Origin of the sequence: Aminobacter anthyllidis (genome assembly GCF_018555685.1) — a bacterium.
Classification (GTDB): domain Bacteria; phylum Pseudomonadota; class Alphaproteobacteria; order Rhizobiales; family Rhizobiaceae; genus Aminobacter; species Aminobacter anthyllidis.
The window spans coordinates 1-57,671 of record NZ_JAFLWW010000002.1 but is presented as its reverse complement, the minus strand read 5'-3'; the positions used below and the strand labels follow the sequence as shown (position 1 = coordinate 57,671).

Below are 57,671 nucleotides of genomic sequence, written 5' to 3'. Positions count from 1 at the left end.
CGGCGAAGACGCCCTGCTGCCGAACGTCTCGGGCCTGAAGGGGCCGTTCGGCTGCCTCAACCGCGCCCGCTACGGCATTTCCTGGGGCGTCATGGGCGCTGCCGAAGACTGCTGGCATCGGGCCCGCCAGTATGGCCTCGACCGCAAGCAGTTCAACAAGCCACTGGCAGGCATGCAGCTTTACCAGAAGAAGCTGGCTGACATGCAGACCGAGATCGCGCTTGGCCTCCAGGGCTCGTTGCGCGTCGGCCGTCTGATGGACGAGCACAAGTTCGCACCCGAGATGATCAGCCTCGTCAAGCGCAACAACTGCGGCAAGGCCCTCGACATCGCCCGTGTCGCCCGCGACATGCATGGCGGCAACGGCATCCAGATCGGCTACCATGTCATGCGCCACGCGCAGAACCTGGAGACGGTCAACACCTATGAGGGCACGCATGACGTGCATGCGCTGATCCTGGGCCGCGCCCAGACCGGCCTGCAGGCCTTCTTCTAAGACTTTGCCATATCAAAAAACCGCGTCAGGCGGTCGCGAAGCAGCGCTTCGCGGCCGCCTTTCTTTTTGGCTATCGAACCGCATTCGAGCGCAACGCGACTTTCGCTTTCAGGTTTAGGAGTTGCGAATATATTTCGACTTAAGCGCGAATTGTTTCATTGGGTTGAAACAGTAGCCAAGGCTGCCAACCTCAAACGGTTACATCGTGCCGATAACTCCCATTCTGGCCGGCTGTTTCGCCGGGTTGCGGGGAGAATAATCTGTGAGCGCCCAGACCAAGGCTGAGAACGCCAACCAGATTTTGTGGTTCGGCGACAACCTCATGACGATCCGCGTGCCGGCGAGCGCCGGCGAAGACCAGATCAGCGTCATCGAATGCCGCATGCCGCAAGGCGAAACGTCGCCGCTGCATGTCACCCTCAGCGGCGACGAGGTCATTCACATCCTCGAAGGCACGATGCAGTTCCATGTCGACTGCAAGGTTTTCGTCGCCCATGCCGGCCAAACTGTGATGGCGCCCAAGGGGCTTCCGCACAATTTCCGGATCGAATCCGCGGAATGTGCCACTTGCCTCATCGTCACCCAGGGTGGCGAGTTCGAGCAGATGGTTCGTCAGATGAGCCTGCCGGCGCCGATTGGGAACCTGCCACCAAGGGCCGAGCGTACGCCTGAAGCAACGCAGCGTTTCTTCGACACTTGCGCCCAACACAACATCGAGGTCGTCGGCGCCCCGCTACCATAGCGCCGACCACCGGCTGGACGGGTGCGGGGGCGTGTCCGTCCAGCCATCTCTTTCAAATGCCGCAGGCAAACAGCGGTTCGCCGAACACATCAGGATCGACAGCAAGACCGAGGCCCGGTCCACCGGGCAGAGCCATCATGCCGTCGGCGATCGCAAACGCGCCACGTGCGTTCGAGACAGTCACCCAGTTGTGGAAATCGACAGTGTGTTGCCTGAGATGTTCGGGCGTGGACAGCAGCAGTCCTGAATAGGCTGCCGTGTCGATCTGCGCGCCACCGGTGTCCTCGATCGTGACCTTCAGGTTCTTGGTTATGGCGATGTCGCGCAACAGTTTTGCGCGCGTGAGCCCTCCCACCCGCGCGAGCTTGATGGTGATGCCATCGACGAGCCCGTCGCTGATCGCCCGGATCAGCACATCAGTGCCGTCGATGCTTTCATCAAGCACCAGCGGCCGGTCGGTGGCGCGGCGTATGGCCAGGTTTTCCTCGTAGCTCGCGCAAGGCTGCTCAAGCGTGTAGTCGAGATTTCGCGTCGCCATCAGGAAACGCCGCGTCTCGGCCGTGCTCCAGCTCGCATTGGCGTCACAGAACAGTACGGTGTCGGCGGGTACCGATGCCCGCACTGCTTCCAGCCTTGCGATGTCCTCGTTGACGTCGAGCCCGACCTTGACCTGCAGGCGACGGTAGCCCTCGGTGATGTATTTCACCGCCCGAGCGGCCATGGCGTCCGGCGCCTGCTGGGCGATGGAGCGGTAAAGCGCGAGGCTCTCTCCCTCGGCGCCGCCGGACAGGGCAGCCAAGGATAGCCCTGAGCGTTTCCCGGCCAGATCCCAAAGCGCCATGTCGATGGCCGACTTGGCATAGGGATGCCCCTTGAGCAGCAGGTCCATGCGCCGGTTCAGCGCTTCGATGCCCGATGCGGCGCAGCCGAGCAGCTGCGGTGCGAGCTCCTTCATCGCCTCGCGGGCGCCTGAGGCAAAGGCGGGATCATAGAAGCTGCCGAGCGGCGCCATCTCGCCGTAGCCCTTGGCACCGTCCCGGCTGGTGATCTCGACGATGGTCGAATCAAAGCCCTCCGCGCTGCGACCACCCGAGCAGCGGTAGGTACCATCGCGAAACGGTTGCCATTGCCGGAAGATCTGGATGCTCGAAATTGCAGCGCCGTTCATGCCATTTTCCCGCGAAATTGCCGTCAAAATCAGGCTGACCTTAGCGCGCGATCGACCGCACCGAAGCGAAGGAAGCGGCGAGCGGCCAAGTCGTATTTGTGATAGCGTTTCTTGCCGCTTCGGCGGAATTTCCGGCGGCAAGCAGGGAGCAGATGCGCATGAGCGGCAATTTCCTTTCCCATATTTCCTCCGAGCTGGAATCATTGAAGTCCGCCGGTCTCTATAAGTCCGAACGCGTCATCACCTCGACGCAGAGCGCCGAGATCGAAGTCGGCGGCGAGAAGGTGCTGAACTTCTGCGCCAACAACTATCTCGGTCTTGCCGACAGCCATGAACTGCGCGACGCCGCCAAGAAGGCGCTCGACCGCTACGGCTACGGCATGGCCTCGGTACGCTTCATCTGCGGTACGCAGGAAGAGCACAAGGAACTGGAGGCGAAGCTGTCTGCTTTCCTCGGCATGGAGGACACGATCCTCTACTCCTCCTGTTTCGATGCCAATGCGGGCCTGTTCGAAACGCTGCTCGGCGAAGAGGACGCCATCATCTCGGATGCGCTGAATCACGCCTCGATCATTGATGGGGTGCGACTGTCGAAGGCCAAGCGCTTCCGCTATGCCAACAACGACATGGCCGCGCTCGAAGAAGAACTGAAGAAGGCTGAGGGCAGCCGCTTCAAGCTGATCGCCACCGACGGCGTGTTCTCGATGGACGGCATCATCGCCAATCTTAGGGGTGTCTGCGACCTCGCCGAGAAGTATGGGGCGATGGTGATGGTAGATGACAGCCATGCCGTCGGTTTCGTCGGCCAAAACGGACGTGGCACACCGGAACATTGCGGCGTCGAGGGCAGGGTCGACATCATCACCGGCACGCTCGGCAAGGCGCTCGGCGGCGCCTCCGGCGGCTACACCTCGGCCAGGCGCGAGGTCGTCGACTGGCTGCGCCAGCGTTCGCGGCCCTATCTGTTTTCCAACACGCTTGCGCCCTCCATCGCCGGCGCCTCGATCAAGGTGCTGGACCTGATCGGCGAGGGCGGCCCGTTGCGCGCGAAGCTCTATGCCAACGCCGAGCGTTTCCGATCCGGCATGGGCAAGCTCGACTTCACGCTCGCCGGCGCCGACCATCCGATCATCCCGGTCATGCTGGGCGATGCGACGGTGGCCCAGGAGATGGCCGCCCGGATGCTGAAGCGCGGCATCTACGTCATCGGCTTTTCGTTTCCGGTTGTGCCAAAGGGCGCTGCGCGCATTCGCACGCAGATGTCGGCGGCACATTCGACAGCCGATATTGATCGCGCGATAGCGGCGTTCGGCGAGGTCGGGCGCGAGCTGGGCGTGATTTCATAACACAGCTAGAATTGCCAAAAGCGATTCCGGATCAAGCGATTCCAAGGACAAGACAATGTCGAACATGATGCGAGCGCTGGTTAAGGCGAAGGCTGAACCGGGTATCTGGATGGAAGAGGTGCCGATGCCAGAGGTCGGCCCCAACGACGTGCTGATCAAGGTCAGGAAGTCGGCGATCTGCGGCACGGACGTCCATATCTACAATTGGGACCAGTGGGCGCAGAAGACCGTGCCGGTGCCGATGGTGACTGGACACGAGTTCGTCGGCACGGTCGCCGATTTCGGTGCCGGGGTGACGGACTACAAGGTTGGTCAGCGTGTCTCGGGCGAGGGCCATATCGTCTGCGGCCATTGCCGCAATTGCCGCGCCGGGCGCGGACATCTGTGCCGCAACACACTCGGCGTCGGCGTCAACCGGCCAGGTTCCTTCGCCGAATACGTCGCCATTCCCCAGCACAATGTCGTGCCGATCCCCGACGACGTGTCGGACGAAATCGCTGCAATCTTCGACCCGCTCGGCAACGCGGTACACACCGCACTGTCCTTCGACCTAGTTGGCGAGGACGTTCTGGTGACCGGTGCCGGGCCGATCGGCATCATGGGGGCGCTGGTCGCCCAATGCGTCGGCGCCCGAAAGGTCGTCATCACCGACATCAACCCGACCCGGCTGGCGCTGGCACGCAAGATGGGCATCCATCACGTCGTCGACGCCTCCAAGGAAAAGCTGCGCGACGTGATGCGCGACGAAGGCATGACCGAGGGCTTTGACGTCGGCCTTGAGATGTCGGGATCGGCAGTCGCTTTCCGCGACATGATCGACACCATGAACAATGGCGGCAAGATCGCCATCCTCGGCATTGCGCCGACCGGCTTCGAGATCGACTGGAACAAGGTCATCTTCAAGATGCTGCATCTCAAGGGCATCTACGGCCGCGAGATGTTCGAGACATGGTACAAGATGATCGCGCTGGTGCAGGGGCCGCTCGACGTCACCGGCCTCATCACTCACCGCATCGGCATTGACGACTATCAGGCCGGTTTTGACGCCATGCGTAGCGGCAATTCCGGCAAGGTGGTCATGGATTGGTAGGGGGATTCCAGGGAAAGATTTTTCACTGTGGGGCGAAAAATCGAATAAAGCCACGTTGCCAGCCGAAGCCCTGATTTGCTATTGAAGCGGGCCCTTCGGCCTGGAAACGCAGATGCGCCGTCACATACGCACCCTTACTGCCCGGCATGAGCCGAAAGGACAGATGATCTCGCACGTCAAGTCGGGATCGGGCGCGATTGTCGGCCTGGCGGCCGTCGGCGGCCTGGCATCGGTCACCGGCCTGCCGATGTTGATCGCGCCGCTGGGCGCAACCGCCGTTCTGCTATTCGGCCAGCCCGCCAGCCCGTTGGCGCAGCCCATCAACATCTTCGCCGGTTATTTCATCGCCACGCTGGTCGGCGTCGGCGCCGCGATGGCTTTCCCAGGCCTGTGGGAAGTGTCGGCCGTGGCGGTCGGCGTCTCGATCGCGCTGATGCTGATGTTCCGCGTCACCCATCCTCCGGCGGGAGCGATCCCGCTGGTGGCAACGGCTACACCCTATCAGGGCAGCACGCTGTTCATCGTGGTGCTGTTGAGCTGCATAAGCCTGCTGTTGCTGGCTGTGGTTCATCACTGGATCCCGCCACGCGCGCAATATCCGCGCCGCGTCGATTGACGCTTTGATCTTGCCTCGGCCATCGCCGGCGCTCTAGCTTGGCGCAGGCATGAAGAGGCGTGGCATGAAGCTTGAAATCCAAATCGAAGCTGTTCGCTTGGGCAGGGGCGCATGAGCGACCGGCTCGTCCTGCTCGGCACCAAGGGCGGCCCGGCGATCAGGCCAGGCGGTCCGTGGCCGACATCGACGCTGCTCGAGCTCGGCGGCCGCACCGTTATCGTCGATTGCGGGCTCGGCGTGACGCGCGGAGTGACTGATGCGGGTCTCAGCCTCAAGGCGCTCGACCTGATTTTCATCACGCATCTCCATTCCGACCATGTGCTGGAACTCGGACCGCTGCTCCACACGGCCTGGACCGCTGGGCTTGCGACACCGGTCAGGCTTTTTGGCCCTGCCGGGTTGAATCAATACTGGCAGCGTTTCGTGCAAGCGCTTGAATTCGACATCGAAACCCGGATCGATGATGAAGGCCGCCCGGATCTGCGCGAGATGGTCGAGGTCGTGGAGTTCGGCGAGGGCAATGTGCTGCAGGATGGCGAACTCCTGGTCACGGCCTTGCGTGTCGACCATCCGCCGGTGACGGAGTGCTTTGCCCTGCGCTTCGAGAACCTGGGTACGAGCATCGTCTTTTCGGCCGACACTGCATTCTTCCCGCCCTTGGCGGATTTCGCGCGCGGCGCCGATGTCCTGCTTCACGAAGCGATGCTGGAGGAGGGTGTTGAGCGGCTGGTGGCACGCACCGGCAACGGGGCGCGGCTGCGCGAGCACCTGATGGCGAGCCATAGCCTGGCCGGCGAAGCGGGCACGATCGCGGCGCGTGCCGGCGTCGGACGCCTGGTGCTCAACCACCTCATTCCAGCCGACGATCCTGACATCGCCGAGGGCGATTGGGTCGAAGCTGTCAGGAAAACATGGAATGGTCCCTTGACGATCGGCCGCGACGGGCTTGTTGTGTCGGTTAAGGGTGATAACGCCCGCAATCGGGAGGACCTGCATGAAACTGGCGACGCTGAAGAACGGTTCGCGTGACGGGAAACTGGTCATCGTCTCGCGCGACCTGACGCGATACACCGATGCCTCGTTCCTGGCACTGAGCCTGCAGGCGGCGCTCGACGACTGGCGCCGGATTTCCCCGCACCTCGCGGCCCTGGCTGAATCGCTCGAACTTGGCTCGGTTCCGTCATCGCGGTTCCACGAACATGATGCTCACTCGCCCCTGCCGCGTGCCTACCAGCGGCTTGGCGGTGGCGATGCCTTTGCCGGCCCGCGCGATCCCATCGAACTGCCCGGCAAGATCCGCGACGCCAAGGTCGACGCCGCTGTCGCAGTGATTGTCGCCGACGTTGCCATGGCGGCGACGGAAGAGGCGGCGAAGGAGGCGGTTGCCCTGATCGTGCTCTCCACGGACACGATTCTGGACGGCGGCCAGACCGGCACGTCGGCCTTGTCACCTGTCGCGGTCACGCCCGACGAGCTGGGAGACGGATGGGACGGGGCGGTGCACCTGCCGCTCATTGCGGGCGCGCGCGACGTAACCTCGGTCTGGACCAGCTTCCCCAAGGTGGTCGCGGAGGCCGCGGCGAGCCGCGCGATCGGCACCGGTGCCATCGTCAGGGGCGCGGTCGAAACGCTGTCGGTCTCGCTCGGCGATACGTTGCGGGTAGAGATGAAGGACAAGGCCGGTCACTCGATCTTCGGCGCCATCGAACGCCAGGTCGGCAGGTTCGAGCCGGCCTGATACCGCAGGATGGAACTGACCAGCCATTTTCGCCGCATGGCGCGGAACAATCTGTGGTCGAACGACCGCATCTACCGCGGCTTGCTGGCGTTGCAGCCAGGCGAATTCGAGGCAAAGCGGACGAGCTTTTTCCCCTCGCTCAAGGAAACGCTGAACCACATACTGGAAGTCGACCTGTTCTATCTCGACATGATCGAGGAGGGTGGCGAAGGGCGAAAGGTGTTTGACCGTTTCGTCGCGTTCGACGACGCGGAAGCCCTTGCCACGGCGCAGGCCGAGTTCGACCGTAGGCTGGTTGCCTGCTGCGACGGTCTGAGTGCAGCCGATCTGGACAGGCGCGTGCTGTCGGATCGCGGCGAGGCCGGCCAGATCCCCGAGCGCATCGGCGACCTGCTGGCGCATCTGTTCATCCACCAGATCCATCACCGCGGCCAGGTGCATGCGATGCTGTCGGGCACATCGGTTGCGCCGCCGCAACTCGACGAGTTCTTCCTCGACTACGACCTGCGCTTCAGGGGCGAAGAGGTCGAACGGCTGGGGATTTAGCAGGGCAAGACGCGTGTCGGTGGCCGCGTCTTGCCGGTTGGCCGATCAGCCCTTGCTCTGCTGGATCGCCATGTAGAGATTGGTGCAGCGCGTGCCCGAACGGCAATAGGCGAACACCGGGCCGTCCATCTCGTCCAGCGCGTCGGCCATGTCGGCGACATTGTCGCCGGTCATGGCGCCGCTGATGACGGGGATGTAGCGGAAGGCGAGGCCGGCGGCTTCGACGGCGGCCTTGACGCTGTCGGCGGAAGGCTGGCCCGGCTGCTCGTCATCGGGCCTGTTGCAGATGACGCTCTTGAAGCCGGCGGCCTTGATGGCGGCAACCTCATCAGGCGTGATCTGGCCGGAAACCGAGTAGTCTTCGGTGATCTGGCGGTATTCCATTTTCGTCCTCGCACGTTTGTTGGCCGCTCTGGCGGCATGTCGGCGCCAGTCTTGCCACTGTCGGAGCGACGGGGCAACTCCTGTTGGTCATGGTCAGGCCGCTGGGCGATCCCAGGACGGGAACGGGTCGGCGAGGTCACGCCATTGCTCGGGAGCGAAAGTCGAAGTGTCGACCAGGCAATTGTCGAGTTCAGCCCTGATACGAACTTCGTTCATCGGGTCGCAGCCGATGAAGACGATTTCCTGGCGCCGGTCACCCCAGTGGGGATCGAGATAGGGCTTCATCGCCTCGTGCCATTCGGGAAATTCAGGCCACTGTCCGCGCGGTACCGCCGACCACCATAGACCGCGTTTGCCGGTGCGAACCAGAGCTCCGGCCTGGCTGATCTCGCCAACGAGGCTGGGCCGCGTGGCTAGCCAGAAGAAGCCCTTGGCGCGGACGACGCCTGGCCATTCGCGGCGGATGAAGCCGTGCAGTTTCACCGGGTCGAACGGTCGCCGCTCGCGATAGACGAAGGAGCGGATGCCATATTCTTCGGTCTCGGGGATGTGGTCGCCAAAACCGTTCAACTCCTTGAACCAGAGCGGGTGCTGTTCGGCCTTGTCGAAATCGAAGCGGCCGGTGCCGAGGATCTTGTCGATCGGGACATGACCGAAATCGGTTTCGATCAGTTCGGCATCGGGATTGAGTGCGCGGATGATCTTGCGCGCGCCGTCGCGGTCGGCGGCGCTGGCCGCTTTTGCCTTGTTCAGCACCACGACGTCGGCGAATTCGATCTGCTCGACAAGCAGGTCGACCAGCGCGCGATCATCTCCGTCGCCAGCCTGCTCCCCGCGATCGCGCAGGAAGTCCGATGATGAATAGTCCTTCAGCAGGTTGGCGGCGTCGACGACCGTCACCATCGTGTCGAGGTGGGCGACGTCGGACAGGCTGTCGCCGTTCTCGTCGCGGAACTGGAAGGTTGATGCCACGGGCAGGGGTTCGGAAATCCCGGTCGATTCGATGAGCAGGTAGTCGAAGCGCTGCTGCTGGGCGAGCGCGCGCACCTCCTTGAGCAGGTCGTCGCGCAAGGTGCAGCAGATGCAGCCATTGGTCATTTCGACCAGCTGCTCGTCGGTGCGCGAAAGATTGGCGCCGCCATCGCGAATGAGCGCCGCGTCGATATTGATCTCGCTCATGTCGTTGACGATGACGGCGACGCGAAGGCCGTCGCGATTGTTGAGGACGTGGTTGAGAAGCGTCGTCTTTCCTGCTCCGAGGAAACCGGAGAGCACTGTCACGGGCAGTCGCGCCGGCTTGTTTGGGACGGGCATTTGTCATTCCCTTCGATGTGGGTGGAACGGTCCCGCGGCGGACGCCGCCGGACCGGGGCTGGTCAGTGCGTTTCGCCGGAGCCGCCGACGGCCACGAGGTTGAAGGGCTTGCCTTCGAGCGCGATGTCGTCGCCCTGCTTGAAGCTTTCGGCATCGACGACGTGCAGCACGCTCTTGAGCGGGTCCGAGACGACGATGCGGCTGCCGGCGACGGCGATGCGCGGGCGCGGATCGCTCCAGTGGCCGTCCATGCTGTAGGGGTCGGTCAGCTTGAGCGAGGCGTCGATCTTGCCCGCGACCACGTCGATGCGGTGAAGCTGACCGTCCTCGGTGAAGACATAGGCGAATTTCGCCCGCACCGGATCCACAGTGAAATGCACCCGGCGCGTCGGCAGGTCGATGAGCCGGAAGGCGTCCTCGGACTTCGGGTCGATAAGCACGACGGCACTTGGGCCGTAGTTGCCAAGGAAATACTGCAGGCCGCGTCCGCCGACCAGCGTCGTCGATTTCCCCTCCGGCAAGGCCCTGTCATAAGGCAAAAGCTCGATCTTGCCGTCCCCGCTGGTGACAAGAAGCCCTTCGGCGCAGGCAATGGCCACCAGGTTGCCTGACGATGCCTCGCCATGCAGGTCGGGGCAGGCATGGACGTCACCGACGGTCGCGCCGGCACGATCGACGACACGAATGCCGACCGGCAGTTCGTCAGGCTTGTCGAAATTGGGTTCGGAGACCAAGACCTGCTCGCCAAGCGCCACGGCGACACCGTGATGCGGTGCTGCGGTCGCTACCTCGCGGATGGCCGGCTTGCCTTCCAGTATGTCGGCCTCGCGGCTGACCCGCGTCTTGCCTTCGCCGTCGAAGAACAGCGCGATGTCACCATCATGGTCGACGAAATGAGACGGCTTCTTGCCCTCGAAGCTGACGTCGAGCAGCCTGGGTGCCTCGACCTTGATGTCGCCGTGGTCGCCATGGTCGCCGAACGAAATGCCGCTCGACAATACCGAGATGGTGTCGCCCTTGCCTTGCACGGCAAAGACTGTGCGTCCGCTGTCCGAGCGGTAGAGGCTGGTCGGTGCCTTGACGTTGAACGTTTCGATCTTCTTGCCTGTCTCCATGTCCAACGCGTGGACAATGGGCGCGCCATAATCGGAAACGAACAGCCGCCATGCGGTTTGTTCCCCGGCGAAGGCTGGAGCAGCGGCGATGCCTAGCAGAACGGCAAGCGCAGACGTGGTGGCGAGCAGGTGTTTCATGTCTTCCTCGTATAATGTTATTACATAACAGGTGAATTTGAGAAAAAAAGGCGAGGTTCTTGGCCCCGCCTTCGCTCAGGCTGGTTGATGGGGCCTGGTGCGGCCTTGCAGGGGCGCCGAGTCCCCCGGTCGACCGCGTCTGGCTAGCTGCCGAGGATCGCGCCTTTGATGGTGGCGATGTTGGCTTTCATCATGTCGATGTAGGTCGCCGCCGGGCCATCGGCCTTTGACAGCGCGTCGGAATAAAGCGTGCCACCGACCTTCACGCCGGTTTCGGCCGAAATCTGTTCGACAAGGCGCGGATTGGTGATGTTTTCGACAAAGATCGCCGAAGCCTTGTCGTCACGAACCTGCGAGATCAGCGCCGCCACATCGGCAGCCGACGCTTCGGCCTCAGTCGAAATGCCTTCAGGCGCCAGGAATGTCACGCCATAGGCGTTTTCGAAATAGCCGAAGGCATCGTGCGAGGTGATGATCGTGCGCTTCGCTTCAGGGATCGACGCTACCGCATCCTTGACCTCGGTCTCGACCGCATCGAGCTTGGCCGTGTAGGTATCGGCGTTGGCCTTGTAGGCATCGCAGCCGGCGGCATCTGCCGCGCAGAAGGCATCGGCGATGTTTTTCACATAGATCTTGGCATTGGCGATCGACTGGAAGGCGTGCGGGTCGAGATCGCCGTGGTTATGGTGATCTCCGCCTGCCTCGGCGGCGTGCTCATGCTCGTCCTTCATCTTGATCGGCTCGACGCCCTTGGTCAGCTCGACGACCGATGCCTTGGTGGCGCTCGCCTCGACGAGGCGCTGCAGGAAGCCTTCGAACTGCAGGCCGTTGACCAGGACGACGTCGGCCTTCGACATCTTTACCGCGTCTGCGGGCGAGGGCTCGTAGACATGGGCATCGCCGTCGGGGCCGACCAAAGTGGTCAGTTCGATACGGTCACCGCCGACATTTTGGGCAAAATCGCCGATGATCGAGAAGCTGGCCACGACTTTCAACGGTTCAGCCGAGACCGAAGTCGCGGTTAAGGAAGTTAATGTTATAACACTCATCAGCGAGGCGAACCCAATTGTCCTGAGCATATGTCTCTCCATCTTGAAGCGGATCAGGCGGTGCGGTGGCGGTGGCGGCGAAGCCTGGTGTTGAAGACGCCGCGCGTGCCGAAAAGAATGGACGCGAGATAGATCGCGCCTGCCGAAAGGATGATCGCTGGGCCGGAGGGCAGGGATGCGTGGTACGACACCAGCAACCCGCTGACGCAGGATATCGCGCCGAAGCCGAAGGCAAGCACGCACATCGGTTCGACGCGCGAGGTCCAGAAACGTGCCGCTGCTGCCGGCAGCATCATCAGGCCGACCGAAAGAAGCGTGCCGAGCGCCTGGAAGCCGCCGACCAGGTTGAGCACGACGAGGCCGAGGAAGATGAAGTGGGCCGGCGTGCCCAGACGGCTGACCGAGCGCAGGAACAGCGGGTCGAGGCATTCGGCGACCAGCGCGCGCCAGAAGATGGCGAGCGTCAGCAGCGTGACGCCCGAGATCAGCGCGATCAGCGTCAGGGCGTCGTCGTTGAGCGCCAGCACGGTGCCGAACAGCACATGCATCAGGTCGACGCTCGAGCCGCGCAGTGACACGATCAGCACGCCGAGCGCCAGCGAGATCAGGTAAAAGGCAGCCATCGAGGCGTCTTCGCGCTGCACGGTGAAGCGTGAAACGGCACCCGCGCCGAGCGCCACGATGACGCCAGCGATCAAGCCGCCAATGGTCATCGGTACGATCTGCAGGCCGTAGAGCAGGAATCCGGCGGCAGCACCCGGAAGGATGGCATGCGCCATGGCGTCGCCGGTCAGGCTCATGCGCCGAAGCATCAGGAAGACGCCGACCGGGCAGGCGCCCAGCGCCAGCATCAGCGAGCCGGCAAGCGCGCGCTGCATGAAGCCGAATTCGACGAAGGGGGCGATCAGGAAATCATACATGGCGAAGGTCACGCTGCCCGGGGACCGGATTCATGGTCGGGATGATCATGGACTTCGCCGTGATCATGATGGTGACGCTCGTCATGCCCATGCGCATGGGCATGGGAATGCGCATGCCCGTGGCCGTCGTCCGGCTCGCACCAGGGCGCATCGTCATGCCAGGCTTCGTCAAAGCGCCGGGCCTTGAGGAGGTTTTCCGGCCGCAGGACCTCTTGCGTTTCGCCCCAGGCAACCGGTTGGCGGGCCAGCAGCAGCGTGTTGGGAAAGTGCGCGCGTACCAGCTCGAGGTCATGGGCAACGACCATCACCGTGCGGTTTTCGCCGTGCCAGCGCTGGATCAGCTTGATCAGGTCGCCGACAGTCTTGGCGTCGACCGCGTTGAACGGCTCATCGAGCAGGATCAGGTCGGCATCCTGCACCAGCACCCGGGCAAACAGGGCACGCTGCAGCTGGCCGCCGGACAGCGTGTCGATGGCGCGCTTTTCGAAGCCTTCGAGACCAACGGCCATCAGCGCCTTCGAGACGGAGTCGCGGTCTTCCCTGGTGTAGCGACCGAGCAGGCCGCGCCGGGGCCATAGACCGAGCGAAACCAGATCGACGACGCGGGCGGGAAAGCTGCGATCGAGCTCCGACTGCTGCGGCAGATAGGCGACGCGCTTGCCCGATGTGACCGTGCAAATCCCGGCCATCGGCTTCAACACGCCGACGATGCCCTTCATCAGGGTGGACTTGCCCGAGCCGTTGGCGCCAACGACTGCCGTCAGCGAACCGGACCTGATCGAGCCGTTTAGGTGATGCACCGCCGGATGGCTGTTGTAGCCAAGCGTCAGATCCTTGAATGTCAGGCAGGCGTCGGTCATCGGCTTGTCATGCTCTGCGGCGGCGAAGTCGTCATTGGATATGTGATGTTATTACATTAGTCAACGACGCCAACGGCACTATCCGGTGGATTTGCGCGGCAAACCCGATGAGCAATGCGGCTGGCCCACGTAATTCGACCACTGCGGCCTTGCGCCGAGGGGGTGGCAAAATCTAAGAAGGCGCCACCCCTAACGGAAGGAGACCACCCCATGAGCGTTCGTCGTATCGATGTCGGCCCCCGCATGAGCCAGATCGTCATCCACAACAACACCGTTTACCTGGCTGGCCAGGTTGGCGCCCCCGGCGAGAGCGTTGCCGCGCAGACCAAGGCCATCCTGGCTGAGATCGACGCGCTGCTGGCCAAGGCCGGCACCGACAAGACCAAGATCCTGCAGGCGATCATCTGGCTCGACGACATGTCGACCTTCGCCGAGATGAACTCGGTCTGGGACGGCTGGGTGCCCCAGGGCAACACGCCTGCGCGCGCCACCGGCGAAGCCAAGCTGGCTGGTCCTGAGTACAAGGTCGAGATCATCGTCACGGCCGCTGCATAAGCGACGGTTTTCGGCTTGAAGCCTAAAAGAACGCCGCGCGTCCTCGGGATGCGCGGCGTTTTCCTTTTTGGACCTAGCTGTCGGACGGCGTGAAACGCGCCACCACGGCGTGGGCGTTTGCCGGATAGGTGAAGCGCACATGGGTGACAGGGCGCTCGGCGCTCCACGTCCGCCTTTCGATGATCAGGCAGGGCGCACCGCTCGCGAGCCCAAGGTCCGCTGCCGTTTCGCCGTCTGCCGCCGCGGCACGAATGACATGTTCGGCGGCACTCCATGGCACCTGTCCGATCAGCCACGGTCCGGGCGCTGATTTCAGGAACTCCTGGTCGGCCGCTTCAGGCACGGCGGCGAGACTTATCAGCCGGTCCTCGACGCAGAACGGCCGCACCCCGGCATAATGCAGGCATTGCAGAGCCAGGACCTGGCCTGCAACCGAAGGGCCAGGTCCGAGCCTTTCGCGGTCGACCGTTGTGGCGCGCCGCTTGGTCTGTGCCATCAGTTCATAGCGATAGGGCAGGCCGAGCGCTTCGACCTCGATGCGGATGTCGTGGATTTCGAGCACAGCTGCCTGGGATTGCGGCCGGCGCACGAAGCTGCCGGACCGGCGGCGGCGCTCGATCAGCCCGGATTTGGCGAGCTGCGACAGGGCCTTGTTCACGGTCATGCGCGAGCAGCCATATTCGGCGGTCAGCTCATGCTCGAACGGGATGCGGTAACCGGGTTCCCACTCGCCTGAGACGATCCGGTCGCGAATGTCGTTGAGGATGCGTTGGTAGAGCGATGTCGATGCATCGCCGCCAACCGGCTCTTCAACCATCTCCGCCATCGAATCGGGCACCAATCGCTCCTGTTACGCCGCAGTCAGCTCCATCATCACATTACGAAACCTTGCCGCAATAGCGTCGCGACGGAAATGTGCGCCGTCGGCCACGACTTTGCGGCCATTCGCCCAAACGCAGTCCACTTTGCCGCCCCCGGCAAAGATCCAGGCATCGAGAATGGCGTCTTCTGATTTGCCGGTGAGCGTCGGGCGGTTGGGGTCGAGCGAGACGAAATCCGCCGGCGAACCCGCTGCCAGTCCTGCCGGACCTGTGCCAAGCGCCTGGGCGCCGCCGTTGAGCGCTGCATCGAACAATGCGCGGCCGGTCGATTGGCCTGACGTCGCGAGCACGTTGCGGGCGCGATGGGCGAGGCGCTGCGAATACTCGAGCATCCGCAACTCGCCACCGACACCGATCTCGACATTCGAATCCGAGCCGACGCCATATTTGCCGCCATGCTCGACGAACAGCGGCGCCGAAAAGACGCCGTCGCCGAGATTGGCCTCGGTGATCGGGCACAAGCCGGCGACTGCGCCTGACCTGGCCATGGCGATCGTCTCGGCCTCGGTCATGTGCGTGGCGTGGATCAAGCACCAGCGTTTGTCGACATCGGCATGGCGCAACAGCCATTCGACGGGTCGAGCACCTGACCAGGCGACGCAGTCCTCGACCTCCTTGACCTGCTCGGCGATGTGGATGTGGATCGGCCCGCTGGTCATGGCGGTGACAGTCGCCAGTTCGTCAGGCGTTGCGGCGCGCAGGCTGTGCGGCGCCAGGCCAAGCACCGCGCCGTCCACGCCCTTCAGTGCTTCGCCGCACTTCTCAAAAAGCTGGGCGAAGCGATTCGTATCGTTGATGAAACGACGTTGGCCTTCATTGGCGCGCGCGCCGCCAAAACCCGAATGCGCGTAGAATACGGGTAGCAATGTAAGCCCGATGCCGGTCTCGACCGAAGCGGATGCGATGCGCTCGGCCATCTCGGCGATGTTGGCATAGGGGCTGCCGTCGCGGTCATGGTGGAGATAGTGGAATTCGCCGACGCGGGAAAAGCCCGCTTCCAGCATTTCGACATAAAGCTGTGCGGCGACCGCCTCGACCTGTTCGGGCGTCATATTGAGCGCGAAGCGATACATCACCTCGCGCCAGGACCAGAAACTGTCGGACGAAGGCCCGCGGATTTCGGCGAGGCCAGCCATGCCGCGCTGGAAGGCATGGCTGTGCAGATTGGGCATGCCGGGCAGGACAATCGCGTGGCGCTCGTCGCCCGGTTGTGCAGCTGCGCCTGTTTCCACAGTGTCGATGCGGCCGCCGGCCAGTGTCAATCGCACGTCCCGTTGCCAGCCTTCGGCCAGAAGCGCGTGTTCCGCAAAGATCGTCGCCACCAGAATCTCCTCACCTTTCATGTGCACGATAGCACTTGCATCGTCTTTCTGATATGTATATACATAATCACAGTTGGAGGAAACGAAAAAGATGATGGCTGGCGAGCAATCGGCGACATCGGCAAGAATCTGGCGCAATGCGCGGCTGGCGACGCTGGCTGAAGGCGCGGCCGGCCTTGGCGTTGTTGAAAACGGCGCGATTGCTGCCCGTGACGGCCGCATCGTTTTCGCCGGCCCTGAGTCCGAAATGCCCCAGGCTCTGCGCGACGGCGCCGAGGTGATCGACTGCCAGGGGCGCTGGATTACCCCCGGACTGATCGACTGCCACACCCATCTGGTCCATGCCGGCAACCGTGCCAACGAGTTTGAGATGCGGCTGGCGGGCGCGACTTACGAAGAGGTGGCGCGGGCAGGGGGCGGCATCGTCTCTTCGGTCAAGGCGCTGCGCGCGGCGAGCCAGGCCGATCTGGTGGCCCAGACCTTGCCACGCCTCGATGCGCTGATCGCCGAAGGCGTGACGACGGTCGAGGTCAAGTCGGGCTATGGCCTCGACCTCGACAACGAAGCCAAGTCGCTGCGCGCCGCCAGGCAACTGGCCGAGCTGCGGCAGGTGACTGTCCGCACCACTTTCCTCGGAGCGCACGCGCTGCCCCCGGAAGCCAATGGCGACAAGGACGACTATATCGATCGCGTCGCCGGCCCGATGCTCGATAGGATCGCCGCCGAAGGCCTCGCCGACGCTGTCGACGGCTTCTGCGAAGGCATTGCCTTTTCGACCGCGCAGATGACGCGTGTCTTCGACGCCGCCCGCGCCAAGGGCTTGCCGGTCAAGCTTCATGCCGACCAGTTGTCCAATCTCGGCGGTGCAGCGCTTGCAGCAAGCTATGGCGCGCTGTCGGCCGACCATCTCGAATACACCGACGAAGCGGGCGCCGCTGCAATGGCGAAGGCGGCCACCGTCGCCGTCATCCTGCCCGGCGCCTTCTATTTCATCCGGGAGACCAAGAAGCCGCCGGTCGAGCTGTTCCGCCGTCATGGCGTGAAAATGGCTGTTGCCACCGACAACAATCCCGGCACCTCGCCGCTGACCTCGCTGCTTCTGACCATGAACATGGCGGCAACGCTGTTTGCCATGACGGTCGAGGAATGCATCGCCGGCACAACCCGCGAGGCTGCACACGCACTTGGGCTGCTGCCCGAAACTGGCACGCTTGAAGCCGGTAAATGGGCCGATCTTGCCATCTGGGACATCGAGAGCCCGGCCGAACTTGTCTATCGCATGGGGTTCAACCCGCTCCATGCCCGTATCTGGAGAGGGAAATGACCACGCTTGTATTGAATCCCGGCAGTGCCACCCTTGCCGACTGGCGCGCCATCTATCGCGGCGCCGTACCCGAACTCGATCCGGCCTGCCGTCCCAAGATCAAGGCCAGCGCCGAGACGGTGGCGCGGATCGTCGCCAAGGGCGAGCCGGTCTACGGCATCAATACCGGCTTCGGTAAGCTCGCGAGCGTCCGCATTCCGGCGTCCGATCTCGAGACCCTGCAGCGCAACATCGTGTTGTCGCATGCCGCAGGCGTCGGCGAGCCGATGCCGGTGGCTGTGGCGCGCTTGATGATGGCGCTGAAGCTCGCGAGCCTCGCGCAGGGCGCGTCGGGCGTGCGCCCGGAAACCATTGACCTTTTGCAGGCGATGCTCGCCAGGGACGTCATCCCGGTGGTGCCGGCACAGGGCTCTGTCGGGGCCTCGGGCGACCTGGCGCCGCTGTCGCATATGACGGCAACGATGATCGGGGTCGGCGACTGCCATACACCGCACGGCATCGTGCCGGCCAAGGTCGCCTTCGTCACCCACGGCCTCGAGCCGATCACGCTTGGTGCCAAGGAAGGCCTGGCGCTGCTCAACGGCACCCAGTTCTCGACAGCTTATGCGCTTGCCGCATTGTTCGAGGCGGAAAACCTCTATCAGTCGGCGCTGGTGACCGGCGCGCTGTCGACGGATGCGGCCAAGGGCTCGGATGCGCCGTTCGACCCCCGCATCCATGTCCTGCGCAAGCATCGCGGCCAGATCGAGACCGCCGACACGCTGCGCAATTTGATGGCGGGCAGCGCCATTCGCGAAAGCCACCGGGTCGGCGACGAGCGTGTGCAGGACCCTTATTGCCTGCGCTGCCAGCCGCAGGTGATGGGTGCCGCACTCACCTTGTTGCGCCAGGCTGCGGACACACTCGGCACGGAGGCCAATGGCGTCACCGACAACCCGCTGATCTTCACCGAGGACGACACCGCGCTGTCCGGCGGCAATTTCCACGCCGAACCGGTGGCCTTCGCCGCCGACATGATCGCGTTGGCCGTCTGCGAGATCGGCTCGCTCTCCGAGCGCCGCATCGCCATGCTGGTCGACCCTGCGCTGTCCGGCATGCCTGCGTTCCTCACGCCGAAGCCGGGTCTCAACTCCGGTTTCATGATCCCTCAGGTGACGGCTGCGGCACTGGTTTCCGAAAACAAGCAGAAAGCCTATCCGGCCAGCGTCGACTCCATCCCCACTTCGGCCAACCAGGAAGATCATGTCTCGATGGCCGCTCATGGCGCGCGCCGGCTGCTTGGCATGATCGAGAATGCCAATGGCGTGATCGGCATCGAACTGCTCGCGGCAGCGCAGGGCTGCGATTTCCATGCGCCGCTGGCTTCGAGCACAGCACTTGAGGCTGTGCGCAAGCTCGTCCGTGCGCAGGTTCCGCACCTCGACGACGACCGCCATTTCCATCCCGATATGGAAAAGGCGATTGCGCTGGTTCGCACCGGGGCGGTCGTCAAGGCGGCTGCCAATGTTGGCTTGCCGCAGATCTCGGGAGCCCAGGCATGAGCGATACGCCCTGGCTTACCGTCAGCCGCGGCACTGCTCCTTTGCTGGTGAGCTTGCCGCACACCGGAACCGATCTTGTCGGCCTCGACGACCGTTTTGTCTCGCCCTGGCTGGCGCGGCGCGACACCGACTGGTGGATCGACCAGCTCTACGCCTTCGCTGCCGATCTGGGCGCGACCATCGTGCGCACCACGGTTTCGCGCTCGATCATTGACGTCAACCGTGATCCCTCGGGTGTTTCGCTCTATCCCGGGCAGAACACGACGGAGCTTTGTCCGACGATCACCTTCGACGGCGATCCGCTCTACAAGGCAGGGCAGGAGCCGGACGCCGACGAGATTTCCAGGCGGCGCGCGGTCTATTTCGAGCCTTACCACGCGGTTCTGGAAAGCGAGATCGCACGCCTCAAGGCGTTGCATCCGAAGATCGTGATCTATGACTGCCACTCGATCCGCTCGGTGCTGCCGCGCCTGTTTGAAGGCCGGCTGCCGGTCTTCAATCTCGGCACCAATGACGGCAAGAGCACCGATCCGGTGTTGCAGGACAAGGTGGCGACGATCATCGCGGCCACCGGCCGTCCATGGGTGGTCAACGGCCGTTTCAAGGGGGGCTGGATCACCCGCCATCATGCCAATCCTGCACAGGGCATCCATGGGCTGCAGATGGAGATCGCCAATCGCGGCTACCTGCTTGAGCCCGAAGGCAAGGGCGAACCGTCGAACTGGCCGGTTCGCTACGACGCTGATTTTGCCGCCCCGATCCGGGCGACGCTGACAGACATCCTCAAAACCGCGCTCGCCTGGGCGGGCAGCTGACACCCACTCCAAGGGAGGTTTTCGCATGACCCAACATACCCGCATCGACAATGACCGCATCATCCGCGCGGCCACCGGCACCGAACTGACCGCCAAGAGCTGGCTCACCGAAGCACCGCTGCGCATGCTGATGAACAATCTTGACCCGATGGTCGCCGAAAAGCCGAGCGAACTGGTCGTTTATGGCGGCATCGGCCGGGCCGCCCGCGACTGGGAGAGCTACGATCGTATCGTCGGCGCCTTGAGGAAGCTCGAAGCGGACGAGACCCTGCTGATCCAGTCGGGCAAGCCGGTCGGTGTTTTCCGCACGCACAAGGACGCGCCGCGCGTGCTGCTTGCCAACTCCAACCTGGTGCCGCACTGGGCAAACTGGGATCACTTCAACGAGCTCGATAAGAAGGGCTTGATGATGTACGGCCAGATGACCGCTGGCTCATGGATCTATATCGGCAGCCAGGGCATCGTTCAGGGCACCTACGAAACCTTCGTCGAGATGGGCCGGCAGCATTATGGCGGCGACCTGTCCGGCCGCTGGTTCCTGACCGCCGGTCTCGGCGGCATGGGCGGCGCGCAGCCGCTGGCCGCGACAATGGCCGGGGCTTCGTGCCTCGCCATCGAGTGCCAGGCGAGCCGCATCGAGATGCGTCTCAAGACCGGCTATGTCGACGTGCAGGCCAAGGATCTCGACGACGCGCTGGCCATCATCGCCAAGGCCGGCAAGGAGAAAAAGGCGATTTCGGTCGCCCTGCTCGGCAATGCCGCTGACATCTATCCCGAACTGGTGAAGCGTGGCGTTCGCCCCGATGCCGTCACCGACCAGACCTCGGCGCACGATCCCGTCAACGGCTACCTGCCGCAAGGCTGGACCGTGGCCCAGTGGGAAGAAAAGCGCGAACGTGATCCCAAGGCTGTCGAAAAGGCCGCCCGCGCCTCGATGGCTGTCCAGGTTCGCGCCATGCTGGAGTTCCACAAGATGGGCGTGCCGACGGTCGATTACGGCAACAATATCCGGCAAATGGCATTGGAAGAGGGCGTCGAAAATGCCTTCGACTTCCCCGGGTTCGTCCCTGCCTACATCCGTCCGCTGTTCTGCCGCGGCATCGGCCCGTTCCGTTGGGCGGCGCTTTCGGGCGATCCGGAGGACATCTACAAGACCGACGCCAAGGTGAAGGAGCTGACGCCGGGCAACAAGCACCTGCACAACTGGCTCGACATGGCGGCCAAGCGCATCCATTTCCAGGGCCTGCCGGCACGCATCTGCTGGGTTGGCCTTGGCGATCGCCATCGCCTGGGTCTTGCCTTCAACGAAATGGTCGCCAAGGGCGAACTCAAGGCGCCTGTCGTCATCGGCCGCGATCACCTCGACTCAGGCTCGGTGGCTTCGCCCAATCGCGAGACGGAAGCGATGAAGGACGGCTCGGACGCCGTTTCCGACTGGCCGCTGCTGAATGCGCTGCTCAATACCGCCTCAGGTGCCACCTGGGTGTCGTTGCATCATGGCGGTGGCGTCGGCATGGGCTTCTCGCAGCATTCGGGCGTTGTCATCTGCGCCGACGGCACCGAAGATGCGGCGCGTCGTCTGGAACGCGTGTTGTGGAATGATCCCGCGACGGGCGTCATGCGCCATGCCGACGCCGGCTACGACATCGCCGTCGACTGTGCCAAGGAGAATGGCCTCAACTTGCCCGGAATCTTGGGCTAACAATCCTGGGCTGATCATGCGCATCATTCGTCACGCCGACTGCCGCCCCATGCCCTGGAAGAATGGCGGCGGCGTGACGACTGAAATCATGGCCTGGCCGCCTGCGGCCGGGCTCGACGACTTCGACTGGCGCATCTCGATGGCGCAGGTTGCCGCTGGCGGGCCGTTTTCGGTCTTTCCTGGCATCGATCGGACGCTGACGGTTCTGGCTGGCACCATGCGACTTGCCGCCGGCGATGCTGAGCCGGTTGAACTTTCTCCAACATCTCCGCCTTACGCTTTCCCCGGCGATGTCAGTACCGGGGCAACACTCATCGACGGGCCGGTTCTCGACTTCAACGTCATGACCCGGCGAAGCAGCCTTAGCCATTCGGTCCAGCGGCTGGAATTGTCAGAGTCGACCGAGATTGCTCTGGGCGAGGGCATCAGCATGGTCTTCTTCGTGTCGGGTACGGCGCGCGTGAGCGGCGAACTGGTCGCGGTGTTCGATACACTGCATTCCGGAGACGGCCCGGCCATGCTGAAAATTGAGCCGAACGAACCAGTTTCGCTGTTGCTGGTCTCTATTCGCGGCCGATAGCCGAACAATCTCCAAAATCGTCGTGACATCCGGCCGGAACTGGCAAACTATCCCAAGGGGGATGGGTAGGTCAGGCCGGCGATCGTTGTCGGCCGGCGAAGTGGAGGATGTGCCATGGACACCTACAAGGTCGGCTATTTTGTCGGCAGCCTTGCCGCCGGTTCGATCAACCGCAAGCTCGCCAAGGCGCTGGTCGGGCTCGCGCCCAAACATCTTGAGATGGAAGAGATCTCATTTCGCGACCTGCCCCTCTATAGCTACGACTACGACGCCGACTTTCCGCCGCCTGCGCGTGCCTTCAAGAAGGCGCTTGCCAGCGTCGATGCCATTCTGTTCGTAACGCCCGAATACAATCGCTCGATTCCCGGCGGCCTGAAGAATGCGATCGACTGGGCGAGCCGGCCTTACGGCACCAATTCTTTCACCCGAAAGCCTTCTGCCGTCATCGGTACATCGCCGGGCGCGATCGGTACGGCGGTGGCGCAGCAAAGCCTGCGCAGCGTGCTGAGTTTTTGTAACTCGCCGCAGATGAATGCACCCGAAGCCTACATCCAGTTCAAGCCCGGGCTCATCACCGACGACGGCGAGGTAACCAACGAGAGCACCGCCGAATTCCTCAAGAACTACATGGCCGAGTTCCATGCATTCGTGGTCAGGGTCTACACGGTGTTGCCGCGAGGTGGATGAGCAATTCGAAGCCTGTTTGGCCGCTGTAGGGACCGAGATTCGAAAGCAGAAACGCCGGCGCCAGGATGGTTGCCGCCGGCCGTCTGAAATATGGCGAAAATTCAGCATGCGAACACGAAAAAGCCCCAATCCTTGCGTTCCGCTCTTCGCTCGGCACTGCTATGAGGCGCGTGGGGAAATTGGCGGCGATGACGCCACATTTTCACTCAACCGCGGTGCAAGAGCGATCAAAAGACCTGTTGGTTGCATGCAACCAATTCTTGTTTGAAACGATTATATGGCAGGTCCGCGACGCCGGCAGGCGCTGCGGATTTTCTGTCGAACGGAATGCTGTAGATGAATGTTCAGACCGACCCGCGCCGGATAAAAGACGTAGTGCCGAGCTTCCCAGCTGTGGCCGAACAGCCGATCAGGGCGACCGTGCTGCACGAGGACCGGCTGCGCGCGACGGGCGAAAGCCTGGCTCGCAAGGAACTGCGCTCCTTTTTCGGTCTTGAGGCATTTGACTTCCACGCCCGCATTCGCGAGAGCGCCAAGAAGATCCTGCAGGTCTATCGTGACACCAACGCCGCGCAGGGCAGGGGCGAGCCGATCACGCCCGCCGCGCAATGGCTGCTCGACAACAACTATCTGGTCGAAGAGACCATCTATCAGGTCAAGCGCGACCTGCCGCGCCGCTTCTACCGCGAGTTGCCGACGATCGATCTCGGCGACGGCCAACCGGTGCCGCGGGCGCTCGCCATCGCCTGGATCTATGTCGCACATTCCGACAGCACCGTTTCGGCGCAGATGTTCAAGGCGATCGTCGAGGGCTACCAGTCGGTCGAGCCGCTGCACATCGGCGAGTTGTGGGCACTGCCGTCGCTCCTGCGTTTCGTTCTGGTCGAAAACCTGCGCCGCATCGCCGTTCGGGTGAACCGCGCGCGCGAAATGCGGGCAATCGCCAATGACGTCGCCGATCGCTTGCAAAGCGTGCAGGAACAGGACGACGGCCTTGCCCTGCTCAGGGCCTATGCCGCCCATGCCCGCGATACGACCTTTGCGACCCAACTGCTCTATCGCTTGCGCGATGGCTCGCAGAATGCCGGCAAGGCTTTGATCTGGCTGGAAAACGAGCTCGAGAAGTCGGGCAGCGACGCTGAAGAGATCATCATCGGCGAGCACCACACGCTGTCGAGCGGCAACGTCACCACCGGCAATATCATCCGCGGCCTGCGCCTGATCAACGACGAGGACTGGACGGTCTGGTTCGAGGATGTCAGCCGCGTCGACACGCTTTTGCGCGAACGCACCAATTTTGCCGCGCTCGATTTCGCCTCTCGTGACCAGTATCGCGCCGCGATCGAGGAATTGGCCCGTCACTCCAAGCTGTCGGAATTCCAGGTTGCCGAACAGGCAACCGACTTCGCGCTCACTGAAACACCTTCTTCAGCCGAGGATCATACTGGTCCGCAGAATGAAAGCTCCGACGTTGGCTTCTTCCTCGTCGGCCCACGCCGGCAGGAACTGGAGCGGGCGATCGGCTATCGCCCGACTATCGGACGTATCGCCAACCGGGCTTTCCGCAAGACCAACTGGCTCGGTATCGCGCTCCCGGTCTTTGCTCTGACTGTGCTTTTGCTTTTCCTGGCGGGCAACGCATTGGCGGCACTCGGCCTGCCGACAGCGGCAGTCGTGGTGATGCTGGTCCTGTTTTCGGTTCCGGCCAGCGAAGGCGCGCTCGCCTTCTTCAACACCATCGTGCTGAAGTTCCTCGAGCCGACCCGCCTGATCGGTTACGAATTCAAGGACGGTGTTCCAGCGGAAGCCCGGACATTGGTCGTGGTGCCATCGCTTATCGGCTCGCGCGACGATGTCGAGGAAAACATCCGCAACATCGAGATTCATCACCTCGCCAACATGTCGGGCGAAATCCATTTCGCCGTGCTCTCGGATTGGCCCGACAGCCAGGCCGAGATTTCCGTCGGCGACCGTGAGATCTACGACTATGCCCGCCGTGAGATCGCCAGGCTCAACCAGCGTTATCCGAGCAAGGGCGCGCCGCTCTTTTACCTGCTGCATCGCCGTCGCCTATACAATCCGGCGCAGGGCTGCTGGATGGGCTGGGAGCGCAAGCGCGGCAAGCTGCATGAGTTGAACATGCTGTTGCGCGGCGACGGCGACACCACTTTCCTGCCGACCGATACGCCGTTGCCTGATAACATCGTTCACGTCATGACACTTGACGCCGACACACGCATGACGCGTGGCGTGGTCACCAAGCTTGTCGGCAAGATGTGCCACCCGCTCAACCGGCCGGAATTCGACGCCGACAAGCGTCTGGTGACGTCAGGTTACGCCATCCTGCAGCCGCGGGTGACGCCTTCGCTGACGACAGGCGACGAAGCCTCGTTCTTCCAGCGTGTGTTTTCGGCCCACCGCGGCCTTGATCCTTACGTCTTTGCCGTGTCCGACCTCTATCAGGACGTCTTCGGCGAAGGCACCTTCACCGGCAAGGGCCTGTACCATGTCGATGCTATGGAAGCGGCGCTCAAGGGACGCATCGCCGAGAACACCATCCTTTCCCACGATCTTCTCGAAGGCGCGCTGGCCCGCTCGGCGCTGGTCACCGATGTCGAGGTCGTCGAGGATTATCCGACCCGCTACTCGGTCGATGCCTCGCGCCAGCATCGCTGGGCTCGTGGCGACTGGCAGCTGCTGGGCTTCATCTTCGACCCGAAATCGGGCGTACCGGCACTTTCGCGCTGGAAGATGGTCGACAATCTCCGCCGCTCGCTGACGCCGATCTTCTGGGTCATGGCGGCGATCGCCGGCTGGACGCTGCTGCCGTTCACACAGGCCGCCCAATGGCAGGCACTGCTGATCCTCAGCCTGTTCATGGCGCCGACATTCGACATCATCGACGCCATCCTGCCCAAGAATCGCGAAGCGACGCCTCGCGGCCATTTCAGCGCGCTGGGGCGAGACCTGGCCTTCGGGACGGCGATGGTGGCGCTCAAGGTCGTGTTGATGGCGCATCTGGCCTGGATGATGGGCGATGCGATCATCCGTACGATCTATCGGCTTTTCGTCAGCCGCGAGAACCTGCTGGAGTGGCGCACGGCCTCGCAGGCCCAAAAGTCGGGCGGAAACGACCTCGCTGCCTATTACCGCATGATGTATGGCGCGGTGATCATCGCGGCTGTCGGCCTGATCTTGCCGGTCATGACGGATTCGACCGGCGCGTTCGTCGCCTTCGCCTTTGCCATTTTCTGGGCAGGCTCGCCGGCTTTTGCCTGGCTGATCAGCCGCTCGGCTGAAACAGAAGACCGGCTGCATGTCGCACCTTGGGATGTCCACACGCTGCGCACGGTGGCGCGCCGCACCTGGCATTATTTCGAGACGTTCGTGACGCCGGAGCAGAACCACCTGCCGCCGGACAATTTCCAGGAAAACCCAACCGGCGTCATTGCCACGCGCACCTCGCCGACCAACATAGGCGTGTATTTGCTGTCGGTTGTCTCGGCTCGCGACTTCGGCTGGATCAGCCTTGCCGACGCGGTTGCCCGCATCGACGCCACCGTCTCGACGATCGAAAAGATGGAGCGCTACAGGGGGCACCTCTACAACTGGTACGACACCACCACCCTCAGGCCGCTTTATCCGCTCTATGTCTCGAGCGTCGACAGCGGCAATCTCGCCGGTCATCTCGTGGCGGTCGCCGCCGCCTGCTCCGAATGGGCGGAAGCACCGTCGGTGCATCTCCAGGGTGACTTCGAAGGCATTCTCGACATCGTTTCGATCATCGAAGAGAGCGTTGCCGACCTGCCTGACGATCGCCGGCAACTGAGGCCGCTGCGCCAGCGGCTCATCGATCGCATCGACGGCATGCGGCGGGCCGTGGAAACCATCAAGTCGCAGCCGGAAATGGCGTCGATCCGCACCATCAATCTCGCCGTGCTGTCGGGTGAAATCCGCAAGCTTGCAGGCGCAATCCATACCGAGGCGGCCTCGACCAAGAGTGACGTCCTTGCCGACTGGGCCAGGACGCTCGAAGTCACCTGCGAGGCGCATGTGCATGATGCGCATAGCGACGACCAGGCAGTGGCGGCGTTGCGCACCAAACTGATGGAACTGCGCGAGCGCACCCGCAAGTTCGCCTTCGAGATGAATTTCTCGTTCCTGATGCGCAACGAACGCAAGCTTCTGTCCATCGGCTACCGGGTCGAGGAGCATCAACTCGACGAAAGCTGCTACGACCTGCTTGCCTCCGAGGCACGGCTGACCAGCCTGTTCGGTATCGCCAAGGGCGACATCTCGACCGAGCATTGGTTCCGGCTTGGCCGTCCGATCGTCGAGATCGGCTTCCAGGGCGCGCTGATGTCGTGGTCGGGCTCGATGTTCGAGTACCTGATGCCGCCGCTGGTCATGAAGGAGCCGCAGGGCGGCATCCTCAACCAGACCAACAAGCTTATCGTTCATCGGCAGATCCAGTACGGCCGGTCGAAGGGCATTCCGTGGGGTATCTCGGAAGCAGCCTATAACGGCCGTGATCGGGAACTGACTTACCAGTACACCAATTTCGGCGTTCCAGGCCTTGGCCTCAAGCGTGGCCTTGGCCAGAACACCGTCATCGCGCCCTACGCGACGGTGCTGGCGGCGCAGTTTCTGCCAAGCGAGGCAACTGCGAACCTCAGGCGGTTGCGCAAGCTCGGCGCCCTTGGCCGTTACGGTTATTACGACGCTGTCGACTACACGCCGCAGCGCGTGCCTGAAGGTACTGACCACGCAGTCGTCTACAACTACATGGCCCATCACCAGGGCATGTCGATCGTGGCGATCGCCAATGCGATCTTCGAAGGCCGCATGCGCGACCGCTTCCACAGCGATCCCGTGATCGAGGCGGCCGAACTGCTGCTTCAGGAAAAGGCGCCGCGCGACATTCCGGTCGCTACGGTCCGCACTGAAGTTGCCGAGCACACCAAGGACGAGACCGCCGATCACAGCGCCGACACGCGTCTCGTGCTCAATCCGATGCGCGCATTGCGTTCGACCAACCTTATGTCGAATGGCCGCTATTCGGTGATGGTGACAGCAACGGGCTCTGGCTATAGCCGCTGGAACGACATGGCGATCACGCGCTGGCAGCCGGATCCGACCGAAGATCGGCTCGGCACCTACCTGTTCCTGCGCGACATCGAGACGGGCGACTGGTGGTCGGCTACATCGGAACCCAAGCGCGCCACCGGCGAGCAGACCCAGACGTTGTTCTGCGACGACAAGGCGAGCTTCATCAAGACGGTTGGTACGCTGCGCAGCGAGGTCGAGTGCATCGTCGTGTCTGAAGGGAACGGCGAAGCGCGCAAGGTCACCATCTGGAACGACGCGGCCGTCGACCGCCACATCGAGGTGACCTCATTCGCCGAGCTGGTGCTTGCACCCGAGGCCAATGACAACGCCCATCCGGCGTTCTCCAAGATGTTCGTCGAGACCGAGATCACCCACAATGGCAGCGCCATCTTGGCGACGCGGCGTACCCGTGCCGCCAACGAGCCTTCTGTCGTGGCGGCACATTTTGTCACCGATCAGTCGGGGTTCGTGCGCGACACCGAGGCCGAGACCGACCGCCGCGCCTTTATCGGCCGTGGTCGTACCATCGCCGATCCGGCGGCGTTCGATCCAGGTGCGAAGCTTTCGGGCAGTGCCGGCTTCACACTTGATCCTGTCGCGTCGCTGCGTCGCCGCGTTCGCGTGCCGGCCAACAAGAAGGTCACGCTGACCTATTGGACGATCGTCGGGTCTTCGCGCGAAGAGGTCGAGGAAACGGTTGCCAAGCTCGACCATCCCGAGGGCTTCCCGCGCCAGGCCATGCTGTCGTGGACCCGTTCGCAGGTGCAGACGCGTCATCTCGGCCTCAACCTTGCCGATGCCGCAAACGTCCAGAAGCTGGCACGCTTCCTGATCTATCCCGATCCGTTCCTGCGCCTGTCCGCGGACGCCATCGCCTCCGGCCTCGGCCGGCAGTCGGCGCTGTGGCCAATGGCGATCTCGGGCGATTTCCCGATCCTGGCGATCAGGATTGGCGACGTGTCCGACATTGAGATCGTCGCCCAGGCCCTGCGTTTCCAGGAATACATGCGCGCTCGCGGCCTCGTCGCCGATCTCGTCATCGTCAACGAGCAGGCATCGTCCTATGTCCAGGACCTGCAGCAGGCAATTGAAGCGCTGTGCGAGAACAGCCGCCTGCGCGGCAAGGAACTCGGGCCGCGCCAGCACATCTTCGCCGTCCGCCGCGACCTGATGGACGAAGCGTCCTACCGTACGCTACTCGCTGTCGCCCGTGTTTGCCTGCATACTCGCAACGGCACGATCTTCGACCAGATCGAACGTGCCGAGGCGGCTGCGCTTCAGGCGCGCGACGCGCTGGCCGCGGCTCAGGCCACCGACCGGCCGGAAACCTCCGCGCTGCAAACGTCGCCTTCGCGTAACGCTCGCAAGAGCGTCGGCGAAGGTCTTTCGTACTGGAACGGTTTCGGAGGCTTCGATGCCAAAGGCCGCGACTATGTCGTGCGCCTCAACGGCACCCGTTCAACGCCGCAGCCCTGGATCAATGTTATCGCCAACGCAGGCTTTGGCTTCCACACCTCCGCGGAAGGTGCCGCCTTTACCTGGAGCCGCAACAGCCGCGACTACCAGCTGACGCCATGGTCGAACGATCCCGTCACCAACCGTCCTGGCGAGGCGATCTACATCTTCGATCGCGCCAGCGGCAGGACCTACTCGCCGATTGCCGCGGTCGCTCGTGAAGCGGGCGCAAGCTATGAGGCACGCCACGGCCAGGGCTTCTCGACCTTCCGCTCCAAGCGTGGAACGCTGGCGACCGAGTTGACGCATCTTGTCGATCCGAATGATCCGGTTCGTGTTTCGCGGCTGAGAATCGAAAACACCGGTGCGGTGCCGGCCAAGCTCAGGGTCTATGCCTATGCCGAGTGGGTGCTCGGCAACAGCCGGGCCAAGACGGCCCCCAACATCGTCTCTTCGCTCGATGCCGCGACGGGCGCGATTTTCGCCCGCAATACCTACGGCCTCGATTTCGGCGAGCGCGTCGCCTTTATGGCCATGGATGGCAAGGCCAACTCGGTGACATCGGATCGCCATGAGTTCATCGGCAATGGCGGCAACGTCGAGTCGCCACGCGCCGTGACGATCGGTGCTGAGTTGACTGGACGCGTCGAAGCGGGTGTCGATCCGTGCGCCGCGATATCGAGGGATGTCGAGGTGCCTGCCGGCGGTTCGATTTCCTTGCTCTGGCTGCTCGGCGATGCCGGATCGGACGAGGAAGCAAGTGCGCTGGTAGGCCGTCATCTCAAGGTCGATTTCGACCAGCGACTGACTGAGAACGAGCGCGACTGGCGTTCGTTCCTGGGCACGATCGAGGTCGATACGCCCGACAAGGCGCTCGACGCGATGGTCAACAATTGGCTGCCGTACCAGAGCCTTGCCTGCCGCATCCGCGCGCGTTCGGCTTTCTACCAGGCGAGCGGCGCCTTCGGCTTCCGCGACCAGTTGCAGGACACGCTGGCGCTGCTGATGCATGACGCAAGCCTCGCTCGTGAGCAGATCCTGAATGCCGCCGGCCGCCAGTTTGCTGAAGGCGACGTCCAGCATTGGTGGCTGCCGCGCACCGGTGCTGGCGTGCGCACGATGATCTCCGACGATGTCGTCTGGCTGGCGAGCGCGACCGCACGCTACGTTACTGTGACCGGTGATGCTGCGATCCTCAATGAACAACTGCCCTTCATCGAAGGGCAGCAGCTCAACCCTGGCGAGCACGACGCGTTCTTTACGCCGGAGCTTTCCAAGAAGAAGGCGTCACTCTACGAACACTGCGCCCGTGCGCTCGACCTCGCCATCAAGCGTACTGCCAAGAACGGTCTGCCGCTGATCCTTGGCGGCGACTGGAACGACGGCATGAACCGTGTCGGTGAAGAGGGCCGGGGCGATAGTGTCTGGCTCGGCTGGTTCCTGCTGAGAACACTTGGCGAATTTGCCCCGCTGGCCAAGGCCGAGGGCGATTCAAAGCGCGCCAACGCCTGGGATAAGCATGCCACAGCGCTCAAGCGGGCTTTGGAGAATGCTGCATGGGACGGCGAGTGGTACCGCCGTGGCAGCTTTGACGATGGCACGCCGCTCGGCTCGCGCAACTCGGACGAATGCAAGATCGACTCGATCGCGCAATCGTGGAGCGTGATCTCGGGCGAGGGCGATCCGGCACGCTCGCGCACGGCCATGGCGCAAGCGACCAAGATGCTGGTCGACGACGAGCTGAAACTCATCAAGCTGTTCACGCCGCCATTCTCCGCAACCGACAAGGAACCCGGCTACATCAAGGCCTATCCGCCCGGCGTGCGTGAAAATGGCGGGCAGTACACCCATGCGGCAACGTGGTTTGTCATCGCGTTGGCGGAAATGGGGCAGGTCGATGAGGCCTACCGCTGCTTCTCCATGCTGAATCCGGTCAACCATGCGCTCGACGAGGCGTCTGCCGAGACCTATCGGGTCGAGCCCTATGTCGTGGCCGCCGATGTCTATGCCGACGCGTCCAAGGCGGGGCGTGGCGGCTGGACGTGGTACACAGGTTCGGCTGGCTGGCTCTATCGCGCGGCGGTCGAAAGCATCCTCGGCATCAGCCAGCGCGGCGACCGACTGGTCGTTTCGCCGGCTATTCCCAGGCACTGGGAGGGCTATTCGGCGACGCTTCGTTTGGGCGGCGCTGTCTATAGGTTGCGGGTGATCAGGGACAAAGCCGCTAAAGCTGCGAAAGCAGAAGTCGATGGCGTGAAGGGCAAGGACGCGTCCTTTGCCATGCGCGACAGCGGCGAGGTAGAGGTTGTGATCCGCATTCCGGCTTAGCCGGAATGCCCCTGCGTCAATTGGCCGGACATCTTTGTCATCATTTTGCCGCAACGATGCCTTTTTTCGTTAGTTCTCAATTCCTTATCGGATCACAGCAGATTACCGGTCGTAGCCATGTGTTGTTCGATTTTTTTGAGCTGAACGGCTATCTGCGCATTGTCTTGCGGAACTGAGGTCGCTATTTGTCGGCTATTGTGCACTGCACCATAAAGGGACGAACGGGACTCAAGGGGTACCAAAGTGTCGTTGCTTGAAGTTTATTGGAGAGCCCTTCGCTATCTTGCCGCCGACGGCAAGAAAGTGGGGCTGATTTGCGCGGCCAACGTCGTGTTGGCGATTGTCACTATTGCTGAGCCGATCCTGTTTGGACGTATCATCGATGCCATCGCCGGCAAGACGGAAGTCGTTCCGACAATGGCGTTGTGGGCGAGCTTCGGCGCGTTCAACATCGTGGCCTTCGTGCTGGTGGCGCGCGGCGCCGATCGCGTCGCTCATGCGCGGCGCGGCGAAGTGCTGTGCCAGTCCTTCGAACGCGTGATCACCATGCCGCTGGCCTGGCACCAGCAGCGCGGCACGTCGCATTCGCTGCACACGCTCCTGCGTGCGGTAGAGGCACTGTTCAGCCTCTGGCTCGAATTCATGCGCACCCATTTGTCGACAGCCGTGGCGCTGCTGCTGCTGATCCCGACGGCGTTTTCGCTCGACGCACGCATGTCGCTGGTGCTGATCGGGCTGGGCGCACTCTATCTGGCGATCGGCCGGCTTGTCATGCGCAAGACCAAGGAAGGTCAGGCTTCAGTCGAGCGCCACTACCATAACGTCTTTTCCCACGTCTCGGATTCGGTCAGCAACGTCGCTGTGCTGCAAAGCTACAACCGCGTCGGCCAGGAGACTGAAGCGCTGCGCGGTTATGTGAAGGCGCTGATCACCACGCAGAACCCCGTCCTCGACTGGTGGGCTTTGGCTTCGGCGATGCACCGGCTCGCCTCGACGATCTCGATGATGGTGGTGCTGCTGATCGGCGCTTATCTGGTAAGCAAAGGCCAGTTGCGCATTGGCGACATCGTTGCCTTCACCGGCTTTGCTGCCTTGCTGATCAGCCGCCTCGACCAGGTTTCGAATTTCGCCAACCAGATCTTCGACGCACGCTCGAAGCTGGAGGAGTTCTATCGCCTCGAGGATGCCGCCGGCGACAACCGCGAGCCGGAAGGCCTGCGCGAGCTGGACAACGTCACCGGGCATGTCCGTTTTGAGAATGTCAGTTTCGAGTTCCCGAATTCGGGTCAGGGCGTCACCGACGTTTCGTTCGAGGTAAGTGCTGGCCAGACAATCGCCATCGTTGGCCCGACGGGTGCCGGCAAGACGACGCTCATCAACCTGTTGCAGCGGGTGCACACCCCACAGCACGGCCGCATCCTCATCGACGGCATCGATACGCGCACCGTCACCAAGAAGTCGCTGCGCCATTCGATCGCCACGGTGTTCCAGGACGCCGGTCTGCTGAACCGGTCGATCGAGGACAACATCCGGGTCGGCCGCGCCAGCGCGAGCTACGAAGAAGTGCACGCCGCAGCAGCTGCCGCGGCCGCGCAGGACTTCATCCTGTGCAAGAGCGAAGGCTACGACACCAAAGTCGGCGAGCGTGGCGGGCAGTTGTCCGGCGGCGAGCGTCAGCGTATCGCCATCGCCCGCGCAATCCTCAAGAGCGCGCCGATCCTGGTGCTCGATGAGGCGACGAGCGCGCTCGACGTCGAGACCGAGAACCGGGTCAAGGACGCAATCGACATGCTGCGCGATGGTCGCACGACCTTCATCATCGCCCACCGCCTGAGCACCGTGCGCGACGCCGACCTCGTGGTGTTCATGGATCACGGCCATGTCGTCGAAATGGGCGGCTTCAGCGAGCTTTCGGCCCGCAACGGGCGTTTTGCCTCGCTGCTGCGCGCTGGCGGCCTGCTCAACGACGAGGAAGTCCGCCGCGTCACCCATGTTGAGGCCGCGGCTTAAGACTCCTCGACTGCTTTGGCTGGATATGAACGGGGCGCTTCTGCGCCCCGTTTGCGTTCCAGTCCGCGACGTCGGAACCGATTGCGAAGACAACCTCTCAGGGCTATTTAGCGTTCATGACACAGACGACCTCGCAGGCTTGGCGTTTCAGCGACTTGGCCAATCCGACACGCTTCATCTCGCTGGTGGACAAGATAGTGCCTTGGCTTGGCGGCGCCTCGGCATTGGTTCTGGCAACCGGGCTCTATCTCGGCTTTGCCGCGCCGGAGGATTTCCAGCAGGGCATCACTGTCCGCATCATGTACATTCACGTGCCTTTCGCCTGGCTCGCCATGATGTGCTACTCGGTGATGGCGATCGCCGCCCTCGGAACGCTCGTCTGGCGACATCCGCTTGCCGATGTCGCCTTGAAGTCTGCAGCGCCTGTGGGCGCCGTGTTCACCGCGCTTGCGCTGCTCACCGGCTCGATCTGGGGCAAGCCGATGTGGGGCACCTGGTGGGTCTGGGATGCGCGACTGACCTCGGTGTTCGTGCTTTTCCTGATGTATCTCGGCATCATCGCCCTGACCCGCGCGCTCGACGACCCCAGCCGCTCGGCCCGGGCCGCAGCTGTCATCACCCTTGTCGGCTTCGTCAACATCCCGATCATCAAGTTCTCGGTCGAATGGTGGAACACACTGCACCAGCCGGCCTCTGTGTTCCGCATCGGAGGCCCGACAATCGATCCGAGCATGCTCTGGCCCCTGATGACGATGGCGCTTGGCTTTACCCTTCTGTTCTTCACTCTGCATCTAATGGCGATGCGCACCGAGATATGGCGTCGTCGCGTCGTTGCCATGCGCCAGATTGCAGCTCGGAGGGCCGACTGTCAGCAGGCCTGACAGGCTCATCAAGGAGGAAGACCCCATGTGGCCCGATCGTCGAATTCTTGATCTTCTGGGCCTGGAGCTTCCGATCTTTCAGGCCCCGATGGCGGGCCCTGTCGATTCCGAGATGGTGATCGCTGTCTCGGAGGCTGGCGGGCTAGGTGGTTTGCCTTGCGCGTTGATGTCTCCTGAAAAGGCGCGCACCGAACTCGGCATCATCCGCCAGCGGACTTCGCGTCCGATCAACATCAATTTCTTCTGCCATACCCAGCCCGCGGACGATCCCGCGCGCGAAGCCGCCTGGAAAAAGCGCCTCGAACCATTCTATGTCGAACTCGGGCTCGATCCGGCGGCGCCTGCACCGCGCTCGGCACGCGCCCCGTTTGACGAAGAATTCTGCGAGATCGTCGAGGAATTCCGCCCCGAGGTGGTGAGCTTCCATTTCGGCCTGCCGGATGCGGTGCTGCTCGACCGGGTCAAGGCGACCGGTGCCAAGGTGCTGTCGTCGGCAACGACCGCCGACGAAGCGGTGTGGCTGGAGGAACGGGGCTGCGACGCCATCATCGCCCAGGGCGCCGAGGCCGGCGGCCATCGCGGCATCTTCCTGACCGATAACGTCGCCAACCAGCCCGGCACCTTCGCCCTGGTGCCTCAGGTGGTCGATGCGGTCAAAGTGCCCGTCATTGCGGCTGGTGGGATCGCCGACGCGCGCGGTATCGTCGCCGCCTTCGTGCTTGGTGCTTCAGCCGTGCAGATCGGCACGGCCTATCTGTTCTGCCCGGAGGCGAAGGTCGCCGCGCCACACAAGGCAGTGCTGCGTGCGGCCAAGGACGACCACACCGCTCTGACCAATGTCTTCACCGGTCGTCCGGCGCGCGGCATCGTCAACCGTATCATGCGCGAGGTGGGGCCCATGTCGGACGTCGCACCCGCGTTTCCGCTGGCTGGCGGCGCACTGGCACCGCTCAAGGCCAAGTCGGAGCCGCTTGGGTCAGGCGATTTCATGTCGCTGTGGTCGGGGCAGGCGGCACGCCTCGGCCGCGAAATGCCGGCGGCCGAACTGACGCGCGTTTTGGCAGAGGAAGCGCAGGCTTTGCTCGGTACTTTAGCCAGGTAGCCTCAGCTGAACGCCTGGGGCAAAAGCCTATTTTGGCGTCAGCGTGCGCCGCACTGCATCGTGCCAGCCCTTTAGCTTGGCCGTGCGCGTTGCGGCATCCATCGTTGGCCTGAACTGGCGGTCGAGTGCCCAGGCATTGGCGAACTCTTTCGCCTTTGGCCATACGCCGGCGCGCGAACCGGCGAGCCAGGCAGCACCAAGTGCCGTGGTTTCAAGCACGGTCGGTCGGTCCACAGGTGCGTCCAGAATGTCGGCGAGGCGCTGCATCGTCCAGTCGGAAGCGACCATGCCGCCGTCGACGCGCAGCACCGTCTTGCCGTTCCTGGTCTTCCAGTCCTTTTTCATCGCGTCGAGCAGGTCGCGGGTCTGGTAGGCGACGGACTCGAGTGCCGCGCGTGCAAACTCTTCGGGGCCGGTGTTGCGGGTCAGCCCATAGATGGCGCCGCGCGCCTCGGAATCCCAATGCGGCGCACCGAGCCCGACAAAAGCCGGCACCAGATAGACGCTCTGGGTATCGTCGGCATTGGCGGCGAGAACGCCGCTTTGCTCGGCCTTGCCGATTACCTTGATGCCGTCGCGCAGCCACTGCACGGCAGCGCCGGCAACGAATATCGAGCCTTCCAGCGCATAGGTTGTCTTGCCGTCGAGCCGGCAGGCGATGGTCGTCAGCAGCCGGTTCTTCGAGCGCACGATGTCGCTACCGGTATTGAGGATGGCAAAACAGCCTGTGCCATAGGTCGATTTCATCATGCCTGGCTCGAAGCAGGCCTGGCCGATGGTCGCCGCCTGCTGGTCGCCGGCAACGCCGAGGATCGGGATCTCGGCACCGAACAGCGATTTGTCGGTGACGCCGAAGTCGGCGGCGCAATCCTTCACCTCGGGCAGCATGACGACAGGGATTTTCAGGATATCGAGCAACTCGGCGTCCCAGTCGTTCTTCTCTATATTGTAGACCAGCGTGCGCGAGGCGTTGGTGGCGTCAGTCGCATGCACCTTGCCGCCGGTCAGGCGCCAGATCAGGAAGGAATCGATGGTGCCGGCGAGCAACTCGCCGCGCTCGGCCTGCTTGCGCGCGCCTTTTACCTTGTCGAGAAGCCACGCGATCTTGGTGCCGGAGAAGTAGGGATCGAGCAGCAGCCCGGTCTTCCTGGTGAAGCGCGGTTCAAGCCCTTGTTTCTTCAGCTTGGCGCAGAGCGGGGCGGTGCGTCGGTCCTGCCAGACAATCGCATTGTGGATCGGCTTGCCTGTAGCCTTGTCCCATATCACCACGGTTTCGCGCTGGTTGGTGATGCCGATCGCAGAGATTTCGGCCGCATCCTTGCCGGCCTTCTTCAACGCTGCCTTGCAGGTCGAAACCACGCTGTCCCAAATTTCTTCAGGATCGTGTTCGACCCAGCCGGACGCGGGAAAATGTTGGGTGAACTCCTTCTGGCCGACGCCAGCGACCTTCATCGCCGCGTCGAACACGATCGCCCGACTGGATGTCGTGCCCTGATCGATTGCCAGAATGAAACCGCTCATATCCCTCTCCCGCCAGTCACTTGCGTAAATAGGGGAGACGGCACGTGCCGTCTCCCCCAGATGGTTGGTCGGGCGGATACTTCCGCCCTTGCGCTTACTTGCTCCAGCTCTTCACCAACTCGTCGTAGTTGATGGTGACAGGCTTTTCCTTCTCGTTTTCGATCTTCAGCTGCGGCGCGAGATTGCCGGCCTTGACCGCTTCGGCGTTCCAGTAGGCGAGATCATGCTCTTCCGCCATCTTCGGGCCGATGTCGCCCTGGATGCCAGCGCGCTCGAGGCGTTCCAGCACCTTTTCCTGCTCGGCGCACAGCGAGTCCATGGCTTCCTGGGCCGTCTTGGCGCCCGAGGATGCGTCGCCAATCGCCTGCCACCACAGCTGAGCCAGCTTCGGATAGTCAGGCACGTTGGTGCCCGTCGGCGACCATTGAACGCGGGCCGGCGAACGGTAGAACTCGATCAGGCCACCGAGCTGCGGGGCACGGTCGGTGAAGCTCTTGTGGTCGAGCGTCGACTGGCGGATGAAGGTCAGGCCGACATGGCTCTTCTTCACGTCGACAGTCTTCGAGGTCACGAACTGCGCATAGAGCCATGCGGCCTTGGCGCGGTCGTCAGGCGTCGACTTCAGGATCGTCCACGAACCGACGTCCTGGTAACCGAGCTTCATGCCGTCCTTCCAGTAGACGCCGTGCGGCGAGGGTGCCATGCGCCACTTCGGCGTGCCGTCCTCGTTCATCACTGGCAGGCCGGGCTTGACCATGTCGGCGGTGAAGGCGGTGTACCAGAAGATCTGCTGGGCAATCGCACCCTGGGCCGGCACCGGGCCGGATTCGGAGAAGGTCATGCCCTGGGCTTCCGGCGGCGCGTAAGCCTTCAGCCAGTCGAGATACTTGACGATCGAGTAGACCGAGGCCGGTCCGTTGGTGTCGCCGCCGCGCGCGACGCAGGAGCCGATCGGCTGCGACTTCTCGTTGACCTTGATGCCCCATTCGTCGACCGGCAGGCCGTTCGGCAGGCCCTTGTCGCCGTTGCCGGCCATCGACAGCCAGGCGTCGGTGAAGCGCCAGCCGAGCGAGGGGTCCTTCTTGCCGTAGTCCATGTGGCCATAGACCTTCTGGCCGTTGACGTCCCGGCCGGTGAAGAACTCGGCGATGTCCTCATAAGCCGACCAGTTGACCGGAACGCCGAGGTCGTAGCCGTACTTCGCCTTGAAGTCGGCCTTGTTCTTCTCGTCGTTGAACCAGTCGTAGCGGAACCAGTAGAGGTTCGCGAACTGCTGGTCGGGAAGCTGGTAGAGCTTGCCGTCGGGAGCGGTCGTGAACTTGGTGCCGATGAAGTCGGCGATGTCGAGGTTGGGGTTGGTGACGTCCTTGCCCTCATTGGCCATCCAGTCGGTCAGGCTGCGGGCCTGCAGATAGCGCCAGTGGGTGCCGATCAGGTCGGAATCGTTGACATAGGCGTCATAGATGTTTTCGCCCGACTGCATCTGCGTCTGCAGCTTTTCGATGACGTCGCCTTCACCGATCAGGTCGTGCGTGATCTTGATGCCGGTGATGTCGGAGAACGCCTTGGCGAGCGTCTTCGATTCATACTCATGCGTGGTGATGGTTTCCGAAACGACCTTGATCTCCATGCCGGCGAAAGGCTTCGCCGCATCGACGAACCACTGCATTTCTGCTTCCTGGCCGGCGCGGTCGAGCGCCGATTGATCCTTGATCTCGGCATCGAGGAAGGCTTTCGCCTCGTCCATGCCGGCAAAGGCATTGCTTGATCCCAAGAGCAGGGCGATCACGCTTGTTGATGCTAGAATATGGCGTCGCATTAATTTCCTCCCAAACAAGGTTGCATTGCCATTTGGCGCCGCCGCGGGCTTGCGGCGGTCCAACATTTCCCCCTCTAGACGAAGCGGAATACGCCGATCGCGTAGACCACTGCGAGAGCGAGAGCCCACCACAGGTTGGGCCCGATCAGACCCAGCCATGCGAGATGAATGAAGGCGCTGCCGAGCAGCGAAACGAAAAGCCTGTCGCCCCGGGTCGTTTCAAACCGAAGGATGCCGACGCGCGGATTGCCGCCCGGCGAGAAATATTCCCACACGCCCATGCCCACGAGCATCAGGAAGATGGTGATGAAGAAGGCCGCTGTCGGCAGCGTCCAGGCCATCCATGAGAAGTCCATCACAAACGCTCCCTCAGACGCGGCCCAGGGCAAAGCCCTTGGCGATGTAGTTGCGGACGAACCAGATGACGAGCGCGCCCGGGATGATGGTCAGGACGCCTGCCGCGGCGAGCACGCCCCAGTCCATGCCCGAGGCCGAGACGGTGCGCGTCATGATGGCGGCGATCGGCTTGGCATCGGTTGTGGTCAAGGTGCGGGCGATCAACAGTTCGACCCATGAGAACATGAAGCAGAAGAAGGCGGCGACCCCGATGCCGCTTGCGATCAGCGGTACGAAGATCTTCACGAAGAAGCGCGGGAACGAGTAGCCGTCGATATAGGCGGTCTCGTCGATCTCCTTAGGCACGCCCGACATGAAGCCTTCGAGGATCCACACCGCGAGCGGCACGTTGAACAGGCAATGGGCGAGTGCGACCGCGATATGCGTGTCAATCAGTCCGAAGGCTGAATAGAGCTGGAAGAAGGGCAGGGCAAACACTGCCGGCGGTGCCATGCGGTTGGTCAAAAGCCAGAAGAACAGGTGCTTGTCGCCCAGGAACCGGTAGCGCGAGAAGGCGTAAGCCGCGGGCAGGGCGACGGAGATCGAAATCGCCGTGTTCATCACCACGTAGATGATCGAGTTGATGTAGCCCTTGTACCAGGATGGATCGGTGAAGATCACAGCGTAGTTGCGCAGTGTCGGGTTCTGCGGCCAGAGCGAAAAGGCGCCCAGGATTTCCTGGTTCGACTTGAAGCTCATGTTGATGAGCCAGTAGATCGGCAGCATCAGGAAGATGATGTAGATCGTCGGCACCACCCACCAGAAGCGCGATTCCTCACCGCGCCGCCGCATTCGCCGGGCAAGCGCTTCGTCCACGGCGCCGCCATGGACTGCACCCGTCGTGGTCACGGCATCACGCATCATCTTGTCCTTGTCTGCGACCGCTTCCCTTGTCCCCGCCATCTCACTTCTCCACGTCGTAATTTGTCATCACGGTGTAGAAGACCCATGACAGCAGCAGCACGATCAGGAAGTAGATGATCGACATCGCTGCCGCCGGGCCGAGGTCGAACTGGCCGACGGCCATCTTGACGAGGTCGATTGACAGGAACGTCGTCGAATTGCCGGGCCCGCCGCCGGTGACGACGAAGGGCTCGGTGTAGATCATGAAGCTGTCCATGAAGCGCAGCAGCACGGCGATCAGCAGCACGCGCTGCATCTTTGGCAGCTGGATGTAGCGAAACACCGCCCAGCGCGACGCTCCGTCGATCTTGGCTGCCTGGTAAAAGGCATCGGGGATCGACACCAGGCCAGCATAGCAGAGCAGCACGACCAGGCTGGTCCAGTGCCAGACATCCATGATGATGACCGTCACCCAGGCATCGAACGGGTCGTTGACGTAATTGTAGTCGAAGCCGAGCGCATGCAGCGTGTAGCCGAGCAGGCCGATGTCGATGCGCCCGAAGACCTGCCAGATGGTGCCGACGACATTCCACGGAATGAGCAGGGGCAGCGCCATCAGCACCAGGCAGACGGGTACGCCCCAGCCTTTCCTCGGCATGTTGAGCGCGATGAAGATGCCAAGCGGGATCTGGATCGCCAGGATGATCGCCGAGAAGATCAGGTTCCGTCCCATCGCCGCCCAGAACCGGTCGGAATGCAACATCTCCTCGAACCATTCGGCGCCGGCCCAGAAGAACTGGTTGCCGCCGAATGTGTCCTGTACCGAATAGTTCACCACCGTCATCAGCGGGATGACCGCTGAGAAGGCGACCAAAACGAGCACCGGCAGCACCATGAACCAGGCTTTGTTGTTCCAAGTCTTTTCCATGGTTACGCTCCCATCTCGACGCGCCAGGACTTGTCGTAGAGGTTGATGCCGGCGGGGTCGAAGGTGATGTGCGGATCGGCCGGCACATTTTCGTCCTCGCCCAGGATCGCCGCGATCTCACGGCCTTCGAGGCTGGCGCGCACCACCTTGTGGCGACCGATATCCTCGACCTTTCGGATCGTTACGGGCATGCCCTTGGCGCCGAGCCGTACGTATTCGGGGCGGATGCCGAGTTCGATGCCATTGCCCTCGGCCTTGGGCGCGCCGGGCAGGTCGATCACCTGGCCGCCGAGCTTGGCGCGCTTGCCTTCGACGGCCACCGGCATGACGTTCATGCCGGGCGAGCCGATGAAGTAGCCGACGAAAGTGTGCTTGGGGCGCTCGAACAGTTCGGCCGGGGTGCCGATCTGGACGATCTCGCCGTCATACATGACCACCACCTTGTCGGCGAAGGTCAGCGCTTCGGTCTGGTCGTGGGTGACATAGATCATCGTGTAGCCGAAGCGGCGGTGAAGCTGCTTGAGCTGCGAGCGCAGCACCCATTTCATATGCGGGTCGATGACGGTCAGCGGTTCGTCGAACAGGATTGCGTTGACGTCCGAGCGGACGAGGCCGCGGCCGAGCGAGATCTTCTGCTTCTGGTCGGCGGTCAGCCCGCGCGCCTTGCGCTTGGCCCAGCTGGCGAGGTCGATCATGTCGAGCGTCTCGCGCACCTTGCGATCGACGTCGGCTTCGGGCACGCCCCGGTTGCGCAGCGGGAAGGCGAGATTGTCGTAGACGGTCATGGTGTCGTAGATGACCGGGAACTGGAACACCTGGGCGATGTTGCGCTCTTGCGTCGACAGCCGCGTCACGTCCCTGCCGTCGAACAGAAGCTGCCCGTGCGAGGCATGCAGCAGTCCCGAAATGATGTTGAGCAGCGTGGTCTTGCCACAGCCGGACGGGCCGAGCAGCGCATAGGCGCCGCCGTCGTCAAAGCTGTGATGCACTTCCCTCAGCGCGTAGTCCTTGTCGGATTTCGGGTTCGCGCCGTAGGCGTGGCGGATGTGGTTGAGGTCAATGCGTGCCATCTCGCCCTCCTATGCTGCCAGCTGCGATGGCGAAGCGGCCGAGCGGCCATTTGCGTCGAAAACCATGACGTGACGCGGATCGATGAAGACCTCGATGGCTTCATCGGGCTCGAACTGGTGGATGCCGTGCGACAGCATCACCCAGCGTGCGTCTGCGTAACTGAGATGAACGAAGCTCTCCGAGCCGGTGATTTCGGTCACCGAGACCTTCGCCTTCACGCCCACGGCATCAGCAGTGCGCTTCTCAAAAGAAAGATGGTGGGGCTGGAAGCCGATCGTATAGCTGGCGTCGGCAATGCCGGCGAGGTCTGCCGGCACCGGGAGGTCCACCCCACCATCAAGCTGGAAACTGCGGCCGCTTTTCTTCAACACGATGGTGTTGAGCGGCGGGTCGGCAAAGGTCCGCGCCGTGATCAGGTCGTTCGGCTTGCGGAAGACCTCGATCGTCGGGCCGAACTGGGTGATGCGCCCTTCAGACAGTGTCGCCACATTGCCGCCGAGCAGCAGCGCTTCATGCGGTTCGGTCGTGGCGTAGACGAAGATTGCGCCCGTTTCGGCGAAGATCCTCGGCAATTCGGCGCGCAATTCCTCTCGGAGCTTGTAGTCGAGATTGGCCAGCGGCTCGTCGAGCAGCACCAGCCTGGCGTTCTTGACGATGGCACGGGCAAGGGCGGTGCGCTGCTGCTGGCCGCCGGAGAGATTGAGCGGCGTCCGGCCGAGATAGGGGGTCAGCTTGAGCAATTCGGCGGCGCGCTTGACCTCCTGGTCGATCGTGGCCTTGTCGGCCCCGGCAACACGCAGCGGCGAGGCGATGTTGTCGTAGACCGTCATCGCCGGATAGTTGATGAACTGCTGGTAGACCATGGCGATCTTGCGCTTCTGCACCGGCACGCCGGTGACATCGACGCCATCGAACCAAATCGAGCCTGCAGTCGGCTTGTCGAGCCCGGCCATCAGCCGCATCAGGCTGGTCTTGCCCGAAAGAGTCGGCCCCAGAAGCACATTCAGGCTGCCATGCTGAAGCGTCAGCGAGACGTCGCGGATATGATCCACGCCGGCGACCGTCTTCGTAACGTTGCGCAGTTCCAGCATAATTCCTCCTCCCAGAGGCAGACGCAGGCTGTTGCCTATTCCGCCGCGGCGTTGTGCAGGCCCGGGCTTATTCCCTGAAGAAACTCGTCGAGTGATGCGGCCTGCTCCTTGCCGAGCTTCAAGCCCCGCTTGGTGCGCCGCCACAAAATGTCTTCTGATGTCACCGCCCACTCCTTCTCGACGAGATAACGGACCTCGGCCTCGTAGAGGTCGGCGCCGAAATTCCGTCCCAGGTCGGCATCGGACTTGGCAAGGCCGAGCAAGGCCTTGGCGCGCGTGCCGTAGAGCCTGGTCAAGCGACGGGCGAGGCGCATGTCGAGGAACGGGTAGACCGCCTTGAGCTTCACCACTTCCGCATCGAACCCTGTCGCTTCGAACTCGCCGCCGGGCAGGGCTGCCGTAGCTGTCCAGGCTTTGCCCTTCTTGCCCAGCTGTTTTTCGATGATGTCGAGCATGGATTCGGCAAGGCGCCGGTAGGTGGTGATCTTGCCGCCGAAGATGTTGACGATCGGCGCGCGGCCTTCGCCGCCATCGGCCTTCAGCACATAGTCGCGCGTCGCTTCCTGGGCCTTGCTGGCGCCGTCGTCATAAAGCGGGCGAACGCCGGAGTAGGTCCAGACGATGTCGTCGGGTCGCACGGGCTCGGCGAAATATTCGCTTGCCGCATCGCAGAGATAAGTGATTTCGGCCTGGCTGATCCTGGCTGTGTGTGGATCGCCTTCATAATCCTGGTCGGTGGTGCCGATCAGGGTGAAGTCTTCCTCGTAGGGAATGGCGAAGATGATGCGGCCATCCTTGTTCTGGAAGAAGTAGGCGCGCGGGTCGTCGAACTTCTTCGCCACCACGATATGGCTGCCCTGGACAAGCCGCACATTGTGGACGTTGTTCTGTCCCACGGTCTCGGTCAGCACGTGGTCGATCCAGGGGCCGGCGGCATTGACGACGAGGCGCGCCTTGACCTCCTCGATCTGACCGCTGCGCAGGTCTTCGACGCGGATGTTCCAGTGGCCATTGTCGCGGCGGGCGCTCGTCACCTTGGCGCGGGTGCGGATGACGGCGCCCCGGTCGGCCGCGTCGCGGGCGTTGAGAACCACCAGTCGCGCGTCGTTGACCCATCCGTCCGAATATTCGAAGGCACGCGAAAACATCGGCTTGAGCGGCTTGCCGGCGGCATCGCTGCGCATGTCGAGGGTGCGGGTCGGGGGCAGCAGCTTGCGGCCGCCGATGTGGTCGTAGAGGAACAGCCCGAGCCGGATCAGCCAGGCCGGACGCAGGCCTTTTGCATAGGGAAGGACAAAGCGCATCGGCCAGATGATGTGCGGCGCGTTCTTCCACAGCACCTCGCGCTCCATCAGCGCTTCGCGCACCAGCCTGAATTCATAGTGCTCGAGATAACGCAGGCCGCCATGGATCAGCTTGGTCGAATAGGAAGACGTGCCGGAGGCGAGGTCGTTCATTTCGGCGAGGTAGACGGAGTAGCCGCGGCCAACAGCGTCGCGGGCGATTCCGCAGCCATTGATGCCGCCGCCGATGACGAAGATATCGTGGATTTCGAGTCTGCTCACGCCTTCGTCGCCTTTTCGCACTGCAGCAATTTAAGCAATTTTCGAAGCTAGTTTTGAATGAATTCGAACTGAAAATGAATGTCAAACGAAATATATCGATGATCGACGGCCCTGAGAAGACCATGCGAGAGATTCGAATCTCTTGGCGAAATATCGACCAAAGTGAGGATGTTTTCCGTTTTTTTGGCAGCGAAACCTGTCGCTCGCGAACAACGCACGACAATTGCCTAGTGCGTTTTTCGCTTTCGGGCATAATCGGTGAAAACGAAAGGGCGAAAGGGGTAGGCCGGGCTGTCCTGAACGCCGTTAGAGACGGATGACGTAGGCGGCGCGTTTCGCCAAGACATATACCGAATGCTCTATCGCACCGGCTATGGTCAGCAGGCAGCTGTGGTGCGAGAATCTGGCACGCTCCAGGCCGTTCGGCAGGAGAGGCGGCGGATGTTCGAGGAAGGGAGAGACAGGCAACAACAAGGGGCGAAGCGATGTTTCGTGCAGCGTTTGGACTTGCGATTCTGGTGACAGCTATGGCCGCCTCGCCGGCAGCCATTGCCGACGATGCGCAGTTGGCGCGAGGCGAATACCTCGTCACGATGGGCGGATGCACCGACTGCCACACCCAGGGCTATCTCTTGGGAAAGCCGGATGATTCGAAGTATCTTGGCGGCTCGGACGTTGGTTTCGAAATCCCGGGGCTGGGTGTCTTCGTCGGCCGCAATATCACGCCCGACAAGGAAACCGGCATCGGCGACTGGACGGCTGAACAGATCGTCGCCGCGATCCAGACCGGGCAGCGGCCGGATGGGCGCCAACTGGCGCCGATCATGCCGTGGCAAGCCTTGGCAAGACTCACTCCTGAAGACGCTGGCGCAATTGCAGCTTTTCTCAAGAGCGTGAAGCCAGTCAGCAACGCCGTGCCTGGCCCATTCAAGCCGGGCGAAAAGGTCTCGACCTTCACATTCAGGATTTTGCCACCGGGTGAGACCGCGGCGGCCGCGCCCAAGTGAGTCAGCCCTCCGCGTGGCTGGTCGAAACGCAGATCGCCGAAGGCCGCTGACAGCCTCCGGCGATCGTCATGCTGAGTCTCAGTGCGCGAAGAAGGCGAAGCGGATGATGAACAGCGCTGCCACAAGCCACGTCGCTGCGTGCACCTCACCGGGACGCCCGGTCAGAAGCTTCAGTGCTGCGTAGCTGACGAAGCCGAAGGCCAGGCCGTTGGCGATCGAGTAGGTGAACGGCATCATCAGTGCGGTCAGCGCGGCAGGCGCTGCCTCGGTGATGTCGGCCCATTCGACCTCGACCAATTCGCGCATCATCAGGCAGGCGACGTAGAGCAGGGCAGGCGCCGTCGCATAGGCCGGCACGGAGCCTGCCAGGGGCGAGAAGAACAGCGCGGCAAGAAACAGCACGCCGATGACCAGGGCGGTGAGGCCGGTGCGGCCACCGGCCTGGACGCCTGAGGCGCTCTCGACATAGGCGGTGGTGCTGCTGGTGCCGAGCAGGGAGCCGGCGACGATCGCCGTGCTGTCGGCCAAAAGCGCGCGGCCGAGGCGATTGGGCTTGCCGGGTTCGATCAGCCCGGCGCGCTTGGCGACGCCGATCAGCGTGCCGGTGGCGTCGAACACTTCGACCAGCACGAATACCAGGATGACGTGGACCAGGCCGGCATGCAGCGCGCCCATGACGTCGAGCTGCAGGAAGGTTGGCAGGATGGAGGGCGGCATCGAGACGATGCCATTGAACTGGCTGACGCCGAGTGCCATCGAGGCGATGGTGATGACCAGGATGCCGATCAGGATCGCGCCGCGCACCTTGAGCGCGTCGAGCGCCGCGATGATGAAGAAGCCGGCGACGGCAAGCAGCGTTCCGGTCTGGCTGAGGTCGCCGAGCGTCACCAGGGTTGCCGGGCTGGCAACGACGATGCCCGAGCTTTTCAGCGCGATGATGCCGAGGAACAGGCCGATACCGGCGGCGATGGCGCTGCGCATCGAGTGCGGGATACCGGCGATGAGCCAGCTGCGCACGCCACTGATCGTCAACAGCAGGAAGATGACGCCGGAGATGAAGACGGCACCGAGTGCCTGCTGCCAGGAAAAGCCCATGGCGCCGACGACGGTGAAGGCGAAGAAGGCATTGAGACCCATGCCCGGCGCCATGCCGATCGGCCATTTCGCCACCAGCCCCATGATCAGCGAGCCAATCGCTGCGGCAAGGCAGGTGGCAACGAACACCGCGTTGCGATCCATGCCGGTGGACGACAGGATCTCGGGGTTGACGAAGATGATGTAGGCCATTGTCAGGAAGGTCGTGACACCGGCGATCACTTCGGTCCGGACCGATGTGTCTTGTTCCTTCAGGTTGAAATACTTCTCGAGCACTCTTTGCTTCCTCCCATGCGGTGCGGGAGCGGCCGTCCGTCACGCGCAGGGCTGCAATGGTCCATGATCCTGAGCGGATCGGAGAACCCGTGGCCTTGCCGAGCGTTGCTGCTCCTCACACCTGTCGGCTCTGACGCTGTCCCAGCGTGTCCATCCCAAGCCGACCGTGACCGATAATTTGACGCAAGACATGATTGCCTTGAGCAAACCGGGCCAATTTCTGCCCGTTGCTTCGATCGCACAAGTGGCAGTTGCTAGAAGCAGTTTCGCGTTTTTGTTGATGGATCCCGCCAGTTCGGACGATGTCCTCAGGCGAGGCACGCCCGCCCGGAGGCCCTGTCGAACAGATGCAGAGCGTCGTCATCGAACAGAAATACCGCAGCGTCACCTTGTCCGAGCTTGGCCCGAGGCGCAAGGCATGCGGTGAGCTTTTGCTGGCCGATGCGGGCGGTGGCGACCAGTTCGGGCCCGGTCAGTTCGACCACCTCGATTCGAGCCGGAAGGGCGTGGCCGCCTGATTGATCGGCAGATGCCAGTCTCAGGGCTTCCGGTCTGATGCCGAGCGCAAGCTGCTTCCCATCAGATGCCGCCGGTCTGAACCGTTCCGGCAGAGGCAACCGCACATCCGAACCGACAATCGAAAGTGAGCCGTTGTCGACCTCGACATCGAGGATGTTCATTGGCGGGGAGCCGACGAAACCGGCGACATAGAGTGTGGCGGGATGGTTGTAGATCTCTTCCGGGGTGCCGAGTTGCTCGATGCGGCCATCCTTCATCACCGCGATGCGGCTTGCCAGCGTCATCGCCTCGATCTGGTCGTGGGTGACATAGACGACAGTCGTCTTCAGCATCTGGTGCAGGCGCTTGAGTTCGGTGCGCATTTCGAGCCGCAGCTTGGCGTCGAGATTCGACAGCGGTTCGTCGAACAGAAACACCTGTGGCTTGCGCACCAGCGCCCGGCCGATGGCGACGCGCTGACGCTGGCCGCCGGAGAGCTGGCTCGGCTTTCGGTCGAGCAGGGGCTCGATCTGCAACAGCCTGGCCGCCTCCTGGACGGCCTTGTCGCGCTCGGCGACAGGAACCTTGCGCATCTCAAGTCCGAAACCGATGTTCCGCCGGACGCTGAGATTGGGGTAGAGTGCATATGACTGGAACACCATGGCGATGTCGCGGTCCTTGGGATGAACCCCCAGGATGGAACGGTCTGCGATCCGGATATCGCCGCTCGTTGCTTCGGCGAGTCCGGCGATGATGTTGAGCAGCGTCGACTTTCCGCAGCCCGACGAGCCGAGCAGCACAAGGAACTCGCCGCTCTGCAAGGCGATGTCGATGCCTTTCAGCGTTTCCACCGCGCCGTAGCTTTTGCGGATGTTCTGGATTTCAAGCGCACTCATGCAACGTCGTTCCTAAAATCCGGCAGGCTGCCGTAGCTGCGGGGCAAGGTGGAAATGGCCCGCGACGCGATCTGGACCCCGGCAGCAAGGCAAGCAGCGAGCGGCTGGTCTTTGGCAAGGGCGGCAAGGAAGGCGGCGTTGAAGACGTCGCCGGCGCCAATGGTGTCGATCACCTTGACGGCCGGCGCTGCCGCCAAGACCAGCTTGCCATCGGGACCGATGGCAATGGCGCCATCCGGCCCGCATTTGACGACCAGGATCGCGCCGGTTGGCATGCTCGTCCAAAGTGCGGCGGCCGCTTTGTCAGGGTTGTCGAGGCCGGCAAGTGTTGTCGCCTCGACCTCGTTCAAAAGTGCGCAGTCGCAATGCGAAAGCCATGCGCGCGTCAAGGCGCAGTTCTCCTCAGTCCAACCGTCGGGCGGCCAGCCGGTGTCGAGAACGACCGAGATGCCGTGGCCATGCGCCCAGTCGAAGAAGGCGTCATATTCACGTGCGAGGTCGGTTGTCAGGAATGCGCCACACAACAAGGCATAGCCGCCGGACAGGTGCTCGCCATCGAGTACCGAAAGCGTGTCGGCAAGGCTGAAGCGGGGCAGGTGACCATGCGTGGTGAAGAAGGTGCGCTCGCCGTCGGGATGGGTGATGCCGACCGAAAGCGTCGTGCGCTCGGCAGAGACCGGCCATTTGGCCGCCCGGTCGCCGAAGGCATCGCGCAGCCACAGGCCGAACTGGTCGTTGCCGACATTGGCCGCGATCTCGAAGTCGATGCCGAGCGCCTCCCAGGCAAGAGCGCTATTGCCCGCCTGGCCACCGACCCGCAATTCGTCGTGGTCGACGATGATCTCGGTGCCCGCCTTGGGCCAGGGGGCCGTGGGGCCCAGAATGAGGTCGACATTGACGTTGCCGATCACCGCAAGCGGACGCATTCATTCGCTCCGCGTGATCTTGGTCGAACGCACCGGCGTGCCGGCGTTTTCTACATGGGCGTCGGCGAAGGCGATCATCAGGCGCTGCGCCGTCGGCAGCATGGCAAAGATGGCGTCCATGCCGGTGGCCGGCTTGAAGGCAAGCATGGTCGCGCCCGCCACTGGCGCCTCGCCCGAGGAATCGAAGATCACGACGGGTGCGCCGGTCTCGACGGCCGAGATAGCCATGGCGGTGACGAGCGTCGCCGTCGGATCCTTGCCACGAAACAGCACCACGCCGATGTCAGGCCCCAGCATTTCCATCGGCCCGTGCCGCAGCTGTCCGCCTTCGAGCGAAAAGCACGGGCGCCGCGACAGCTCGGTCAGGCCAAGCGCCAGCGCTTCGGCAACGCCCTGCAGGCGACGCCCTGAAGTGACGACGCTTCTGACATTTTCTAATGCTGAGAGGGCTGGGCGGATGTCGATGCTCTCAGGCGCCTGGAGCGCAACGAGCGCGCCGCTCGGATGCTCGCCAAGGGCGGCGAGGATGGCGAGGTGAAGCGCGAGGGTGACGGTCAGGCTGCGGGTCGCGGCAAAGGCTAGCTCGGTGCCGCCGACGCCGACCAGCGACGGCGCTGTCCGGGCGAGGAACGAACCGGCCTCCAGTGTCAGTCCGAAGGTCTCGGCATTGCCGCCTGTCTCGGTGAACCAGCGCACCACCTCGGCACTTTCGCCTGACTGCGACGTCATGATCACCGTGCGGCCATCGAGCGCCAGCGGCTGGCCGAGTTGCTCGGACAGCGGCACGGCGATGGCATCGATGCCGAGCGCGCGATAGAGCGGCTCGACGGCGCGGCCGACGGCGTGAGAGCCACCCATGCCGAGCAGGAGCAACTGGCCGGTTCTTTCGAGTGAGGCAGCCACCCTGGCCGCCATCTCGGCGGCTTCGGCGAACGATGCCAGCGCATCGCCGTGCTGGCGCGCCATTTCGCGGTCGATCGCCACGAGGCCGGCAGGTCTGGTCGTTGGTGAGGTCATGGTCATCATCCTTTCACGCCGCCGCTGGTCAGGCCGGAAATCAGGGCGCGCTGCATGACGAGCCCGATCAGCACCGGCGGCAATGCTGCCAGCACACCGGCGGTGGCGATCAGGCCGTAGTCGGAGACACGGCCACCGGCGAGGTCGGCGATGGCGACCGTCAGCGTCTTGGCGCGCAGGTCGGAGGTGAACAAAAGCGCGTAGAAGAACTCGTCCCAGGCAAGCAGCAGCGCAAATAGCGCCGAGGTGGCCACCACGGGCGCTGCCAGCGGCAAGGTGATGATGCGCAGCGTCTGGAACAGGCTGGCGCCGTCGATCATCGCGGCTGACTCGATTTCGCGCGGGATCGAATCGAAGCCCGACTTCATCAGCCAGGTGGTGAACGGGGCGAGGATCGTCAGGTAGACGAGGGCCAGTCCGAAGATGTTGTTGAGCAGGCCGAGCCAGGCCAGGCCCATGTAGAGCGGCACGGCGAGCGCCACCGGCGGCAGCATGTAGGTGGCGATCACCACCGACAGCGACCAGCCGACAGCCGGCGTGCGCGAAACCGCCCAGCCGGCTGGGATCGCCAGTGCGATCGCTGCGATCGTTGCCATGCCGGCGATCCTCAGGCTGTTGTAGAGCGAAGCAACAAAGGATGCGCCGGCGGAGTTTTCGACGGTTGAAAGCAAAACGGCATAACGCGAGAAGTCGACCTCTTGCGGCCACCAGCGCAATGGCTTGGCCGAAAGGTCCGCAGCCGGCGAGATGCTCATGATGAACAGCCACAGCACCGGCGCCAGGATCACCACTGCCAGCAGAAGTGCCGAGGCATAGATGAAGGCGGTGAAAAGCAGGCTCTTGCGTTCCATCAGGCGGTGCTCCCCGCAGCTTTCCGGACCAGGGCGGCATAGGCTACCGCCAGCACGGTGACCAGCAAAGTGACGATCAGTGCCAGCGAGGCGCCGGAGCCGGCGCGCTGGAACGAAAATGCCTCCTGGTAGACGAGGATCGACAGCGTCCGCGTTGAATTCGCCGGCCCACCCCGGGTCATCACCCAGATGATGTCGAAAACCTTGAACGCCTCGATGGTACGCAGCACCAGCGCCACCAGAAGCGGCCCGACGAGATAGGGCAGGATGACGAAGCGAAACCGCGCGATCGGCCCGGCACCGTCAACCATCGACGCCGCGGTGATGTCGCGCGGCACGGCCTGGAGTGCTGCCAACGCAATGAGGGCAACCAGGGGAAAATTCTTCCAGCAGTCGGCAACGATCAGCGCCGCGAGTGCGGTATTGGGTTCGCCAAGCCAGGAGCGATAGGCGTCGAGCAGGCCGACCTGGGTCAACGCCGCGTTCAATGCGCCATATTCGGGATTGTAGATCAGCCTCCAGAGCGTGGCGTTGACCACCGTGGGCAAAGCCCAGGGCAGGATCATCAGTGCACGCAGTAATGCTCGACCGCGAAACTGCTGATTGAGCAAAAGGGCGGCAAGAACGCCGAGCACCATCTCGGCCGCGACCGAGATGACCGCGAACCATGTCGTGGTAACAAGCGTGCGCTGGAAGTTCGTGCCCGAGATCATCCTGGCGTAGTTGTCGAGGCCGACGAAACTGCCCTCTGTGCCGACGAGCTTGGCGTCGGTGAAGGAAAGCCGGACGGTGTCGACGAGGGGCCAGCCGATGACTGATATCATGACCACGAGCAAAGGCAGCATCAGCAGCCATGCGCGGGTCGTCATCCATGAGCCCGACATGAGGCGACTCTTTTCACTACTTGAAACGAAAGGGCCGGGCGGCCGGAGCCGCCCGGAAGTTTGGGGCAGTAAACCTCAGAGGCCGCTGTTTTCGGCAGCACCCTTGAGGGCGTCTTCAGGCTTGGCCTGGCCGAGCAGCGATTCCTGGATGGCCTGCTGCAAGGCCGTCGACAGCTCCTGGTACTTCGGTGTCGTCGGGCGCGGATACATCGCGGCAAGGCCGAGCTTGGCGGCGGCGATCAGCTCTTCCTGGCCCTTGGTGACGGCGGGATCGTCGTAAGACGAGGCCCAGATCGGCAGGCTGAGCTTGGCATACTGGTTCTGCGTTTCCTGCGAGGTCATGAAGGTGATGAACTTCCAGGCTTCCTCAGGATGCTTGCTCGCCGAAGTGATGCCGAGGCCCATCGAGCCGTTGACGGCCGAGACTTCGCTCTTGCCGGCGACACCCGGGGCCGGCACGACGCCGACCTTGCCGGCGACCTTGCTGTCCTTGGGGTCGTTGGCCATGTTGTACATGTAGGTCCAGTTCAGCGCGAAGGCGGCTTCGCCGTTCTGGAACACCTTGCGCACGTCTTCTTCGAGGAACTCCTTGGAGTTCGGATTGGTCAGCCCTGAGGTGTAGCTCGTCACCATGTAGTTCAGCGCGTCGAGCCCGCCGCCGCTCTGGAACGCCGGCTTGCCGTCCTTGAGGAACTCGCCGCCATAAGCACTGACCAGCGTGGTGTAGTCACAGATCGCAGCTTCCGCCTGCGACCAGCTCCACGAGATCGGCGTGGCCAGAAGGCCCTTGTCCTTGATGATCTTGGCCTGCTCGGCCAGTTCGTCCCAGGTCTTGGGTGGGGTCTTGATGCCGGCCTTCTCCAGGATTTCCTTGTTGTAGAACAGGTACTTGGTGTCGAGGATCCAGGGCATTCCATAAGACTTGCCGTCATAGTTGACGGTCGTCCAGGCGCCCGGCAGCACGCCCTTCTTCATCTCGTCGGTGATGCGCGAGGACACGTCGACCAGCACCTTGTTGGAGGCATACTCCGCCGGCCAGATGACGTCGAACAGCACCACGTCGTAGCCGCCGCCCGAACCCTGGGCCAGAACCGTCTTGTCGTGCAGCCCCTCGTAAGGCACGAATTCGAGGTTCACCTTGATATCGGGGTTGGCCTTGGTGAAGGCCTCGGCCATCGCCCGCACGTCTGCCTCGCTATATGCAGCCTGCGCCATGAACAGCGCGTTGATCGAGGTTTCGGCGAACGCATGGGGCATGAAGGCGCCACTGACGAAAGCCGCGCCGAGCAATGTCCTGCTAATAGATTTCAACATTTGATCCTCCATTTTTTGACTTTGGCAAAAATTCGCGATGCCTGCTGTGCCCGCATCTCCTTGTGAATGGCGTCGCATGACGGTCCTTTCCCAAGCGATGTCCTGGTCGAAAGCGCGACGGCTCCAGCCGTCATTAATTCCCCGGAACTCTCACGGCTCCTTATTAAGTCAACTGACTTGACTTATTACTTCTGCAATTATCTATTGGAGTCAAGAGGGGAAACACAGGTGAACGATATCAGCCCGATCCGAGCCACCAGCGGCACCAATCAGGAAGGCACCAGCGCCCACAATCGCCGTGTCATGATCGATGCGTTGCGGCTCAACGGCGCGTTGTCGCGCGCCGATCTGGCGCGCGCGACGCAACTCACCAAGCAGGCTGTCTCCAACATCATCGATGAACTGGAGCGCGACGGTTTTGTCGTCTCGCTCGAGGCGGTGAGAAAGGGCAGGGGCCAGCCCTCGACGCCCTACCGGCTCTTCCCGGAAGGTGCGTTCGCCATCGGCTTGCAGATCGATCGCCATTTGACGCGTGCGGTCGCCGTCGATCTGGTCGGGACAGTCTTGGCGCGTGCCGAAGCGAACCTGCCACCAGACGATCCCTCAGGTGGGGTCAAGATCATCCTTGGCTTGATCGAGGGTATCAGGGGCGAACTGGCAATGATCTCCGAGCAATCGGAAAAGCGTCTCGTCGGTCTCGGCGTCGCCATGCCCGGCCCTTTCGGGCTGGAGGAGTTCGGCGACAACAAATGGATGATGCCGGCGTGGCAGAAATACCCGCTTTTGGAAACGCTGGCGGCGGGCACCGGCCTCGATGTCAGCCTTCAGAACGACTCGGCCGCCTGCGCAATTGCCGAACGCATGGTAGGGGCAGCACACGGCCTCGATCACGCCGTCTGCCTCTATGTCGGCTATGGCATCGGCGCAGGTCTCATCCTCAATGGCGAGCTCTACCGAGGCAGCTACGGCAATGCCGGCGAGATCGGCATGGCGCTGCTTTCGCCACGCGGTGCCGACGGTGCTGTTCTGGAACACCGGGCGTCGCTCGCCTCGCTCTACCAACAAATCGAGCTCAATCCGTCGGACGCCGACCTCTATGAACATGTCGCTGCGCTGGCTGAAGCCAAGGACCCGGCACTGCTTGCCTGGGTCAACGCCGCCGCCCAGGATCTACGCTGGTCCATTCAGCTCATCGAAACGATCTTCGACCCGCAGACAGTGATCCTGACCAGCGGTGCGCCGGAGGCTTTGGCGCGCCTGATCCTCCAGGCGATCCTGCCGCTGCCACCGTCAATCGCCAACCGCCCGGACCGCGCCTTGCCGCGGCTGCAACTCGGCATCACCGATCCGTGGTCGATCGCGCTCGGCGCCGCCGCCGAGCCGATCAGCCGTGCTTTCGATCCACGCTTTTCGGCAATTCTCAAGACACGCACCGATGGCCTTTGAGGACTGGAGTTTGCCGCCAAATTCTCTCCAATGAAAATAAATTGACAGACGGGCAAATGTGCGATTGCATCGCCATTGCCTGATGATGCGGAAGCGCGAGCGTTCGCTCAGGCTGGGAGGCCGACGATTAAAGCCGGTTTCCCCGAGTGCATGATCAGAGCAAGCCCGCTCAACCTACAAGTCGATGACGATCCGGAACTCGCAATTCCAGGGACAGGGCTCATAGCGCGACAAAGCTGAACCGCAGCTTCGTCGAGTTGAATGAGAACCGACCTGGAGAGAGTTCACTCGCCGAAGTGACCTTGCCGCAATTTCTGCATCACCTGTGCGCCCAGATATGGGGAGGACGTCAAGGCGCGTGTCCGCCCATCTAGCAGTGGCTAACAAATGTCGCCGGGCAAAGTTTGCCTAGGTCGGCAGTAACGTCAGTCAATTGCTTTCGGGCAGAGCGATAGATGTCGGCTTCGCGCCCATGCCGGTCATTGAGGTCAGATCTGCCCTTGCCTTAGAGCTACCGGTTTCGCTAATTTCGGCCTTGGTTTGACACGATCATGGGGCCTTGGTTCTTTATCCCTCAAGCACCTTTAGGTGCTTTTTTCCTGCCTCATTTAAGCTGCGGCAGGGCCGGCGGCTTCCTCGTGATGAGAAGCTCGGCCGGATGCTTCAGCACGAACTGGTTGTCGGCGACGATGTAATTGTCGGCATGCATGCGCGCTATTGGCTGGTAGACCTCCGGCCGGACATAGCGGCCGCGCTCGTCCATGCATTCGTCGCGGACATACATCTGCATGACCTCGCCAATGACGATGGTGCGTCGGCCATAGTCGAGGATCTGCGACACCTTGCACTCCATGGCGCAAGGCGATTCCTCGATGCGGGGTGCTGCGACCTTGACCGACGGCGTGCTGGTCAGACCGGCGAACTCGATCTCGTCGACGTCGCTGGGGAAGTTGATGCCAGTGACGATCATCTCGCTGGCGATGGCCATGTCGACCATGTGGACGACGAACTCGCCCGAGCGCCTGATGTTGGCGACGGTGTCCTTGGCGGTGCCGTCGGGACGGGTCTCCATGCCGAGGATGAGCAGCGGAGGCTCGTGCGAGAAGACGTTGAAGAAGCTCATGGGCGCGGCATTGTTGCAGCCGTGCTCGTCAATGGTCGTGACGAGCGCGATGGGGCGCGGACCGACGAAGTTGGAGAGCAGACGGTAGCGGTCGTTCTCGGGCAGTTCTGCGAAATCGAAATCCATGATCAGCTCCGCCGGATCGCCAAATAGGCGGTGCGCTCACGCTCATTGGCTGGAAACAGTTTGGCCGGCGCATAGCCAGAGAGCTTGCCTAGGTAGGGTTTGGGCAGCGGATATGCCAAATCGCCAACCTTGGATGTGCGCAGCCGCATTCCCACGATTGCTTCGGCAAACTTGATTGCAGCAGCCACGCCGTCGATCACCGGAACGCCGAGCCGTTCTTCCAGGTATTTCGCCAGGTCCGCCATGCCGGCGCAGCCGAGAACGATTGCTTCCGAGCGATCATCACGTAGCGCTTCCTCGCACTCGCCCAGGATGATTGCACGAGCGCTGGACCCCGGCTTTTCAAGCTCCAGCACGGGGACATCGGTTGCCCGCACGCGCCGACAATGGCCCTGCATGCCGTAGTTGCGAACCAGCTGTTCGGAGATGACGCGGGTGCGTTCGAGTGTCGTGACGATGGAGAAGCTGGTGGCGACAAATGCCGCCGCATGCATGGCCGCTTCCGCAATGCCAATGATCGGAGCTGCGGTGATCTCTCTGGCCGCGAGCAGCCCCGGATCGCCGAAGCAGCCGATCACATACGCGTCGGCGGCATCCCCTTCCAGTATCTCATCGATGGTGCCCAGGACGCTCAAGGCTTCGTCGTAGTGCCCTTCGATCGATGCCGCGCCGGACCGGGATGTCGCGAGAACAACTTCGGTGCCGCGCGCTGCAACTGCGCGCGCGGCTTCGCCCATAAGCTCGGTCATCGAAGCTGTGGTATTGGGATTTATCAGCTTAATTCGCACTCTTTCTCTCCATAATTGTATACAATTATTTGCCAGTCTTGGGCTCTCGACGGAGCGCGATAGCTGGTCTCCGAAATGTTGCATGCCAGTTCGGTCCGCAGCGTTGCAGACGAGGCAAAGCTAGCTTTCCAGCAAAGCGTCGCCGCTAGCCTGGCAACCGCCAAGCTTTCTTAGAGCTCTATTGGCCCCGGCTCGGTGAAGAGGCCGGCTCTCCTCCGTCGATCACGCCATGCGCGCAACTTCCTTTCGAAAAATACGATATTGACGTAACATTGTATACATGCCTAGAATGATATGTCTATACAAGTGAGCGCTAATTTCCGCAGCGGAAGTTTCAAGGCGCCAGGGAACGACCATCAAAGAGAGGAGCTACCCA

47 protein-coding genes (1 of these 47 running past the window's edge) are annotated in these 57,671 nt (G+C 62.7%); 21 read left to right on the top strand and 26 right to left on the bottom strand.

Annotated elements, in window-relative coordinates:
• Both J1C56_RS05435 and J1C56_RS05430 read left to right on the top strand, forming a co-directional pair.
• Nucleotides 1–496: the 3' end of an acyl-CoA dehydrogenase gene (locus J1C56_RS05435; RefSeq protein WP_214386806.1), read on the top strand. It extends 707 nt beyond the left edge of the window; the window shows 496 of its 1,203 coding nt (coding positions 708–1,203); its start codon lies beyond the left edge, outside the window; its stop codon occupies nucleotides 494–496.
• 262 nt (nucleotides 497–758) lie between these two features.
• The gene (locus J1C56_RS05430; protein ID WP_214386804.1) at nucleotides 759–1,238 is read left to right on the top strand and encodes a cupin domain-containing protein; all 480 of its coding nucleotides are present in this window, start codon (nucleotides 759–761) and stop codon (nucleotides 1,236–1,238) included.
• 52 nt (nucleotides 1,239–1,290) lie between these two features.
• On the opposite strand, the gene J1C56_RS05425 is transcribed toward J1C56_RS05430, so the two are convergent.
• Nucleotides 1,291–2,406: a mandelate racemase/muconate lactonizing enzyme family protein gene (locus tag J1C56_RS05425; protein WP_214386802.1), complete on the bottom strand. Its 1,116-nt coding sequence runs from the start codon at nucleotides 2,404–2,406 to the stop codon at nucleotides 1,291–1,293.
• A gap of 158 nt (nucleotides 2,407–2,564) precedes the next feature.
• On the opposite strand from J1C56_RS05425, the gene J1C56_RS05420 reads away from it, so the two are divergent.
• From J1C56_RS05420 to J1C56_RS05395, 6 genes are all read left to right on the top strand, one after another.
• The gene (locus tag J1C56_RS05420) at nucleotides 2,565–3,752 is read left to right on the top strand and encodes a glycine C-acetyltransferase (protein WP_214386800.1); all 1,188 of its coding nucleotides are present in this window, start codon (nucleotides 2,565–2,567) and stop codon (nucleotides 3,750–3,752) included.
• A gap of 55 nt (nucleotides 3,753–3,807) precedes the next feature.
• Complete coding sequence (gene tdh, locus J1C56_RS05415) at nucleotides 3,808–4,842, top strand: L-threonine 3-dehydrogenase (RefSeq protein ID WP_214386798.1); 1,035 nt, start codon at nucleotides 3,808–3,810, stop codon at nucleotides 4,840–4,842.
• Nucleotides 4,843–4,954: 112 nt separating this feature from the next.
• The gene (locus J1C56_RS05410) at nucleotides 4,955–5,458 is read left to right on the top strand and encodes an HPP family protein (RefSeq protein ID WP_214386796.1); all 504 of its coding nucleotides are present in this window, start codon (nucleotides 4,955–4,957) and stop codon (nucleotides 5,456–5,458) included.
• A gap of 111 nt (nucleotides 5,459–5,569) precedes the next feature.
• Nucleotides 5,570–6,487, top strand: a complete 918-nt coding sequence (locus tag J1C56_RS05405; protein WP_214386794.1) for an MBL fold metallo-hydrolase — start codon at nucleotides 5,570–5,572, stop codon at nucleotides 6,485–6,487.
• The gene (locus J1C56_RS05400; protein ID WP_214386792.1) at nucleotides 6,453–7,196 is read left to right on the top strand and encodes a fumarylacetoacetate hydrolase family protein; all 744 of its coding nucleotides are present in this window, start codon (nucleotides 6,453–6,455) and stop codon (nucleotides 7,194–7,196) included. Before J1C56_RS05405 ends, J1C56_RS05400 begins: the two co-directional genes overlap by 35 nt.
• Nucleotides 7,197–7,205: 9 nt before the next feature.
• On the top strand, nucleotides 7,206–7,742 hold the full coding sequence (locus J1C56_RS05395) for a DinB family protein (RefSeq protein WP_214386790.1): 537 nt from the start codon (nucleotides 7,206–7,208) through the stop codon (nucleotides 7,740–7,742).
• A 45-nt stretch (nucleotides 7,743–7,787) separates the two neighbouring features.
• Here J1C56_RS05395 and J1C56_RS05390 read toward each other — a convergent pair whose 3' ends face one another.
• The 6 genes from J1C56_RS05390 to aztA all read right to left on the bottom strand — a co-directional run bounded on the left by J1C56_RS05390 (nucleotide 7,788) and on the right by aztA (nucleotide 13,522).
• Entirely contained in the window at nucleotides 7,788–8,126 is a 339-nt protein-coding gene (locus J1C56_RS05390; RefSeq protein WP_214386788.1) for a protein tyrosine phosphatase family protein, read from the bottom strand.
• 93 nt (nucleotides 8,127–8,219) lie between these two features.
• Nucleotides 8,220–9,440: a zinc metallochaperone GTPase ZigA gene (zigA, locus tag J1C56_RS05385; RefSeq protein ID WP_214386786.1), complete on the bottom strand. Its 1,221-nt coding sequence runs from the start codon at nucleotides 9,438–9,440 to the stop codon at nucleotides 8,220–8,222.
• Nucleotides 9,441–9,502: 62 nt separating this feature from the next.
• Nucleotides 9,503–10,693, bottom strand: a complete 1,191-nt coding sequence (aztD, locus tag J1C56_RS05380; RefSeq protein ID WP_214386784.1) for a zinc metallochaperone AztD — start codon at nucleotides 10,691–10,693, stop codon at nucleotides 9,503–9,505.
• A 143-nt stretch (nucleotides 10,694–10,836) separates the two neighbouring features.
• Complete coding sequence (gene aztC / locus J1C56_RS05375; RefSeq protein ID WP_214386782.1) at nucleotides 10,837–11,772, bottom strand: zinc ABC transporter substrate-binding protein AztC; 936 nt, start codon at nucleotides 11,770–11,772, stop codon at nucleotides 10,837–10,839.
• A gap of 23 nt (nucleotides 11,773–11,795) precedes the next feature.
• Nucleotides 11,796–12,662, bottom strand: coding sequence for a zinc ABC transporter permease AztB (gene aztB, locus J1C56_RS05370; RefSeq protein ID WP_214386780.1), 867 nt, complete (start codon nucleotides 12,660–12,662; stop codon nucleotides 11,796–11,798).
• A gap of 8 nt (nucleotides 12,663–12,670) precedes the next feature.
• A complete protein-coding gene (aztA, locus tag J1C56_RS05365; protein ID WP_214386778.1) occupies nucleotides 12,671–13,522 on the bottom strand; it encodes a zinc ABC transporter ATP-binding protein AztA in 852 nt (283 codons plus the stop codon).
• A 210-nt stretch (nucleotides 13,523–13,732) separates the two neighbouring features.
• Here aztA and J1C56_RS05360 point away from each other — a divergent pair, with 210 nt between their 5' ends.
• Nucleotides 13,733–14,077: a RidA family protein gene (locus tag J1C56_RS05360; protein ID WP_055979001.1), complete on the top strand. Its 345-nt coding sequence runs from the start codon at nucleotides 13,733–13,735 to the stop codon at nucleotides 14,075–14,077.
• Nucleotides 14,078–14,150: 73 nt separating this feature from the next.
• Here J1C56_RS05360 and hutC read toward each other — a convergent pair whose 3' ends face one another.
• Complete coding sequence (hutC, locus tag J1C56_RS05355; protein ID WP_214388235.1) at nucleotides 14,151–14,894, bottom strand: histidine utilization repressor; 744 nt, start codon at nucleotides 14,892–14,894, stop codon at nucleotides 14,151–14,153.
• A 33-nt stretch (nucleotides 14,895–14,927) separates the two neighbouring features.
• On the bottom strand, nucleotides 14,928–16,280 hold the full coding sequence (locus J1C56_RS05350; protein ID WP_214386775.1) for a formimidoylglutamate deiminase: 1,353 nt from the start codon (nucleotides 16,278–16,280) through the stop codon (nucleotides 14,928–14,930).
• Between the two features lie 94 nt (nucleotides 16,281–16,374).
• Here J1C56_RS05350 and hutI point away from each other — a divergent pair, with 94 nt between their 5' ends.
• The 10 genes from hutI (at nucleotide 16,375) to J1C56_RS05300 (ending at nucleotide 35,814) form a co-directional block, all read left to right on the top strand.
• Nucleotides 16,375–17,604: an imidazolonepropionase gene (hutI, locus tag J1C56_RS05345; RefSeq protein WP_214388233.1), complete on the top strand. Its 1,230-nt coding sequence runs from the start codon at nucleotides 16,375–16,377 to the stop codon at nucleotides 17,602–17,604.
• Entirely contained in the window at nucleotides 17,601–19,145 is a 1,545-nt protein-coding gene (gene hutH, locus J1C56_RS05340; protein WP_214386773.1) for a histidine ammonia-lyase, read from the top strand. Before hutI ends, hutH begins: the two co-directional genes overlap by 4 nt.
• Nucleotides 19,142–19,960, top strand: a complete 819-nt coding sequence (gene hutG, locus J1C56_RS05335) for an N-formylglutamate deformylase (protein ID WP_214386771.1) — start codon at nucleotides 19,142–19,144, stop codon at nucleotides 19,958–19,960. The genes hutH and hutG overlap by 4 nt, the downstream gene beginning before the upstream one ends.
• 25 nt (nucleotides 19,961–19,985) lie before the next feature.
• Nucleotides 19,986–21,662 carry a urocanate hydratase gene (hutU, locus tag J1C56_RS05330; protein ID WP_214386769.1) on the top strand — a complete coding sequence of 559 codons (1,677 nt, stop codon included), beginning with the start codon at nucleotides 19,986–19,988 and terminating at the stop codon, nucleotides 21,660–21,662.
• Nucleotides 21,663–21,678: 16 nt separating this feature from the next.
• Nucleotides 21,679–22,242 (top strand): HutD/Ves family protein, encoded by a 564-nt coding sequence (locus tag J1C56_RS05325; protein ID WP_214386767.1) that lies wholly within the window; start codon nucleotides 21,679–21,681, stop codon nucleotides 22,240–22,242.
• 114 nt (nucleotides 22,243–22,356) lie between these two features.
• On the top strand, nucleotides 22,357–22,929 hold the full coding sequence (locus J1C56_RS05320; RefSeq protein WP_214386765.1) for an NADPH-dependent FMN reductase: 573 nt from the start codon (nucleotides 22,357–22,359) through the stop codon (nucleotides 22,927–22,929).
• Nucleotides 22,930–23,265: 336 nt separating this feature from the next.
• Complete coding sequence (locus J1C56_RS05315; RefSeq protein ID WP_214386763.1) at nucleotides 23,266–31,821, top strand: glycoside hydrolase family 94 protein; 8,556 nt, start codon at nucleotides 23,266–23,268, stop codon at nucleotides 31,819–31,821.
• 243 nt (nucleotides 31,822–32,064) lie between these two features.
• A complete protein-coding gene (locus J1C56_RS05310; RefSeq protein WP_214386761.1) occupies nucleotides 32,065–33,831 on the top strand; it encodes a glucan ABC transporter ATP-binding protein/ permease in 1,767 nt (588 codons plus the stop codon).
• 116 nt (nucleotides 33,832–33,947) lie between these two features.
• The gene (locus J1C56_RS05305; RefSeq protein WP_214386759.1) at nucleotides 33,948–34,712 is read left to right on the top strand and encodes a heme ABC transporter permease; all 765 of its coding nucleotides are present in this window, start codon (nucleotides 33,948–33,950) and stop codon (nucleotides 34,710–34,712) included.
• Between the two features lie 25 nt (nucleotides 34,713–34,737).
• A complete protein-coding gene (locus J1C56_RS05300; RefSeq protein ID WP_214386757.1) occupies nucleotides 34,738–35,814 on the top strand; it encodes an NAD(P)H-dependent flavin oxidoreductase in 1,077 nt (358 codons plus the stop codon).
• Between the two features lie 27 nt (nucleotides 35,815–35,841).
• Here J1C56_RS05300 and glpK read toward each other — a convergent pair whose 3' ends face one another.
• From glpK to glpD, 8 genes are all read right to left on the bottom strand, one after another.
• The gene (gene glpK, locus J1C56_RS05295; RefSeq protein ID WP_214386755.1) at nucleotides 35,842–37,335 is read right to left on the bottom strand and encodes a glycerol kinase GlpK; all 1,494 of its coding nucleotides are present in this window, start codon (nucleotides 37,333–37,335) and stop codon (nucleotides 35,842–35,844) included.
• 94 nt (nucleotides 37,336–37,429) lie between these two features.
• Entirely contained in the window at nucleotides 37,430–39,154 is a 1,725-nt protein-coding gene (locus tag J1C56_RS05290) for an ABC transporter substrate-binding protein (protein ID WP_214386753.1), read from the bottom strand.
• A 74-nt stretch (nucleotides 39,155–39,228) separates the two neighbouring features.
• The gene (locus tag J1C56_RS05285) at nucleotides 39,229–39,510 is read right to left on the bottom strand and encodes a DUF2160 domain-containing protein (RefSeq protein ID WP_055979040.1); all 282 of its coding nucleotides are present in this window, start codon (nucleotides 39,508–39,510) and stop codon (nucleotides 39,229–39,231) included.
• Between the two features lie 13 nt (nucleotides 39,511–39,523).
• Nucleotides 39,524–40,342, bottom strand: coding sequence for a carbohydrate ABC transporter permease (locus J1C56_RS05280; RefSeq protein WP_214388231.1), 819 nt, complete (start codon nucleotides 40,340–40,342; stop codon nucleotides 39,524–39,526).
• Nucleotides 40,343–40,454: 112 nt separating this feature from the next.
• Nucleotides 40,455–41,321, bottom strand: a complete 867-nt coding sequence (locus J1C56_RS05275) for a carbohydrate ABC transporter permease (protein WP_115732541.1) — start codon at nucleotides 41,319–41,321, stop codon at nucleotides 40,455–40,457.
• A gap of 2 nt (nucleotides 41,322–41,323) precedes the next feature.
• Entirely contained in the window at nucleotides 41,324–42,391 is a 1,068-nt protein-coding gene (locus tag J1C56_RS05270) for an ABC transporter ATP-binding protein (protein ID WP_214386751.1), read from the bottom strand.
• 9 nt (nucleotides 42,392–42,400) lie between these two features.
• Nucleotides 42,401–43,483 carry an ABC transporter ATP-binding protein gene (locus J1C56_RS05265; protein WP_214386749.1) on the bottom strand — a complete coding sequence of 361 codons (1,083 nt, stop codon included), beginning with the start codon at nucleotides 43,481–43,483 and terminating at the stop codon, nucleotides 42,401–42,403.
• Between the two features lie 35 nt (nucleotides 43,484–43,518).
• Nucleotides 43,519–45,048, bottom strand: a complete 1,530-nt coding sequence (glpD, locus tag J1C56_RS05260; protein WP_214386747.1) for a glycerol-3-phosphate dehydrogenase — start codon at nucleotides 45,046–45,048, stop codon at nucleotides 43,519–43,521.
• Nucleotides 45,049–45,533: 485 nt separating this feature from the next.
• On the opposite strand from glpD, the gene J1C56_RS05255 reads away from it, so the two are divergent.
• Nucleotides 45,534–46,055, top strand: a complete 522-nt coding sequence (locus J1C56_RS05255; RefSeq protein WP_214386745.1) for a c-type cytochrome — start codon at nucleotides 45,534–45,536, stop codon at nucleotides 46,053–46,055.
• A gap of 78 nt (nucleotides 46,056–46,133) precedes the next feature.
• Here the strand turns inward: J1C56_RS05255 and J1C56_RS05250 are convergent, their stop codons facing one another.
• The 7 genes from J1C56_RS05250 to J1C56_RS05220 all read right to left on the bottom strand — a co-directional run bounded on the left by J1C56_RS05250 (nucleotide 46,134) and on the right by J1C56_RS05220 (nucleotide 53,812).
• Nucleotides 46,134–47,426: an NCS2 family permease gene (locus tag J1C56_RS05250; protein WP_214386743.1), complete on the bottom strand. Its 1,293-nt coding sequence runs from the start codon at nucleotides 47,424–47,426 to the stop codon at nucleotides 46,134–46,136.
• A gap of 308 nt (nucleotides 47,427–47,734) precedes the next feature.
• The gene (locus J1C56_RS05245) at nucleotides 47,735–48,820 is read right to left on the bottom strand and encodes an ABC transporter ATP-binding protein (RefSeq protein WP_214386741.1); all 1,086 of its coding nucleotides are present in this window, start codon (nucleotides 48,818–48,820) and stop codon (nucleotides 47,735–47,737) included.
• On the bottom strand, nucleotides 48,817–49,746 hold the full coding sequence (locus tag J1C56_RS05240; protein WP_214386739.1) for a PfkB family carbohydrate kinase: 930 nt from the start codon (nucleotides 49,744–49,746) through the stop codon (nucleotides 48,817–48,819). The genes J1C56_RS05245 and J1C56_RS05240 overlap by 4 nt, the downstream gene beginning before the upstream one ends.
• Entirely contained in the window at nucleotides 49,747–50,769 is a 1,023-nt protein-coding gene (locus J1C56_RS05235) for an SIS domain-containing protein (protein ID WP_214386737.1), read from the bottom strand.
• Nucleotides 50,769–51,614, bottom strand: a complete 846-nt coding sequence (locus J1C56_RS05230) for a carbohydrate ABC transporter permease (RefSeq protein ID WP_214386735.1) — start codon at nucleotides 51,612–51,614, stop codon at nucleotides 50,769–50,771. Before J1C56_RS05230 ends, J1C56_RS05235 begins: the two co-directional genes overlap by 1 nt.
• On the bottom strand, nucleotides 51,614–52,498 hold the full coding sequence (locus tag J1C56_RS05225) for a carbohydrate ABC transporter permease (RefSeq protein ID WP_214386733.1): 885 nt from the start codon (nucleotides 52,496–52,498) through the stop codon (nucleotides 51,614–51,616). Before J1C56_RS05225 ends, J1C56_RS05230 begins: the two co-directional genes overlap by 1 nt.
• 75 nt (nucleotides 52,499–52,573) lie before the next feature.
• Nucleotides 52,574–53,812 carry an extracellular solute-binding protein gene (locus tag J1C56_RS05220; protein ID WP_214386732.1) on the bottom strand — a complete coding sequence of 413 codons (1,239 nt, stop codon included), beginning with the start codon at nucleotides 53,810–53,812 and terminating at the stop codon, nucleotides 52,574–52,576.
• A 228-nt stretch (nucleotides 53,813–54,040) separates the two neighbouring features.
• Here J1C56_RS05220 and J1C56_RS05215 point away from each other — a divergent pair, with 228 nt between their 5' ends.
• A complete protein-coding gene (locus J1C56_RS05215; RefSeq protein ID WP_214386731.1) occupies nucleotides 54,041–55,258 on the top strand; it encodes an ROK family transcriptional regulator in 1,218 nt (405 codons plus the stop codon).
• A gap of 604 nt (nucleotides 55,259–55,862) precedes the next feature.
• On the opposite strand, the gene J1C56_RS05210 is transcribed toward J1C56_RS05215, so the two are convergent.
• Nucleotides 55,863–56,507 carry a flavin reductase family protein gene (locus J1C56_RS05210; RefSeq protein ID WP_214386730.1) on the bottom strand — a complete coding sequence of 215 codons (645 nt, stop codon included), beginning with the start codon at nucleotides 56,505–56,507 and terminating at the stop codon, nucleotides 55,863–55,865.
• A 2-nt stretch (nucleotides 56,508–56,509) separates the two neighbouring features.
• Complete coding sequence (locus J1C56_RS05205; RefSeq protein WP_338001403.1) at nucleotides 56,510–57,295, bottom strand: aspartate/glutamate racemase family protein; 786 nt, start codon at nucleotides 57,293–57,295, stop codon at nucleotides 56,510–56,512.
• Nucleotides 57,296–57,671 lie beyond the last annotated feature (376 nt).

Bases quoted from the DNA above. Each gene is read 5' to 3' on its own strand.
- J1C56_RS05425 (WP_214386802.1), bottom strand. From the start codon at position 2,406: ATGAACGGCGCTGCAATTTCGAGCATCCAGATCTTCCGGCAATGGCAA.
- J1C56_RS05420 (WP_214386800.1), top strand. From the start codon at position 2,565: ATGAGCGGCAATTTCCTTTCCCATATTTCCTCCGAGCTGGAATCATTG.
- tdh (WP_214386798.1), top strand. From the start codon at position 3,808: ATGTCGAACATGATGCGAGCGCTGGTTAAGGCGAAGGCTGAACCGGGT.
- J1C56_RS05410 (WP_214386796.1), top strand. From the start codon at position 4,955: ATGCGCCGTCACATACGCACCCTTACTGCCCGGCATGAGCCGAAAGGA.
- J1C56_RS05405 (WP_214386794.1), top strand. From the start codon at position 5,570: ATGAGCGACCGGCTCGTCCTGCTCGGCACCAAGGGCGGCCCGGCGATC.
- J1C56_RS05400 (WP_214386792.1), top strand. From the start codon at position 6,453: ATGAAACTGGCGACGCTGAAGAACGGTTCGCGTGACGGGAAACTGGTC.
- J1C56_RS05395 (WP_214386790.1), top strand. From the start codon at position 7,206: ATGGAACTGACCAGCCATTTTCGCCGCATGGCGCGGAACAATCTGTGG.
- J1C56_RS05390 (WP_214386788.1), bottom strand. From the start codon at position 8,126: ATGGAATACCGCCAGATCACCGAAGACTACTCGGTTTCCGGCCAGATC.
- zigA (WP_214386786.1), bottom strand. From the start codon at position 9,440: ATGCCCGTCCCAAACAAGCCGGCGCGACTGCCCGTGACAGTGCTCTCC.
- aztD (WP_214386784.1), bottom strand. From the start codon at position 10,693: ATGAAACACCTGCTCGCCACCACGTCTGCGCTTGCCGTTCTGCTAGGC.
- aztC (WP_214386782.1), bottom strand. From the start codon at position 11,772: ATGCTCAGGACAATTGGGTTCGCCTCGCTGATGAGTGTTATAACATTA.
- aztB (WP_214386780.1), bottom strand. From the start codon at position 12,662: ATGTATGATTTCCTGATCGCCCCCTTCGTCGAATTCGGCTTCATGCAG.
- aztA (WP_214386778.1), bottom strand. From the start codon at position 13,522: ATGACCGACGCCTGCCTGACATTCAAGGATCTGACGCTTGGCTACAAC.
- J1C56_RS05360 (WP_055979001.1), top strand. From the start codon at position 13,733: ATGAGCGTTCGTCGTATCGATGTCGGCCCCCGCATGAGCCAGATCGTC.
- hutC (WP_214388235.1), bottom strand. From the start codon at position 14,894: ATGGTTGAAGAGCCGGTTGGCGGCGATGCATCGACATCGCTCTACCAA.
- hutI (WP_214388233.1), top strand. From the start codon at position 16,375: ATGGCTGGCGAGCAATCGGCGACATCGGCAAGAATCTGGCGCAATGCG.
- hutH (WP_214386773.1), top strand. From the start codon at position 17,601: ATGACCACGCTTGTATTGAATCCCGGCAGTGCCACCCTTGCCGACTGG.
- hutG (WP_214386771.1), top strand. From the start codon at position 19,142: ATGAGCGATACGCCCTGGCTTACCGTCAGCCGCGGCACTGCTCCTTTG.
- hutU (WP_214386769.1), top strand. From the start codon at position 19,986: ATGACCCAACATACCCGCATCGACAATGACCGCATCATCCGCGCGGCC.
- J1C56_RS05325 (WP_214386767.1), top strand. From the start codon at position 21,679: ATGCGCATCATTCGTCACGCCGACTGCCGCCCCATGCCCTGGAAGAAT.
- J1C56_RS05320 (WP_214386765.1), top strand. From the start codon at position 22,357: ATGGACACCTACAAGGTCGGCTATTTTGTCGGCAGCCTTGCCGCCGGT.
- J1C56_RS05315 (WP_214386763.1), top strand. From the start codon at position 23,266: ATGAATGTTCAGACCGACCCGCGCCGGATAAAAGACGTAGTGCCGAGC.
- J1C56_RS05305 (WP_214386759.1), top strand. From the start codon at position 33,948: ATGACACAGACGACCTCGCAGGCTTGGCGTTTCAGCGACTTGGCCAAT.
- J1C56_RS05300 (WP_214386757.1), top strand. From the start codon at position 34,738: ATGTGGCCCGATCGTCGAATTCTTGATCTTCTGGGCCTGGAGCTTCCG.
- glpK (WP_214386755.1), bottom strand. From the start codon at position 37,335: ATGAGCGGTTTCATTCTGGCAATCGATCAGGGCACGACATCCAGTCGG.
- J1C56_RS05290 (WP_214386753.1), bottom strand. From the start codon at position 39,154: ATGCGACGCCATATTCTAGCATCAACAAGCGTGATCGCCCTGCTCTTG.
- J1C56_RS05285 (WP_055979040.1), bottom strand. From the start codon at position 39,510: ATGGACTTCTCATGGATGGCCTGGACGCTGCCGACAGCGGCCTTCTTC.
- J1C56_RS05280 (WP_214388231.1), bottom strand. From the start codon at position 40,342: ATGCGGCGGCGCGGTGAGGAATCGCGCTTCTGGTGGGTGGTGCCGACG.
- J1C56_RS05275 (WP_115732541.1), bottom strand. From the start codon at position 41,321: ATGGAAAAGACTTGGAACAACAAAGCCTGGTTCATGGTGCTGCCGGTG.
- J1C56_RS05270 (WP_214386751.1), bottom strand. From the start codon at position 42,391: ATGGCACGCATTGACCTCAACCACATCCGCCACGCCTACGGCGCGAAC.
- J1C56_RS05265 (WP_214386749.1), bottom strand. From the start codon at position 43,483: ATGCTGGAACTGCGCAACGTTACGAAGACGGTCGCCGGCGTGGATCAT.
- J1C56_RS05255 (WP_214386745.1), top strand. From the start codon at position 45,534: ATGTTTCGTGCAGCGTTTGGACTTGCGATTCTGGTGACAGCTATGGCC.
- J1C56_RS05245 (WP_214386741.1), bottom strand. From the start codon at position 48,820: ATGAGTGCGCTTGAAATCCAGAACATCCGCAAAAGCTACGGCGCGGTG.
- J1C56_RS05240 (WP_214386739.1), bottom strand. From the start codon at position 49,746: ATGCGTCCGCTTGCGGTGATCGGCAACGTCAATGTCGACCTCATTCTG.
- J1C56_RS05235 (WP_214386737.1), bottom strand. From the start codon at position 50,769: ATGACCATGACCTCACCAACGACCAGACCTGCCGGCCTCGTGGCGATC.
- J1C56_RS05230 (WP_214386735.1), bottom strand. From the start codon at position 51,614: ATGGAACGCAAGAGCCTGCTTTTCACCGCCTTCATCTATGCCTCGGCA.
- J1C56_RS05225 (WP_214386733.1), bottom strand. From the start codon at position 52,498: ATGTCGGGCTCATGGATGACGACCCGCGCATGGCTGCTGATGCTGCCT.
- J1C56_RS05220 (WP_214386732.1), bottom strand. From the start codon at position 53,812: ATGTTGAAATCTATTAGCAGGACATTGCTCGGCGCGGCTTTCGTCAGT.
- J1C56_RS05210 (WP_214386730.1), bottom strand. From the start codon at position 56,507: ATGGATTTCGATTTCGCAGAACTGCCCGAGAACGACCGCTACCGTCTG.